45 protein-coding genes (1 of these 45 only partly in view) are annotated in these 57671 nt (G+C 68.0%); 25 read left to right on the top strand and 20 right to left on the bottom strand.

Features of this window, described 5'->3' with window-relative positions:
- Positions 1–10: 10 nt before the first annotated feature.
- Positions 11–553 carry a GNAT family N-acetyltransferase gene (locus GLA29479_RS05535; protein WP_057919828.1) on the bottom strand — a complete coding sequence of 181 codons (543 nt, stop codon included), beginning with the start codon at positions 551–553 and terminating at the stop codon, positions 11–13.
- Between the two features lie 147 nt (positions 554–700).
- Between GLA29479_RS05535 and GLA29479_RS05530 the strand changes: the two genes are divergently transcribed.
- The gene (locus tag GLA29479_RS05530; protein WP_057971019.1) at positions 701–1528 is read left to right on the top strand and encodes a nucleotidyltransferase domain-containing protein; all 828 of its coding nucleotides are present in this window, start codon (positions 701–703) and stop codon (positions 1526–1528) included.
- Positions 1529–1690: 162 nt separating this feature from the next.
- On the opposite strand, the gene GLA29479_RS05525 is transcribed toward GLA29479_RS05530, so the two are convergent.
- The 3 genes from GLA29479_RS05525 to GLA29479_RS05515 form a co-directional block, all read right to left on the bottom strand.
- The gene (locus tag GLA29479_RS05525; RefSeq protein WP_057916123.1) at positions 1691–2317 is read right to left on the bottom strand and encodes a thymidine kinase; all 627 of its coding nucleotides are present in this window, start codon (positions 2315–2317) and stop codon (positions 1691–1693) included.
- A gap of 112 nt (positions 2318–2429) precedes the next feature.
- Entirely contained in the window at positions 2430–3209 is a 780-nt protein-coding gene (locus GLA29479_RS05520; protein WP_144436366.1) for an SEL1-like repeat protein, read from the bottom strand.
- A gap of 88 nt (positions 3210–3297) precedes the next feature.
- Positions 3298–4128 carry an SEL1-like repeat protein gene (locus tag GLA29479_RS05515; protein WP_057916125.1) on the bottom strand — a complete coding sequence of 277 codons (831 nt, stop codon included), beginning with the start codon at positions 4126–4128 and terminating at the stop codon, positions 3298–3300.
- A gap of 132 nt (positions 4129–4260) precedes the next feature.
- Between GLA29479_RS05515 and GLA29479_RS05510 the strand changes: the two genes are divergently transcribed.
- The 5 genes from GLA29479_RS05510 to GLA29479_RS05490 all read left to right on the top strand — a co-directional run bounded on the left by GLA29479_RS05510 (position 4261) and on the right by GLA29479_RS05490 (position 9875).
- Entirely contained in the window at positions 4261–6243 is a 1983-nt protein-coding gene (locus GLA29479_RS05510; RefSeq protein WP_057916126.1) for a UvrD-helicase domain-containing protein, read from the top strand.
- Positions 6244–6593: 350 nt separating this feature from the next.
- A complete protein-coding gene (locus tag GLA29479_RS05505) occupies positions 6594–7619 on the top strand; it encodes a DUF4272 domain-containing protein (protein WP_057916127.1) in 1026 nt (341 codons plus the stop codon).
- Positions 7620–7753: 134 nt separating this feature from the next.
- Positions 7754–8254 carry a GNAT family N-acetyltransferase gene (locus GLA29479_RS05500; RefSeq protein ID WP_237051715.1) on the top strand — a complete coding sequence of 167 codons (501 nt, stop codon included), beginning with the start codon at positions 7754–7756 and terminating at the stop codon, positions 8252–8254.
- 96 nt (positions 8255–8350) lie between these two features.
- Positions 8351–8821 (top strand): RidA family protein, encoded by a 471-nt coding sequence (locus GLA29479_RS05495; protein WP_057916128.1) that lies wholly within the window; start codon positions 8351–8353, stop codon positions 8819–8821.
- 136 nt (positions 8822–8957) lie between these two features.
- The gene (locus tag GLA29479_RS05490; protein ID WP_057971017.1) at positions 8958–9875 is read left to right on the top strand and encodes a 5'-nucleotidase, lipoprotein e(P4) family; all 918 of its coding nucleotides are present in this window, start codon (positions 8958–8960) and stop codon (positions 9873–9875) included.
- Positions 9876–10134: 259 nt separating this feature from the next.
- On the opposite strand, the gene GLA29479_RS05485 is transcribed toward GLA29479_RS05490, so the two are convergent.
- Genes GLA29479_RS05485 through GLA29479_RS05470 form a run of 4 tightly spaced genes read right to left on the bottom strand, consistent with a single transcriptional unit; the run spans position 10135 to position 14753 of the window.
- The gene (locus tag GLA29479_RS05485) at positions 10135–11148 is read right to left on the bottom strand and encodes a Csu type fimbrial protein (RefSeq protein WP_057971016.1); all 1014 of its coding nucleotides are present in this window, start codon (positions 11146–11148) and stop codon (positions 10135–10137) included.
- Complete coding sequence (locus tag GLA29479_RS05480) at positions 11145–13535, bottom strand: fimbria/pilus outer membrane usher protein (protein WP_057971015.1); 2391 nt, start codon at positions 13533–13535, stop codon at positions 11145–11147. The genes GLA29479_RS05485 and GLA29479_RS05480 overlap by 4 nt, the downstream gene beginning before the upstream one ends.
- On the bottom strand, positions 13486–14238 hold the full coding sequence (locus tag GLA29479_RS05475) for a fimbrial biogenesis chaperone (RefSeq protein ID WP_082638302.1): 753 nt from the start codon (positions 14236–14238) through the stop codon (positions 13486–13488). The genes GLA29479_RS05480 and GLA29479_RS05475 overlap by 50 nt, the downstream gene beginning before the upstream one ends.
- Before the next feature lie 14 nt (positions 14239–14252).
- On the bottom strand, positions 14253–14753 hold the full coding sequence (locus GLA29479_RS05470; protein ID WP_057971014.1) for a Csu type fimbrial protein: 501 nt from the start codon (positions 14751–14753) through the stop codon (positions 14253–14255).
- Between the two features lie 325 nt (positions 14754–15078).
- On the opposite strand from GLA29479_RS05470, the gene GLA29479_RS05465 reads away from it, so the two are divergent.
- From GLA29479_RS05465 to GLA29479_RS05455, 3 genes are all read left to right on the top strand, one after another.
- Positions 15079–16059: a hypothetical protein gene (locus tag GLA29479_RS05465; protein WP_057971013.1), complete on the top strand. Its 981-nt coding sequence runs from the start codon at positions 15079–15081 to the stop codon at positions 16057–16059.
- Between the two features lie 368 nt (positions 16060–16427).
- Positions 16428–19088 (top strand): glycerol-3-phosphate 1-O-acyltransferase PlsB, encoded by a 2661-nt coding sequence (gene plsB / locus GLA29479_RS05460; RefSeq protein WP_082638979.1) that lies wholly within the window; start codon positions 16428–16430, stop codon positions 19086–19088.
- 890 nt (positions 19089–19978) lie between these two features.
- On the top strand, positions 19979–21277 hold the full coding sequence (locus GLA29479_RS05455; protein ID WP_144436365.1) for a hypothetical protein: 1299 nt from the start codon (positions 19979–19981) through the stop codon (positions 21275–21277).
- Positions 21278–22101: 824 nt separating this feature from the next.
- Here the strand turns inward: GLA29479_RS05455 and GLA29479_RS05450 are convergent.
- The 4 genes from GLA29479_RS05450 to GLA29479_RS05435 form a co-directional block, all read right to left on the bottom strand.
- Positions 22102–22737, bottom strand: coding sequence for a hypothetical protein (locus tag GLA29479_RS05450; protein WP_144436364.1), 636 nt, complete (start codon positions 22735–22737; stop codon positions 22102–22104).
- Positions 22734–23366, bottom strand: a complete 633-nt coding sequence (locus GLA29479_RS05445; protein ID WP_057916136.1) for a hypothetical protein — start codon at positions 23364–23366, stop codon at positions 22734–22736. Before GLA29479_RS05445 ends, GLA29479_RS05450 begins: the two co-directional genes overlap by 4 nt.
- Positions 23363–23977, bottom strand: coding sequence for a hypothetical protein (locus GLA29479_RS05440; RefSeq protein WP_057971010.1), 615 nt, complete (start codon positions 23975–23977; stop codon positions 23363–23365). Before GLA29479_RS05440 ends, GLA29479_RS05445 begins: the two co-directional genes overlap by 4 nt.
- A gap of 126 nt (positions 23978–24103) precedes the next feature.
- Positions 24104–24313, bottom strand: coding sequence for a YdcH family protein (locus GLA29479_RS05435; protein ID WP_031370590.1), 210 nt, complete (start codon positions 24311–24313; stop codon positions 24104–24106).
- A 109-nt stretch (positions 24314–24422) separates the two neighbouring features.
- On the opposite strand from GLA29479_RS05435, the gene ttcA reads away from it, so the two are divergent.
- The 3 genes from ttcA (at position 24423) to GLA29479_RS05420 (ending at position 27410) form a co-directional block, all read left to right on the top strand.
- On the top strand, positions 24423–25331 hold the full coding sequence (gene ttcA / locus GLA29479_RS05430; RefSeq protein WP_057971009.1) for a tRNA 2-thiocytidine(32) synthetase TtcA: 909 nt from the start codon (positions 24423–24425) through the stop codon (positions 25329–25331).
- Positions 25332–25494: 163 nt separating this feature from the next.
- Positions 25495–26406, top strand: a complete 912-nt coding sequence (locus GLA29479_RS05425) for a recombination-associated protein RdgC (RefSeq protein ID WP_031370592.1) — start codon at positions 25495–25497, stop codon at positions 26404–26406.
- A gap of 209 nt (positions 26407–26615) precedes the next feature.
- Positions 26616–27410 carry a M48 family metallopeptidase gene (locus tag GLA29479_RS05420; RefSeq protein ID WP_057971008.1) on the top strand — a complete coding sequence of 265 codons (795 nt, stop codon included), beginning with the start codon at positions 26616–26618 and terminating at the stop codon, positions 27408–27410.
- Between the two features lie 46 nt (positions 27411–27456).
- Here the strand turns inward: GLA29479_RS05420 and GLA29479_RS05415 are convergent, their stop codons facing one another.
- The gene (locus GLA29479_RS05415; RefSeq protein WP_057916140.1) at positions 27457–28323 is read right to left on the bottom strand and encodes an alpha/beta fold hydrolase; all 867 of its coding nucleotides are present in this window, start codon (positions 28321–28323) and stop codon (positions 27457–27459) included.
- Positions 28320–29315: a ferrochelatase gene (gene hemH / locus GLA29479_RS05410; protein WP_057971007.1), complete on the bottom strand. Its 996-nt coding sequence runs from the start codon at positions 29313–29315 to the stop codon at positions 28320–28322. The genes GLA29479_RS05415 and hemH overlap by 4 nt, the downstream gene beginning before the upstream one ends.
- 203 nt (positions 29316–29518) lie before the next feature.
- On the opposite strand from hemH, the gene GLA29479_RS05405 reads away from it, so the two are divergent.
- The 6 genes from GLA29479_RS05405 to GLA29479_RS05380 all read left to right on the top strand — a co-directional run bounded on the left by GLA29479_RS05405 (position 29519) and on the right by GLA29479_RS05380 (position 34238).
- A complete protein-coding gene (locus tag GLA29479_RS05405) occupies positions 29519–30502 on the top strand; it encodes a hypothetical protein (protein ID WP_057971006.1) in 984 nt (327 codons plus the stop codon).
- A 273-nt stretch (positions 30503–30775) separates the two neighbouring features.
- A complete protein-coding gene (locus GLA29479_RS05400) occupies positions 30776–31681 on the top strand; it encodes a lipid-binding SYLF domain-containing protein (protein WP_082638978.1) in 906 nt (301 codons plus the stop codon).
- Between the two features lie 258 nt (positions 31682–31939).
- A complete protein-coding gene (gene tatA / locus GLA29479_RS05395; RefSeq protein ID WP_057971005.1) occupies positions 31940–32173 on the top strand; it encodes a Sec-independent protein translocase subunit TatA in 234 nt (77 codons plus the stop codon).
- 49 nt (positions 32174–32222) lie between these two features.
- On the top strand, positions 32223–32735 hold the full coding sequence (gene tatB / locus GLA29479_RS05390; protein WP_082638301.1) for a Sec-independent protein translocase protein TatB: 513 nt from the start codon (positions 32223–32225) through the stop codon (positions 32733–32735).
- Positions 32722–33540, top strand: a complete 819-nt coding sequence (gene tatC / locus GLA29479_RS05385) for a twin-arginine translocase subunit TatC (protein WP_057916143.1) — start codon at positions 32722–32724, stop codon at positions 33538–33540. The genes tatB and tatC overlap by 14 nt, the downstream gene beginning before the upstream one ends.
- Positions 33537–34238: an RDD family protein gene (locus GLA29479_RS05380; protein WP_057971004.1), complete on the top strand. Its 702-nt coding sequence runs from the start codon at positions 33537–33539 to the stop codon at positions 34236–34238. Before tatC ends, GLA29479_RS05380 begins: the two co-directional genes overlap by 4 nt.
- A 20-nt stretch (positions 34239–34258) precedes the next feature.
- Here the strand turns inward: GLA29479_RS05380 and GLA29479_RS05375 are convergent, their stop codons facing one another.
- Both GLA29479_RS05375 and GLA29479_RS05370 read right to left on the bottom strand, forming a co-directional pair.
- On the bottom strand, positions 34259–35191 hold the full coding sequence (locus GLA29479_RS05375; RefSeq protein ID WP_144436363.1) for a BPSS1780 family membrane protein: 933 nt from the start codon (positions 35189–35191) through the stop codon (positions 34259–34261).
- A 103-nt stretch (positions 35192–35294) separates the two neighbouring features.
- Positions 35295–36020 carry a glutamine amidotransferase gene (locus tag GLA29479_RS05370; protein WP_082638300.1) on the bottom strand — a complete coding sequence of 242 codons (726 nt, stop codon included), beginning with the start codon at positions 36018–36020 and terminating at the stop codon, positions 35295–35297.
- A 100-nt stretch (positions 36021–36120) separates the two neighbouring features.
- On the opposite strand from GLA29479_RS05370, the gene glyQ reads away from it, so the two are divergent.
- Both glyQ and glyS read left to right on the top strand, forming a co-directional pair.
- On the top strand, positions 36121–37056 hold the full coding sequence (gene glyQ, locus GLA29479_RS05365) for a glycine--tRNA ligase subunit alpha (RefSeq protein WP_057916146.1): 936 nt from the start codon (positions 36121–36123) through the stop codon (positions 37054–37056).
- Positions 37057–37221: 165 nt separating this feature from the next.
- A complete protein-coding gene (gene glyS, locus GLA29479_RS05360; protein ID WP_057971002.1) occupies positions 37222–39390 on the top strand; it encodes a glycine--tRNA ligase subunit beta in 2169 nt (722 codons plus the stop codon).
- A 201-nt stretch (positions 39391–39591) separates the two neighbouring features.
- Here the strand turns inward: glyS and GLA29479_RS05355 are convergent, their stop codons facing one another.
- The gene (locus tag GLA29479_RS05355) at positions 39592–42507 is read right to left on the bottom strand and encodes a TonB-dependent receptor domain-containing protein (RefSeq protein ID WP_057916148.1); all 2916 of its coding nucleotides are present in this window, start codon (positions 42505–42507) and stop codon (positions 39592–39594) included.
- A gap of 244 nt (positions 42508–42751) precedes the next feature.
- On the opposite strand from GLA29479_RS05355, the gene GLA29479_RS05350 reads away from it, so the two are divergent.
- The 4 genes from GLA29479_RS05350 to GLA29479_RS05335 all read left to right on the top strand — a co-directional run bounded on the left by GLA29479_RS05350 (position 42752) and on the right by GLA29479_RS05335 (position 52524).
- Positions 42752–44716, top strand: a complete 1965-nt coding sequence (locus GLA29479_RS05350; RefSeq protein ID WP_057971001.1) for an autotransporter assembly complex protein TamA — start codon at positions 42752–42754, stop codon at positions 44714–44716.
- A gap of 30 nt (positions 44717–44746) precedes the next feature.
- Positions 44747–48631: a translocation/assembly module TamB domain-containing protein gene (locus GLA29479_RS05345; RefSeq protein ID WP_057971000.1), complete on the top strand. Its 3885-nt coding sequence runs from the start codon at positions 44747–44749 to the stop codon at positions 48629–48631.
- Positions 48632–49305: 674 nt separating this feature from the next.
- A complete protein-coding gene (locus GLA29479_RS05340) occupies positions 49306–49851 on the top strand; it encodes a DinB family protein (protein ID WP_057916151.1) in 546 nt (181 codons plus the stop codon).
- A 513-nt stretch (positions 49852–50364) separates the two neighbouring features.
- Positions 50365–52524 (top strand): M66 family metalloprotease, encoded by a 2160-nt coding sequence (locus GLA29479_RS05335; protein ID WP_082638298.1) that lies wholly within the window; start codon positions 50365–50367, stop codon positions 52522–52524.
- 149 nt (positions 52525–52673) lie between these two features.
- Here the strand turns inward: GLA29479_RS05335 and GLA29479_RS05330 are convergent, their stop codons facing one another.
- The 3 genes from GLA29479_RS05330 to mutM all read right to left on the bottom strand — a co-directional run bounded on the left by GLA29479_RS05330 (position 52674) and on the right by mutM (position 57185).
- Entirely contained in the window at positions 52674–55499 is a 2826-nt protein-coding gene (locus GLA29479_RS05330; RefSeq protein WP_057916153.1) for a serine/threonine-protein kinase, read from the bottom strand.
- Between the two features lie 127 nt (positions 55500–55626).
- Complete coding sequence (locus GLA29479_RS05325) at positions 55627–56199, bottom strand: ECF-type sigma factor (RefSeq protein WP_031370611.1); 573 nt, start codon at positions 56197–56199, stop codon at positions 55627–55629.
- Between the two features lie 173 nt (positions 56200–56372).
- Positions 56373–57185, bottom strand: coding sequence for a bifunctional DNA-formamidopyrimidine glycosylase/DNA-(apurinic or apyrimidinic site) lyase (mutM, locus tag GLA29479_RS05320; protein ID WP_057970999.1), 813 nt, complete (start codon positions 57183–57185; stop codon positions 56373–56375).
- Between the two features lie 98 nt (positions 57186–57283).
- On the opposite strand from mutM, the gene GLA29479_RS05315 reads away from it, so the two are divergent.
- Positions 57284–57671 carry the 5' portion of a CHAD domain-containing protein gene (locus tag GLA29479_RS05315; RefSeq protein ID WP_057970998.1) on the top strand. The gene runs 20 nt beyond the window's last position, so only the first 388 of its 408 coding nucleotides appear in the window; it begins with the start codon at positions 57284–57286; the stop codon falls past the right edge of the window.

The following is a 57671-nucleotide window of genomic DNA, read 5'->3' as shown; positions in this document are numbered from 1 at the left end:
GCGGCCGGCGTCATTCGGTCTGCGCCGGTGCGGTGGAGAACAGCCGCAGTTCCTTGGCGTCCTCGCTCATGCGGACCATGCCCTCGAAGCGCAGGCCCAGCCGTTCCAGCACCTTGATCGAGGGTTGGTTGGCGGGATCGGTGATCGCCAGCACTCGCGACAGCGCCAACCCCTCGCGCGCATGGCGCAGCACCGCCTCGCCGGATTCCAGGGCATAGCCGCGCGACCAATGGCGCGGCAGGAAGGCATAGCCCAGGTCGGGGTCGGGCAGGGTCTCGCGCCGCAGCAGGCCGCACATGCCGATGACCTCGCCGCTGTCGCGCAGCTCGACCCGCCACAGGCCGTAGCCGTTGCGGGCGTAGCTCTGCGCCGGGCCGTCGAGGATGTAGCGCACGGCGCCGTCCAGATCGCGCACGCCGCGGTCGCCGATGTTGTCGATGAAGGACGGTTCGTTGAGCAGTTCGAGGATGAAGCCGGCATCGTCCGGCGTCAGTTCGCGCAACAGCAGGCGTTCAGTCTGGATAGCGGTAGTGGACGGCGTATTGGATGGCATCGGCGGCATCGGGTTCGCTGGGGTGCGGCGCGCTCGTCGCGGCGCCGGGGTCGGTGCACGATACGCCAGCCCGCGGCGTCCGCGCAGCATCGGAACGCGCCGGGGTTTGCGCTACGCTGCCGGGCCACGCATCGGCATGCCACGGCAATGAATTCCACGGACGCGGCCCAGGACATCCACCCGGTTTCGGACGACAAGCGGCGCGCGGTGCTCGCCGCCCTGGCGGCGGTCGAACGCGAGCACGACGTGCGCATCGTCTACGCCTGCGAGTCCGGCAGCCGCGGCTGGGGGTTCTCTTCGCCCGACAGCGACTACGACGCCCGTTTCGTCTATGTCCATCGCCGGCCGTGGTACCTGACGGTCAACGAACGCACCGGCCTGGGCGAGCCGCAGCGCGACGTGATCGAGCTGCCGATCGACGACGAGCTCGACGTCAGCGGCTGGGACCTGCGCAAGGTGCTGCGGTTGCTGTCCAAGTCCAACCCGACCCTGTTGGAGTGGCTGCGTTCGCCGATCGTCTACCGCGAGGACGGCGTGCTCAGCGCCGGACTGCGCACCCTGGCCGAGGAGTTCTATTCGCCGATCGCGGCCTGGCACCACTACTTCAGCCTGGCCCACGGCACCTTCCGCGCCCACCTGGGCGGCGAACACATCCGCACCAAGAAATACCTGTACGTGCTGCGCCCGGTGCTGGCCTGCCAGTGGATCGAGCGCGAGCAAGGGCCGCCGCCGATGGCATTCGAGGATCTGCTGGAGCGGCTGTTGCCCGACGGCGAAGTGCGCGAGGCGATCGAGGCCTTGTTGGTGCGCAAGCGCCGCAGCGCCGAAGTCGCGGCCGGGCCGCGCGTGCCGGCGATCAGCGATTTCCTCGCCGCCGAGCTGGAACGCATGCAGGGCCTGGGGCAGACGCTGCCGGCGGCCAGCGGGCGGGCCGAGCGGCTCGACGAGTTCTTGCGTTCGGCGTTGGCGGATTAAGCGAGGTCGCAGGGGCGCGACGGCGGTCGAGGGTTCGTGGTCGCGGCTTGCGCCGCTCCTACCCTATGTTGCGTCGCTCCTGGGTAGGAGCGGTGCAAGCCGCGACCGCGCCAAGGCGGCCACGGCGCGGGTTTCGGTCCTATGGCCGTCCCTTCCGCCGCTCTAATTCGATAATTGCAACGACTGCTGCAAGGGCTCGATCGTGCCTTCGCCGCGCATGACCTTCTTGTACTCGGCGCGCGAGACCGACACGTAGCGGTCGTTGCCGCCGATCTCGACCTGCGGCCCGTCCTGTACGGCGCGGCCGGCTTCGTCCACGCGCACGGTCATGGTCGCCTTCTTGCCGGAATGGCAGATAGTCTTGATCTCGGTAAGTTCGTCGGCCCAGGCCAACAGGTACTGGCTGCCTTCGAACAGTTCGCCGCGGAAGTCGGTGCGCAGGCCGTAGCAGAGCACCGGGATGCGCAGGGCGTCGACGATCTCGCTGAGTTGCCAGACCTGCGAGCGGCTCAGGAACTGGGCTTCGTCGACCAGCACGCAATGCAGTTGTCCCTGCGCGGCGATGTCGGCGCGGATCAGCTGTTCCAGGTCGGCATCGTGGTCGAAGGCGACCGCGTCGGCGCGCAGGCCGATCCGCGAGGCCACCGTGCCGCTGCCGGCGCGATCGTCCAGGCGCGGGGTCAGGATCGCCACGCGCATGCCGCGCTCGCGGTAGTTGTGCGCCGACTGCAGCAGGGTCGTGGTCTTGCCGGCGTTCATCGCCGAATAATAGAAATAGAGCTTGGCCATGGCCGCAGTTTAGGGCGCGTGGCGGCGCCGCCACAGACTTGACGTGCGGCGTGCGAGGGCTGGAGCCGCGGCCCGGCCCGTTTAGTCGGGGCCGGATGCGCTGCCGAGCGCATCAACGCGGTCGCGGCGGGTCCTTGGGCTCGGCCCTGTCCTTCGGTGCGCTATCGGCGGGCAGCGGCAGGACGGCGCCTTCCGGATTCATCGCCTCGACATCGCCGACGTTGACCGTGCCGCCGAGTTTCAGCTTCCACAGGCGGTCCTGGCGTTGCCAGTACTGCTCGGCGTTCCAGTTGGCGTCGGCGTACAGCCCGCCGGTCAGGGCGACCGAGCCGGAGGCGTCGCGCTGCCCGGCCAGCACGCCGACGTCGCTGCCGATGTGGCTGCCGGTGATCTGGTTGCGCAAGCGTTGCAGGCGGCGGGCGTAGCGCGGCTTGACCGTCGGGTCGCCGTAGACCCGGTACAGGGCCGGGCCTTGTTCGAGCGCGCGCTGGCGTTCGGCCGCGCTCAGCGCGGCCCAGTAGCGTTCGCGCAGGCCGACCAGGTCGCGATAGCCGCGCTCGGCGGCGAGGTCCATCCAGACATAGGCCAGGGCGCGATCGGCCGCCACGCCTTCGCCCTTCCAGTACATCTCCGCGACCAGGCCCTGCGCGGGCTTGTCGCCGAAATAGCCGGCGCGGCGAAAATGATCGAGGGCGACGGCGTGATGCCCGCGCCGATACGACTGCAGGCCGAGCTGGCGGTACTCCACGTCGGGATGCAGGTGCATGTAGCCGACGTCGGCCAGGGCCGCATCGGCGGCGGGGTCGGGCCCGATAGGCGCTTGCGTCGCGGCCGAAGCCGAACCCATCGCCAACGAGGCGGCGAACAGACAAAAGATCAGACGTCCTGTCACGGCATGCGCTCCGGTGTTCGCGCCGAGCGGAGGCCCGGTGCGGCGGCGAGGGTAGCAAGCCGGGGCAAAGGATGCAGCGTCGGCCGCTTCAGGGGCGCTGGCTGCTCATGATCTTTTCCAGCGTGCCGACCTCGACGTTGCCGCCGCTTTGCCAGACCGCGTCCTCGACCGCCCAGTAGCGGCGCGTGTCCAGGCGCCAGTCGGCGTACATCGGGCGCAGGTCGAGCGAGTCGCTGGGGTCGAAAAGGCTCGAGCCGCCGCGCGAGGCGAACACCAGCAGGTTGCCGGTGGTCAGACCGGCCGGGCTGCCGGTGATGCGGCTGCGGGCGCGGGCGACTTCGCGCTCCATGCGCGGCTTGGCGACCTCGTCGGCGTACTCGTCGAAGATCGCCACGCCTTGCCGCAAGGCGCGCTGGCGCTCGTCCTCGTCGAGCTCCTGCCACATCTTCTCGCGCAGCAATACGAACTGCGGGTAGCTGCGCTCGGCGGCGAGGTCGGCCCAGGCGTAGGCGAGGGCGCGGTCGTGCGCCACGCCGAGGCCATGCCAGTACATCAGGCTGAGCCGATGCTGCGAATACTTGTCGGCATAGCGCGCGGCGCGGCGGAAGAAACGCGAGGCGTCCTGCCACTGCCCGCGGCCGGCCGCGTCGGTGCCGTACAAGCGCCACAGCTCGTTGGGATGGGTCGCCGACATGCGCTGGCGGGCGTCGAAATCGCGGTGGCCGATGCGGTCGGTTTCGGCGCTGGCCAGTTGTTCCGGCGTCGCCTCGGCCGGCGTGGCCGCGGCAGCGGTCGGGCCGACGGTACCTGGGCCGCTAGCCGTGGAGCCGGCAGCGGTCGTTCCGGCGGATGCAGGGCCGGCCATGGCGGCCAGGGCCAGCCCGGCGCGAGCCAGCAAGACGACGAGACCACGTTCCATGGCGACCTCCGACGACGGCCCGGCGCGGTCCGGGCCTGCGGCGCCTAGCCTACTCCAGCCTCCCGGCCCGGTCGCGGGCGTGGCGGTTAGACTGTGCGGCCTGACCGGCCCTTGCCGGCGATCCGACATTCCATGCACGGTCTCAATCCCCCCCAACGCGCCGCCGTTCTGAACACCGAAGGGCCGCTGCTCGTGCTCGCCGGCGCCGGCAGCGGCAAGACCCGCGTCATCGTCGAGAAGATCGCCCATCTGATCGCGTCCGGCCGCATGCCGGCCAAGCGCATCGCCGCGATCACCTTCACCAACAAGTCCGCCAAGGAAATGCGCGAGCGCGTGGCCAAGCGGATCCGGGGCGACGGCGCCGACGGATTGACCATCTGCACCTTCCACGCGCTGGGGCTGAAGTTCCTCCAGTTCGAACACGCCAAGCTCGGCCTGCGCCGCGGCTTCAGCGTGTTCGACAGCGACGACAGCAACGCCCAGATCAAGGACCTGCTGCCGGCCGGCAGCAAGCCCGACGTGATCGACGAGATGCGCAACCTGATCTCGCGCGCCAAGAACTCCGGCCTGTCGCCCGCCGAAGCCATGCGCGAGTCGCGCAGCGCGCGCGAGATCGAGGCGGCGACGGTGTACGAGATGTACCAGGCGCGGTTGACCACCTTCAACGCGGTCGATTTCGACGACCTGATCCGCTTGCCGGTGCAGTTGCTCGAAGCCGACAACGAGGTGCAGTTGGCTTGGCGCGAACGCATCGGCTACCTGCTGGTCGACGAATGCCAGGACACCAACGACGCCCAGTACCGCTTGCTCAAGGCCCTGGCCGGCCCGCGCGGCCTGTTCACCTGCGTGGGCGACGACGACCAGTCGATCTACGCCTGGCGCGGCGCCAACCCCGACAACCTGCTGGAACTGGGCAAGGACTATCCGAGCCTGGAGATCATCAAGCTCGAGCAGAACTACCGCTGCAGCAACCGCGTGCTGCGCGCGGCCAACGCGTTGATCGCCAACAACCCGCACGAGCATCCCAAGACCCTGTGGAGCGACCAGGCCGACGGCGAGCGCATCCGCGTCTGGGAATGCCGCGACAGCGCCCACGAGGCCGAGAAGGTCGCCGCCGAGATTCAGTACCTGGCGCAGAAGAACCAGGCGATGTGGGCCGATTTCTGCATTCTGTTCCGCGGCAACCACCAAAGCCGCGCGCTGGAGAAGGCGCTGCAGTTGCTGCGCGTGCCCTATCACCTCAGCGGCGGCACCGCGTTTCTGGAGCGCGGCGAGGTCAAGGACGCGCTGTCCTGGCTGCGCCTGATCGCCAACCCCGACGACGATGCGGCCTTCCTGCGCGCGGTGACCTCGCCTAAGCGCGAGGTCGGCGCGACCACCCTGGCCAAGCTGGCCGAGATGGCCCAGCACGCGCAGTTGCCGATGTCGCGCATGGCCGAATCGATCAACGCGATCAAACAGCTCAGTCCGCGCGCCGGCACCGCGCTCGATGGCTTCGTGCAGATCCTGCGTTTCCTGCGCGACGAAGCGCAGCGCATCAGCCCCGGCGAACTGGTCGGCGTGCTGGCCGAACGCAGCGGCCTGCTGGCCTCGATCCGCGCTCAGTGCAAGGACGAAGCTTCGTTCCAGCGGCGCAAGGAAAATCTCGGCGAACTGTCGGGCTGGTTCGACGGCGGCAAGGGCGCGGGCCCAGGCGAACTGGCCGCGCAGCTGGCGCTGCTGTCGCATGCCGACAAGGGCGAGGCCGGCAACCAGGTGCGGCTGATGAGCCTGCACGCGGCCAAGGGACTGGAGTTTCGCTACGTGTTCATCGTCGGCGTCGAGGACGGCAATCTGCCGCACGACGCCAGCCTCGACGAGGGTCGCCTCGACGAAGAGCGGCGCCTGATGTACGTGGGCATCACCCGCGCGAAGGAAGCGCTGTACCTGTCGCATGCGCGCGAGACCCAACGCTGGGGCGAACGCATCCGCCTCAAGCCGAGCCGCTTCATCGAAGAACTGCCCGCGGCCGAACTGCAGCGCGACGGCGCCGACCCGGTCGCCGACGCCGCGCGCAAGCACGAGCGCGCGAACGCGGGGTTCGCGGCGATCAAGGCGTTGCTGGAAAACGGCTGAGCGGCACGGGGTTTTGCGGGCGGGGCGGGCAGGAGCAAATCCCCCTGGCCCCCCTTTTCCAAAGGGGAAGGGGTCTGCTGGGATTGGACGTGGCGCAGGCAGTCGCCACAACGCCAGTGCCAACACCAAGCCGATGTAACTCCGGAACTACAGAACGCGCAAAACTTCGCCCCCTTTGCAGAGGGGGCAAGCGCCTGTGCCGCTTCAACGTAGCCGTGTTGGCGGCTGCGCCAGGGGATTTGCTCTTGCGCGCAACATGACGGCCACCTGCGCAAACCGCAAACCGTCGCCGCGCCCATTTCGACCGAATCGGCTAGTCTTGCCGCACTCGTCCACGAACGCGCAACGACATGGCCCTGTTGATCAACGCCTACTCCACGCTCGCCGCGCCGCCGGCTCCCGATTTCCTCAAGGCGCCGCCGGCCTATCGCGACCGCAGCGACGCCGAATTGGTGCCGCATCTGCAGGGCTTCGTCGGTTACGTGCTCGGTACGGTCGCAGAGGGCATGGACGCGCGCACCTTCGCGGTGATCCGCCACCTGCAGCGGGTCCAGAGCCACTACAGCTTCGAGGTCGAGGACGGCGCGTTCGAGGCCCTTGCCTCGTGGGCGCAGGCCGCGAATGCCGTCTGCTTCCTGCCCGACGGCTCGGTGCGCGATCCGGCCGGGCAAGTGCTGGTCAGCCAGGGCGAGCCGACGATCGATGCCGATTCGGCCTTGCCGTATCCGGCCGACGCGCGCGAGCGCAAGGCGCGCAGCGAAGCCGAACTGCACGCTCTCGGCGCGCAAGTACCGGCGCATCTGCCGCCGGTGCTAGGTGCCGGCGAAGTGCGTCTGCGCACGCCCGAAGAAACCATGCGACGCATGCTGGCGCTGACCGCGGTCGCGGTGCGCGCCGAATCGCTGGGCAGCGACCCGCTGTCGGCTCAGGAGATCGCACTCAAGCTCGGGCCGGGCGTCGCCGCGCTGACGCCGGCCGAACGCGCCTTCATCGAGGCGGAAACGCCCGATGAGGAAACCTGGGCCAATCACGGCTGGCGCTACGAAAGCGCGGCGCTGCTGCAGTGGGCGCTGGGCCTGACCGCTGCGCTGCCGCCGCCGACCGCGATCTGCGATGCCGGCGAGATCGCCCTGATCGCGATCGAACATGCCGACGAAGCCCATATCGCCGCGGCCCGGCTGCGTCCGGTATCGGAACTGCTCGATGCCCTGGATGCGATCTATCGCCGTCATTGGCTGGTCCGCCAGGCCCGTCTCGACGAAAAAGCGCCGCCGGCGGATCTGCATCCGAGCATCGTCTACGAGCGCCATTACGCGCTCAATTGGCTGCTGCGGTTCGACGAGCAGGAGTGGGACGAGGTCGGCACGCCTACTTGAAGCGAGCAGTGAGGCCAGAGGAGTGAGGAGTGAGTGGGAGCGGCCTGTGTCTCACTCCTGGTTGCTCGCTTGTAGTTCCTGGTTTCTACTCGCTAGTTCCTTCATTCACTCCCAGACCTCGGATCACCGCCGCAATGACTTCCCTTATCGTCCGCAACGTCACCCCTGCCGATCATCCGGCGGTGCTCGCGCTGAACCTCGAATCCGAGGCCTTGATGAGCCCGCTCGACGCGCAGCGGCTCGCCGAACTGGACCGGCAGTCGGTGTATCACCGCGTGGTCTGCGACGGCGACCGCGTCGTCGCGTTCCTGCTCGCGTTTCGCGAGGGCGCCGATTACGACAGCCCGAACTATCTGTGGTTCTCCGAGCGTTATCCGACTTTCCTGTACGTCGACCGTATCGCCGTCGCCGCCAGCCACCGCGGGCGCAAGCTCGGCGGCCTGCTCTACGACGATCTGTTCGCGTTCGCCCGCGAGCGCGGCTTCGCCCAGGTCGTCTGCGAGTTCTACATCGTGCCGTTCAACGAAGCTTCCAGCCGTTTCCATGCGCGCTACGGTTTCGGCGAAGTCGGCACGCAGTGGGTGGCCGGCAACAGCAAGCAAGTTTCGTTGCAGGTCGCGCCGGTGCCGGCATAAGGGCGCGGCGCGCTCGCCGACGATCGCGGCGTCGCTCATCCCGGCATTGAATCCCCGACCGCAGTTCCGACACCGAACGAACCCTGGAGAGTGCTCATGCGCCTAGCCCTGTCGATATCGCTGCTACTGGCCGTCGCCGCGCACGGCGCCATCGCCGGCGAAGCGCGCAAGCCCGAGTTCCTGCGCTCGCCGGATCCGGCCGCGGCCAAGCTGCCGTTCTCCGAAGCCGTGCGCAGCGGCGACCTGCTGTTCCTGTCGGGCCAGATCGGCACCGTGCCCGGCGGCGACAATGCGCTCGCTCCGGGCGGCATCGCCGCCGAGGCCGAGCAGACCTTGCGCAACGTTCGCCAAGTGCTCGAACGCCACGGCGCTTCGATGAGCGATGTCGTCAAATGCACGGTGTTCCTGGCCGACATCGCCGACTGGCCGGCCTTCAACGAGGTCTATCGCAAGCATTTCAGCGCGCCGTTCCCGGCCCGCAGCGCCTTGGCGGCGTCCGGGCTCGCCTTGGGCGCGAAGGTCGAAGTCGAATGCATCGCCCAGGCGCCGCCGCGCGAGCGCCGCTGAACGGCCGGGCGGTCGCTTGCGGGCCGCTGGGGTAAGCCCTCCGTCGCGCCCTGGAGCGTCGCGGCCGGGCCGGCAATCGACAGCGTTTTGCCGCGGGGCCTACACTCCCCGCCTTTCCACCACCGAGCGTCCGCGCATGCAGACCCGCGCCTTTGCCCTGACCGCCCTCGCTTGCGCGCTCGCGCTGAGCGCCTGCAAGCCGACGGCCCCGCCGGCCGCGCCCGCGCCTGCGGCCCCGGCCGAGACGAAGGCCGCTCCCGCCGCCGCGCCGGCCGCGTCCAGCGCCGACGACAACCTCAACGCGGTGCTGTGGATGCAGCGTTCGGTCGAATATCGCGCCGCGACTGAGACGGTCTATCGCGCCGCCGCCGACAAGCTCGACACCGCGCTTAAGCAGCCCAACTGGGACGCGCTGGTACCCGACGAGCGCGGCAATCCGGTCAAGGGCCTCAAGCCGGCCGTGGTCATGGACGTCGACGAAACCGTGCTCGACAACTCGCCCTACCAGGCGCGCCTGGTGCGCGACGGCAAGGAATACGACGAGGTCAGCTGGGACGCCTGGGTCGCCGAGAAAAAGGCCAAGCCGCTGCCGGGCGTGGTCGATTTCGCCAAGGCCGCGCAGGCCAAGGGCATCACGATTCTTTATCTGTCCAACCGCGCCGTGCACCTGAAGGAGGCCACCTTGGCCAACCTGCGCAGCGCCGGTCTGCCGGTCGCCGACGATCAGGTTTTTCTCGGCCTGGGCACGGTGGTCGAAGGCTGCGAACAGAATGGCAGCGAGAAGAACTGCCGCCGCCTGCTGGCCGGGCGCCAGTACCGCGTGCTGATGCAGTTCGGCGATCAGCTCGGCGACTTCGTCCAGGTGGTCGCCAACACCCCGGAAGGCCGCGACGCTTTGCTGCAGCAGTACCGCGACTGGTTCGGCGAACGTTGGTGGATGCTGCCGAACCCGAGCTACGGCTCGTGGGAAGCGATGACCTTCAACAACGACTTCAGCCAGCCGCGCGAAACCCGTCGCCAGGCCAAGCGCGCCGCGCTCGATCTGGCGCCGTGAGCGCAGTCTCAGGGGCGTTGGCGATTACCCGTCAATTAAAATCAATAAGTTACATCGCAATACTTCAGGTGTTGCATTAACTTTGGTGCGGCGTTAGGCTGCGCCCATCCCGGTGCCAGCCGGGGCCATGCCACAACTCGTAATCTTCCGGCGCAAGCCGGTTTGAAGGAGGCCTCGCGCCTCCTTTTTCTTTTTTCCTTTACGCATCCTGCGGCCACACATCGTGCATCGCGCGCCTCGCGATCGATCGGCAATGCATTCAGTACGTCACCGTCACCGTGATGGTGTCGCTGTAGCTGCCGATGCTCGGCGTTTGCGCGCCGACACGGCCGTAGACCGGCAGCGATTGCGACGTGCCGGTACCGGTGCCGGTCAAGGTGTCGCTGCCGAGGGTGTTGCCCCAGCGCTGCGTGCGCGGGCTGTTGCGATACAACTCGTAGACCACGAACTGGCCGGCGCCGTTGCGCATGCGTCGGGTCGCGCCGCTGGCGTAGAGGCCGTTGTTGAGGCCGATCTGCCAGGCGGTACGGCCGCTGCAGACCAGGCCGATCGAGGTGGTCTGGTCGACGTTCGAGGTGATCGGGCCGGGCACGCTGCCGAAGGCCATATTCGGCACCGGCTTGGGCGTGAGTGTGCAGCTGTTCGGCACCGAGCCGTTGACGGTGAAGGGGAATTGGCTGGAGGTGCCGGCGCTGCCGCCGGAAGTGCACGACGCCGGCATCGGCGGGGTGCCGAGCAGCTGTTCGGCATAGCGGAACTCGATCAAGGTGTCGGTAGCTGCAGTGAAACGATTGACGTAAGTGCCGGCGTTGAGCCCGGTCTGGGCCGGGATGCGGCCGTACAAGGTGACGTTCTGTGTTTCGCTGCCGCCGAGTACCGGTACGGAGTAGGTAAATTGCAGTAGCACCGGATTGGGCACGGTGGCGTTGCCACGTGCGCCCCATATCGCCGTGCGTGCGGCGTCGGTGTAGAGCTGCATGTTCATTGGATCGCTGAAGGTGTTGATCAGACGGCGCGGATTGAGCGTGCCGCCTCCATCGGTGCCGCTGAAGATGCTCACGCACATATTGACCCTGGCATTGGCGAGCAGGGACAGGCCGAAGGTGTTGCAGGTCACGCTGAACGTCGCGGTGGCGTCGGTAACGCCGCCGCTGGTCGCGGCGAAATTCAGATTGGTCATGCTGCCGGTGCAGGTGGTCGCTGCCGATGCGGGACGCGCGAACAGCGGCAGCATCAACATCAAGCACAGCGCTACGGCGTGCAGGCGATTCATGGCGATACCTGCCTCTGGCAGATCAAGGGGCCGATGCGCGGCACGCCGCCGCCGGCCGGATACGCGAAGCGCACGCTGCAGGAACCGTCGGGGGTATCGACGCGCACCGTGTTGAGTTCCTGCAAGGTGTCCAGATAAGTCTCGCCGTCGTAACCGACGACCGCGCTCGCACCCGAATTCGAGTCCGAGTCCAGATGCACGCGGCTGCCGAGCGGCAGGGCCTCGCCGTGGTCGTCCTGCAGCACCAACACCGCGGCGCGCACTTGTTCGATGCCGAAGCGCACCAAGGTGCCGGAACGGTCCTGCGGCGTGGCCTGCACCTCGACCCGGTCCAGGCGCAGGTCGGCCGGCAGTTCCATCGGGTCGATGGCGATGCGGTTGCGTTGCCAGGCATTGAGCGGCGTCACCAGCAGCATGCCGTCGCGGTCGGTGCGGCCGATCGGTCGGTTTTCGAGCAGCACCGGCACGTCGGCGCGGCCGGTCGAGACCACCGCGAAGGCATCGCTGACGTTGCGCGCGGCGAAGACATGGCCGCCCATCCACACCAGCGAGCCGCTGGCGCTGGCGTAGCCGTAATCGACGTCGCCCTGACGCGCGAAGCCGAGGCTGTAGCGTCCATACGAAGTCAGCCAGCCGGCTTCGGCCAGGCCGCCTTCCTCGCCGTCGCCGCCGCGCGCCTGCAGGCGCCAGCCGAAGCCGCCGTCGCCGGGCAGCGGCCGGCTCAGGTCGAGTACGGCCTGGTCGCGACCGCGGTTGCGCTGCAGCGAAGCGCTGAGTTGCAGTTGCCGATCGAAGTTCATCGAGAAGCCGAGGTAGATGTTGCGGTCCTCGGAGCGGTCCAGGTTCTGGTTGTACGACAGGCTCAGCGACGCGCCGCTCTTGAAGTTGCGGCTCCAGGTCGCGCTGCCGTAGCGGGCCGGGGTTTCGTCGCGATAGATCAGGCGCACGTAGCTCAGGCCCAAGCTGCCCAGGCGGGTGTCGTTCCAGCTCGCCACCGCGCGTTCGCTGACCCGCGCCGGGGCTTGGCCATAGCGCGAGGCCACGTCGCGGTATTCGCCATGCGTGCGTTGGGTGTCGGCGGAGATGTTGAAGCGGCCGTTGCTCCAGTTGTAGGCGGCGGCGTACAGCCAGCCGGAGTCGTTGCGGTCCTGTCCATGCGCGAGCGAGGCGCTGAATACGCCGGCGCCGCCGAGCAGCCAGACCGCGCCGAGCCCGCCGTTGACCACGCTGTCGCCGCCTTCGGCATGCGCCTCGACGGTGAAGTTGTCGCTGACGCCGTAGCGTAGATCGGCGCTGGCGAGCGGTTCGCTGCCGTAGGCGAACGAACGCAACGCGTAGTCCTCGCGCACCAGGCCCAGGCTCAGCGACCAATCCGACAAACCCTTGGCGAGCAGCTGTTGCGCGGCATAGAACGGAAAGTCGAGTTGGCGGGTGCGGCCGAAGGCGTCGGTGACGACCAGTTGCGCGTTGCCGGCGCCGGTGATGCCGGGGATGGTCGCGAGCTGGAACGGCCCCGGCGGCAGTTCGCCGCTGTACTGGCGGATGCCGTTGACGTACAGGTCCACCGCCGACGGCACCGCAACTTCGCCGACGAAGGTCGGCAGCGGGGTGGTAATGCGATACGGCTGCAGGCCGAAGTCGCGGCCGATGCGCACACCGCCCAGGCGCAGCGGGCGGGTCCAGTCGAGCTGGCCGCTGATTACGTCGCCGACGCTGACGCTGAGCATCGAGGCCGGCGAGGACCAGCGCCAACTGCTGTCCAGGCGCACCGAATCGGTCCGCCGCGGTTCGTCCTCGCTGCGTTGGCTGCGGGTGACCGCGGTCTGGCTGAAGACGCCGCGGCCCATGCCGAACACGCGCAGTTCGGCGAAGGCGCTGGTGCTGTCGCTGTGGTCGTCGCGGCTGCTGTACAGGTCGTAGTTGAACAACAGGCCGGGCGACGCGCTCGCGGTGGGGATGTCGGTGCCCGGTGCGTTGAGGCGCGTGGTCGCCAACGACAGCAGCGACAGCGGCGCATCGATCGCCACGCGTTGCAGCGAAGCGTCGTAGCGCACGCTGACGCCATCCAGGCTGTCGGGCGCGACCGATTCGGCGTCGGTGCGACCCTCCAGAACGAAGCCGATCTGGCGCAGGGTGGCGACGCTGGCGAATAAATGGCCGTCGCGCAGCTCGAACGGCTGCGGCGTGCCGTAGGCGGTCTGGTTGAGGCTGACTTCGAGATAGAGCTGCAGCGGTGCGCTGGCGGCATTGCTCTCGCCGGCGCGGGCCAGGATCAACGGCGGCAGGTCCGCCGCATGGCTCGCAGGCGATGCCAGGAGCAGGCCGGCGGACATGGCTTCAGCGAGCCGGCGGGTCCAGCGCCAGTGTCCGCTCGGTCGATTCGCCATTGATCCTCGCCTTGAACGTGCCCGGACCGCGCAGCAACTCGGCCGGCGCCGCCAACGGCCAACGCATGCGCTGGCCGGCCAGGGCGTAACCGAACAGGCCCGACGCGATCGCATGACGGCCTCCCTGCGCATCGACGAATACCAGATCGGCCAGCTGCGCATGCTGGCCGCCGCGGTTGTGCACGCTCAGGCGCGCTTGTTCGCCTTCGAAGCTCAGTTGCGCGCGCAGCTCGGGTGCGAGGGCCGCGTCCCCCGGCGGAGCGAGGAACACCGGCACCGAATAGCGCAGTACGAACTGCAGGCCGGCCGGGCGGTCCTGATCGCCGGGCGGCAGTTCGTCGACGATCAATCGATAACTTTCTTCGGCGGCGGGCGGTGCGCCGAGCCGGATCACCCGCAGCAACTGCCGCGCCCCGGGCGCCAGTTCCAGCATCGGCGGACTGATCGCCAGCGCGCGCGTGGCTTCGTAGCGTTCTTGGTCGTTTTCCTGAGTCCAGCGGTACACCCGGACCTGGGCCTGCAGTGGCTTGCTGCCGGTGTTGCTGAGCCACAGCCCGTCAGCGCTCTGCTTGGCCTGCAGGGTCAGCGAGGTGGGCGTGACCTGGAGCCCGGCCGCAACCGCCGGTGCCATCGCGAGCACGCCCCATACGGCCGCGATGGCGAGAGCGGCACGGACGGCATGCGGGAGCCGGCGGCCGCTCATCTCTCCCTCCCCGGTCAGTAGGTCACCGTGGCGGTTACCACGTCATTGTAAGTAGCAGCGGGAAAGTTGGCGCTCGGCGTCCTGCCGTAGACCGGCAGGTTCTGGGCCGCACCCGTGCCGCTGCCTGCAAGGACGTTGCCGCCGCCACCGGTGGTGCTGCCCCAGACGTCGCCGGCGCCGCGCGCGGCGGCGCGATAGAGCTGATAGGGCACTTCGTTGGTGCCGTCGCTCATCGCCCGGCTGTTGACGTCGGCGCCGTTCTGGCCGTTGTCGAGCGCGATCGTATAGGCCGTGCCCGGCGTGCAGTTCACGGTCAGCTGGCCCTGCTGGTCGACGTTGGTCGCGTTCGAGGCGACGGTGCCGAAATTGACGTCGGTGGCGGCGACGGTGTGGATGTCGCAGGTGCTGGTGATGGTGATGGTGACATCGAACTGGGTGCTGTCATCGGCGGCGTAAGCCGGCGCGATGCCGGCTACGAGTAAGGCTGCGAGCAGACGGGTCGGGGAAAGACGCATGGATCGGTGCTCCTGCGCTAATCGCGCTCTGACGGTCCGGCGTTTTTGCCGGATCTGCCTGTTAAGAACGCATAAAACATGCCATTCAGGGCACAGTAGTCGGACATAAACGGACACAGAGTGATCGTAGTCACGAATATGTGCTAAGGCCTGTTCAGATCTATTTTTGTGATGTAAATCACAGTTTTATCGTCACACCGAAAATGAGCGCTAGTCGACGTAATGCGTCAACTAATGTGCTTTCTTGGCGATGCCCGGGTGGATGGCTTGTGTCGGCCGGAGTGCGCCGCCAAGATGCCCGTCCGCGACTGGGGAGCCGCACCCGATGTCCATCGTCCGACGCGCCTGCACCGCGCTGCTGTCGACCGTTGCCCTGTTGGCGGCGGCCGGCTGCGAGCGCGAAGCGCCGCCTGCCGATCCGATCCCGACCCTGCCGGCCCAGGCCGTGACCCAGTTGGTCGCCGACCTGCGCCGCAACGACCTGGCCGCCTACGCCCGCCATGCCGTGCCGCCGCAGTTGCATGCCCGCCTCGAGACGGCCTGGCGCGAAGGCCGCACGGTCTGGCCCCTGACCGAGCTGCCGCTGGACGACCGTTTCCCGAGCTTCATCGCCGCGCTGGCCGCGCAGGACGCCGAACGTACCCTGGTCGCGACCTACCGTCGCCAGTTCGCCGGCGCCGACAAGGAGCTGCACTCGGCGGCCAAGACCATGGGCCTGTTCGCGATTCAGTACGTGCGCAGCGAGGCCGGCTACAGCGATACCGAGCGCGACCACCATGCCCAGTTGATCGCGGCGATGAGTGCCTGGGCGCAGGCGGCGCCGCTCGGCGATTCGGCGCGGGCGCGGGTGGCGATTCCGCAACTGGTGTCGGCCGCACGAGCGACCGGACTGGCGGCGCCGGACGCCTTCGCCCGTACCGGCATGGACCGCAGCCTGCGCCGGCTCGGGCCCTTCGTCGAGCGGCTCAAGCAGGTCGTGAACGGCTATGGCCTCAACCTCGACGCCGCCCTCGCCAGCGTGCAGACCAGCCTGGCCGAGCAGACCGGCGATACCGCGCGGGTGCGGCTGCGTTACGAGCTCGCTGGCGAAGCGGTCGATGCCTACGTTCTGGTCGAGCGCCGCGACGGCCGCTGGTACCTCAGCGACGTGCTGCGCCACGCCGAGACCGAAGCGCAGGCACCGCCGAAGCCGACGCGGGTGGAGCCGCCAGCGGCAGCCGAAGGCAAGCCGCTGCAGGTGAATGCCGCGACCAAGGGCAAGCCGTTGCAGGCGACCGCCCCGGCTACCCCCGCGCCGTCGCGCTGAGCCCGCCTCCGCCGGGGTTTCGCGGCGGTCGGCGAGTTGTCGGGCCAGTGCGGACGGCCCGGTGCAGGCGGCCCGATAGGTCAGGCGCGCGTCGAAGCCGAATAGGCATAATGATCGGGATGCCGAAACAAACGCCCCTGCCTTTCCCCGACGCCGCTTCGGCCGACTCCGCACGTACGCCGGTCGACGCGTCGGACCCGGCCGCTGCCGTGGATCCTTCCGCCGAACACGCGCCTGCTGAGCCGGTCGATGCCGAACCGGTCGTCGCGCCCGACGAGCGCGCGAATGCGACCGCCGACGATCTCGCCGAACCTGCGTTCGAGCCCGCAGTCGAGTCCACCGTTGAACCTGCCGTCGAAGCCGAATCCATGAGCGAGCGCGTCGCCGAAACCGCCGACGAGATCCAGCCCGAGCCTGCGCCCGCCGAGCCGGAGCCCGAGCCCGATCAGCCCGAACTGCCGATCGCCCCGCCGCCTGCGGCTGTCGGCGAGTCGCGTCCGGGCGCGCCGCCGGCGCACCGCCCGTGGTGGGCGCGCCTGCTCGGCAAGATCATGGCGCCGTGGGTGTCGCTGAGCATCGAGCCGAAGGCGCCGTCCGAACACATCGCCGAGGAATGGCATGGCCGCCCGGTCTGCTACGTACTCGAAGACTACGGCCTGTCGAACGCGCTGATCCTGGAGCGCGCCTGCCGCGAGAGCGGCCTGCCGTCGCCGCTGCAACCGCTGCCGGGCGACCCGCTCGGCCGCAAGCGCGCCTATGTCGCGCTGTCGCGGCGCCATGCCGGCACTTTGGCGCCGTCCGGTCCGCCCTCGGCCAAGACCCACTCCGGTTCGCTCGCGCGCCTGCTCGATGCGCACCGCAACGACCCCGCGCTCGACGTGCAACTGGTGCCGGTGTCGATCTTCGTCGGCCGTGCGCCGGACCGCAGCAGCGGTTGGTTCTCGGTGTTGTTCTCGGAAAACTGGACCCTGGTCGGCCGCTTCCGCCGCCTGCTCGCGATCGCCCTCAACGGCCGCCACACCACGGTGCGGTTCTCGCCGCCGGTGTCGCTGCGCGGCATCGTCGACGAAGGCCTGCCGTCCGAACGCACCGTGCGCAAGCTCTCGCGCGTGCTGCGCACCCACTTCCGCCGCATCCGCGCGGCGGTGATCGGCCCCGACCTGTCGACCCGGCGCATGCTGATCGACCGCGTGCTCGCTTCCGAACCGGTCAAGGACGCCATCGCCGACCAGGCCCGTCGCGACAGCAGCAACAGCACCGAAGCGTGGAAGAAAGCCCACGCCATGGCCTACGAGATCGCCGCCGACTATTCGCATCCGGTGGTGCGCTCGCTGAGCTTCATCCTGACCCCGGTGTGGAACCGCATCTACCGCGGCGTGCTGGTGCATCACCTCGACCAGCTCAAGCAGGACGCGCCCGGCCACGAAGTCGTCTACGTGCCTTGCCATCGCAGCCACATGGACTACCTGCTGCTGAGCTACCTGCTCTACACCAAGGGCATCGTGCCGCCGCACATCGTCGCCGGCATCAACCTCAACCTGCCGGTGGTCGGCAGCATCCTGCGCAAGGGCGGCGCCTTCTTCATCCGCCGCAGCATCCGCGGCAGCGCGCTGTACTCGGCGATCCTCAGCGAGTACGTCGCGCAACTGGTTTCGGGCGGCTATTCGATCGAGTACTTCATCGAAGGCGGGCGTTCGCGCACCGGCCGTCTGCTGCCGCCGAAGGGCGGCATGATCGTGATGACGGTGCGCGGCTTCCTGCGCCAGCCGACCCGCCCGGTGCTGTTCCAGCCCATCTACGTCGGCTACGAAAAGCTCATGGAGGGCAACAGCTACCTCGACGAGTTGTCCGGCAAGCCGAAGGAAAAAGAATCGATCTGGCAGCTGCTGTGGGGCATCCCCAAAGTGCTGCGCTCCAACTACGGCCAAGTGGTGGTGAATTTCGGCGAGCCGATCCGGCTCAACGACATGCTTGCCCTGCACGCACCCGAGTGGGACGGCCGTCCGCTCGACGAAGAAGACAAGCCGAGCTGGCTGTCGGCGACCGTGGATGCGGTGGCCGAGCAGATCCAGGTCAACGTCAACCGTGCCGCCGACGTCAACCCGATTAATCTGCTTGCACTGGCCTTGCTGTCGACGCCCAAGCACGCGATGGGCGAGGCCGACCTGCTTGCGCAGATCGCCCTGTCCAAGACTTTGCTGGCCGAGCTGCCGTATTCCGACCGCGTCACCGTCACCCCGCACACGCCGCAGGAAATCGTCGCCCACGGCGAAGAGATCAACGTGCTCGAACGCATCGCCCATCCGCTCGGCGACGTGCTCGGCGTCGACGGCGACGACAAGGCGGTGCTGCTGAGCTATTTCCGCAACAACGTGCTGCACCTGTTCACCGCGGCCTCGTGGATCGCCTGCTGCTTCCAGCACAACCGCCGCATGAGCCTGGCCGGCGTGTTGCGCCTGGGCCGCAGCGTGTATCCGTTCCTGCAGGCCGAGTTGTTCCTGCCGTGGAGCGAGGACGAATTCGCCGAACGCCTGGTGCGCACGGTCGACGTGTTCGTCCGTTCCGGCCTGCTCGAACGGGTCAGCGACGACGACGGCGGCATCCTCGCCCGCAACGCCGGCCAGACCGACGAAGTGTTCCGTCTGCGCGCGATCGGCCATTCCTTGCAGCAGGCCTTCGAGCGCTACTACATCGCCATTTCGGTGCTGGTGAAGAACGGCCCCGGCACCATGTCGGCCGGCGAACTCGAAAGCCTGTGCCAGCTCGCCGCCCAGCGCCTGTCGCTGCTGTACGCGCCGGCAGCGCCCGAGTTTTTCGACAAGACCCTGTTCCGCGGCTTCATCCAGAAACTGCGCGAGCTCAAGCTGGTGTGGCCGGACAGCCAGGGCAAGCTGACGTTCGACCAGCGCCTGGACGCCTGGGCGAAGGACGCCAAGGTCATTCTGGGCCGCGAGTTGCGGCATACGATCGAGAAGATCAGCCCGGAGATGGCGGCGAAGCCGGAGACGAAGACCGCTGCGGACGCTTGAGTTCGCCACCGGCTCTCTCGCATGTCCCTCTGGGTTTCGCTCCCCCTGTAGGAGCGGCGTGAGCCGCGACGCCGTTGCCGTGAAAGCTTGGCGCAGTTTCGAACTTGCGATGCAACCGTAGACCCGGAGGGCGGCGCACAGGACGTGCGCCGTTTTCCGATAAGACAAGGATGTCTTATCGGAAAATCCCCGCGCACGCTACGAACTCGCAGGGGAGCTCCGTCAAGGAAGGCCTTTTCTTTGGTTAGCTTTCTTTTGGGCCAGCAAAAGAAAGTAACCCGGCCGCGTCAGCGGACGGAAGCTTTGCTCTAGCTTGAAGCTTCTCAGAAGCACGACCAGGATCAAACGCCAAAAGCTTCCGCCACTAAAGCGGCGGGTTACTTTCTTTTGTCATAAGCAACAAAAGAAAGGTAACCAAAGAAAAATGCTTTTCTTTGAATCACCAGCCCGCACGAGCGGTGCCGACGCAGGGATTTTTCATACGGGACATCCCTGTCCCGATGAAAAACGGCCCGCATCCCTGCGGGTCTTCGATCGCCTTCGCGAGCGCATGACGGCGCACAGCTACAGCAGAATATTTACGGCAACGGCAACGGCAACGGCAACGGCAACGGCAACGGCAACGGCAACGGCAACGGCAACGGCAACGGCAATAGCAGCGGCAATAGCAGCGGCTCCAGGGTAGGAGCAGCGCAAGCCGCGATCCAGGGACGCGCAGAGAAGACGGCCCGACGTCATTGATCGGGGCCGTGATGCTCACAGGAGCAGAAGCCGCGAGCGGCACAGGCCGCGATCAAGCTCCTGCCCGGTTGAGCGGCTCCTGACCCCGGTCACTGCAAACCGTGACCGCGGACGGGTACCATCGCTGCGTTCCCGTCCGGCTGCCGTCGATGTCCACGTCCGTGCTGTCCACGCCGACTCTGTCGGCCTCTCCCGTATCTACCGCCGACTCCGGTGCCGACGTGTCGGTCCGGGGCGGTCCATGGCTCGAGATCCCGTTGCTCTCCGCACGTCTGCTTTGGCGCCACTGGCCGGCGCTGGCGTTCTGGTTCTTCGCCCAGCGGGTCTGCTACGACCTGTTGATGGGGCTGGCGGTCAAGCTCGGTGAGCGCTCGGTGCTGTTGTCGTTCGCGGTGCTGTCGGTGCTGATCGTGACCCAGCTCGCCGGGACCATCCTGATGTTCCAGTCGCTGCGGCCGTCGTTGCCGATGCTCGCCGGCGGTGCGACCACGCCGGATACGGCGGCGGTGCGCAAGCAGTGGATCACCGCGCTGGCCATCGCGATGCTGCCGTTCTTCGCCTACTACGCCGGTTGGGGCCTGCTCGAAGACCTGCGCCGCAACTTCCGCACCGCCTACATCTTCAGCGTCTGGGAAAAGGAAAACCTCAACGAGGTGCTCAAGCTCAAGGGCTTGTGGATCGCGCTTGCGGTGGCCTGGGCGGTGCGCTGGTTCAGCAAACGCCGCGCCGAAGCCACCGGGCATGCGCTGTGGAATGTGGTCGCGACCAGTTGCGAAGCCTACTGGGTATTCGTCGGTGTGGCCGCCATCGCGCAGGTCATGAACGGTCTGAAGGACTGGTGGCACGAGCGGGTGGTCTATGCCGCCGTGACCCAGTGGTGGGACGACCCCATGTCGGCGTTCAAGCTGCTGACCCCGGCCAAGAAGGGCATCGTGCCGGTCTGGGACTTCGTCGGCACCGCTGCCGGTGCGGTGGTGCTGCCGCTGATCTGGCTGGCGATCACCGCGATCATCTACGGCATCGACCTGCGCCGGGCGCAGCGCCTCGACGGCGCCGACGAAACCTTCGGCAAGGTCAGCGCACGCTTCAAGTCGATGCATTTCAGCTTGCGCATGTTGGCCGACAAGGCCAGCGCCGGTTGGACCAGCAAGGGCGTGCCGGTGGTCAACAGCCTGCGCCTGGTCTTGCGCGCCGGCCTGCCGGCGTTGCTGACGCTGTGCGTGTGCTGGCAGCTGTTGTCGTACATCGACTCGTGGTCGTGGCGCTTGATGGAACATGTGGTCGGCCCGAAGGACCCGGAATGGCAGAACGTCGTCGGCCAACCTTTGGCGGTGTTCCTCAACACCCCGTTGTCGTTCCGCACCTCGTTTTTCACCGACGTGTTGCGAGTGGTGTTGCTGGCAGCGACCTTCGATCGGGCGATTGCGAGGTTGCCGCGGGCGGCCTGAGTCTCGGCCGTTGCTTGGCTGTTGCTGTTGCTGTTGCTTCGCTGTTGCCGTGCGCCGCACAGCACTCGCGAAGGCCATAGGAGACCCGAAGGGCGGCGCGCAGGGATGCGCGCCGTTTTTCATCGGGACAGGGATGTCCCGTATGAAAAATCCCTGCGGAGGCACCGATCGTGCGGGCTTGTGATTCAAAAAGAAGCATTTTTCTTTGGTTACCTTTCTTTTGTTGCTTATGACAAAAGAAAGTAACCCGCCGCTTTAGTGGCGGAAGCTTTTGGCGTTTGATCTTGCTTCGCAAGAAGCAACAAGCCTCAAGCAAGAGCAAAGCTTCCGTCCGCTAACGCGGCCGGGTTACTTTCTTTTGCTGGCCCAAAAGAAAGCTAACCAAAGAAAAGGCCTTCCTTGCAAGGGCACAGGCCACGAGTGCGATGCGTGCGCCGGGATTTTCCGATAAGACATCCCTGTCTTATCGGAAAACGCCGCACGTCCTGTGCGGCGCCCTCCGGGTCTCCACTTGACCGGTAAAGCGGCAAAGCAGATCAAAATCCGGCAACGGCAACGGCAACGGCAACGGCAACGGCAATAGCAACAGGAATAGCAATAGCGCCGCGGCGCCCATCGCGACCGACAACGATCGGAACCTGCGTTGTCGCGGCTCGCGCCACTCCTACCTAGGAGCCTGGGCCGCGGGAGGTGACGACGCGAGATCGGGGCGGCGCGGTCGCGGCTTATGACCGAAGCAAATCCAGTAGGACGCCGCTCCTACAGAAGCCGGGCCCGGATGGGTCAATGCGAGCTTGTGTGGATCCGGCGCAAAGCCGTGCCGGTCACAGCGTGAAGCGCAGATAGCGGCCCTTCGAAGTCTGCGAATTACGCAAGTCGATCCGCGCCTGCAATCCTTCCAGTCGCTGCGTACGCGGCAACAGATACGCGTGCTGGAAGCGGAACGGGCGGCCCGGGAGGGCGATGATCGATTTGTATTGCGCGTCGTAACCGCTGCCGCAGGTGTTCGGCAGCTTGGCGCCGCTCAGCCGCGGCAGACCGATCGGGTTCGCGTCCCATAGCCGGCCTTGCGCGTCGGACACCTGGCCCTTGCACAGGTCGAGGGCCTTGGCCTGGGTGCCGGAATCGGCGATCACTTCGAACTGCAGCAGCAATACCCCGGCGTCCTTGCGCAAGGGGCCGCCGATGCGCGGGTCGCGCGGGGCCAGGGCTTCGGCCGAGACCAGGCGCCAACGCGCGCCTTCGTACTGCGCCCACTCGCCCTTGCGCACGTCGATGGCGTGCGAGGGATGACGGTTCTGGTAGGCCTGCAAGGCCTCGCGGTAGGGCGCATAGATCGCCCAGGCACCGAGCACCAAGGTACCCAGCAGCCACAGCGCGTTGCGCCGCCACCAACCGGCTGGAGCCGTGCGGGCGGTGTCGAGCTCGGAAGGTTCGGGCGTCATCGGCGTGGAACTCATGGGCGCAGGTCCAGTACCGGCTTGGCTTCGGCCATCAGCTTGCGGGCGCGCGCCGCGTCGATGCCCAGGTCGACGTCGACCAGGCTGTCGCCGCCGCGCGGCAGGCCGTTGCCCCAGTAGAACTGCAGATGCGCGCCCTGCAGACGGTCGACGGGCACTTCGAAGAACCAGACGCCTTTTTCCGGCAGGCCGGGCGCGATCATGCGCTCGCGCAGGTTGATGCCCTTGAGTTTCGGCCGGTCCTGGCTGGAGGCGACATAGGTCAGGCCGTCGCGGGTGCGCAGTTGCGCGCCGACGTAGCCGCTGCGGTCGCGCGCTTCGACCGTGGCGACCACCGACAGCCACACTCCGGGAGTGCGCAGCAGATAGTCCTCGGGATGGCTGTAGTCGCCTTTGAGCAGGTAAGCGTGCGCGGCCTTGAAGCCGGTGACGTCGACGGCGAAGTTGCGGCCTTCGACCCGGCCCAGGCCTTGCGCGTGCTGCACCAGCGGCGTGTCGCGTTGTTCGTAGCTGGACTCGCCCTTGCGCAGGGCGACCACCGCGATCAGGGCCAGCAGAATCCACAGGGCGTCGCGCCAGCGCCAGCGCGGCAGGCGCCAGGCGGTGCGGGGGGCGGCGGGCGCGCTCACGGCGCCACCGCCCGGTCGCGCAGGTCCTGCACGGCCATCGCGTACTTGGCGGCGGGCTTGCCCTGGACCCAGGCGCCTTCGTCGTTGAGATAGGCCTTGGCCTTATAGGCGCGGGCGAACACGCCGAAGGTCGCCTGCGGCGTGTAGACGTAGTTTTTCGGCAAGGTCCAGACCAGGTCGATGCGTTGCTTGAGGCGCGGATGCAGGTCGCCGGCGACGGAGTGGTCGTCGGACCTCATCAGCAGGTCGGACTGGATCGGTTCGCGCTTGCTCGACACCAGGATCAGGTCCTGCTGCGGGTAGCCGAACGCGCTGAAGCTGCGCGGCGTGCGGTTTTCGACTTCGACCTGCAGCACCAGGTAAGACTTCGGGTTGAAGGCGTCGATGCGGCCGCCGGGCTTGTAGCGCGCGACCCAGGCCCGCAACGGCGTCACCGCGAGGGCGCCGCCCTGATAGCGATGGCCGGCCTTGTACTCCGGCAGGGGCTTGCTCTTGGCCTGGCCGAAGCCGCCGAGTGCGGCGGTGGCGACGACGGCGACCAGCGCCAACGCCGCAGCGCCCTGCCACCAGGGGTTGCGTGCCGTCTGGACCAGTTCGTCCTTGTTCGCCATGCCGCTGTCTGCCGATCGAGTGGCCGCACCCTATCACAGCGTGAAGGCCGCGCCTCGCGCGGATTCGTAATCCGCGATGCGGTCGATGCGCGAGGGCACCGCCGCGACGATTCAAGCCGGATCGTCTCAGGCCGGCTCGTCGGGAATCAGCGCGCTTTCGAGGCGGGCGATGCAGTCCTTGAGCCAGAGCTTGCGCTTCTTCAGGCGCTTGACCGTGAGTTCGTCGGCCTGCGGGTCCAGGCCCAGGCGGTCGATGGCCGCGTTCAGATCGCGATGTTCCAGGCGCAGCTCGGCGAGCTGGCGGGCGGTCTCGGCGGGATCGGCGCTTCCGGTCATGCGCATCAGCTTAGCGCGCCGCCGTGACCGACGTCATCGGCCCCGCAACGGCCCTTCGATCGGCGGGCGGGCAGTGTTCACCGACCCGTAGCGTAGAATTGGCGCCCTCATGAGCATCGTCCTGCCCCTCGCCGAACCGACCCGTCCCGCCCGCACCGAGGCCCGTCGCGGCCACGACGGCGAACGCCTCGCCACCCGCCTGCGCCATCAGGTCGGCCGGGCGATCGCCGATTTCGGCATGATCGAAGAGGACGACAAGGTCATGGTCTGTCTGTCCGGCGGCAAGGACAGCTACACCCTGCTCGATATTCTCCTGCAGCTGCAGAAGAAGGCGCCGGTGAAGTTCGAGCTGGTCGCGGTGAACCTGGACCAGAAGCAGCCGGACTTTCCCGAGCACGTGTTGCCGGCCTACCTCGAATCGATCGGGGTGCCCTACAAGATCCTCGAGCAGGACACCTATTCGGTGGTGACCCGGGTCGTGCCCGAGGGCAAGACCATGTGTTCGCTGTGCTCGCGCCTGCGCCGCGGCGCGCTCTACACCTATGCCGAGGAGCAGGGCTTCACCAAGATCGCCCTGGGCCACCACCGCGACGACCTGGTGGCGACCTTCTTCCTCAACCTGTTCTTCCACGCCAAGCTCAGCGGCATGCCGCCCAAGCTGCTGTCCGACGACGGCAAGCACGTGGTGATCCGGCCCCTGGCCTACGTGCGCGAGGACGACATCGTCGACTACGCCGCGATCAAGGGCTTCCCGATCATTCCCTGCAACCTGTGCGGCTCGCAGGAGAACCTGCAGCGCAAGCAGGTCAAGCGGATGATGGACGCCTGGGAGCGCGAGACGCCCGGCCGCATCGAAACCATCTCGCGCGCGCTCGGCGACATCCGTCCGTCGCAGTTGAGCGATCCGAAGCTGTTCGATTTTCTCGGCCTGGGACAGGCCGGCGGCGTGCCGGCCGCCGATGCGCCGGTGTGGCTGGACGAAGCGCCGGCCGATACGAACCAAGCGCAGGCTGGATGAGGCGCCGTTCCGCCGCCCGTCATTCCCGCGCAGGCGGGAATCCGGAGACTTCAAACGTTCTCGCACGAAAGGCACTGGATTCCCGCCTGCGCGGGAATGACGAGCAAAAGCGGCGCCAAGCCACCGATTCACCACTCCCCATTCCCCATTCCCGGTCGTCTAGATGTTCTTTCGCAATCTGACCTTCTTCCGCTTTCCCACCACCCACAAGCTCGACGAACTCGATAAAGGCCTGGAGGAGTGCAGGCTCAAGCCGGTCGGCCCGCTCGAACTGTCCTCGCGCGGTTTCATCTCGCCGTTCGGCCGCGACGCCGAGGACGCGATGATGAGCAACCGCATCGGCGACGCGATCTGGCTGACCTCGGGCGGTGAAGACCGCCTGCTGCCGGGTTCGGTGATCAACGACATGCTGGCCAAGAAGCTCGCCGAAATCGAGCAGAAGGAAGGCCGCAAGCCCGGCGGGCGCACCCGCAAGCGCCTCAAGGACGAGCTGATCGTCGACCTGATGCCGCGCGCCTTCATCAAGCCCAGCCGCACCGACGCGATGATCGACCTCGAACACGGCCTGGTCATCGTCGACACCTCCAGCCGCAAGACCGGCGAGAACGTGATCAGCGAGATCCGCCGCGCCATCGGCAGCTTCCCGGCCCTGCCGTTGAACGCCGAAATCGCGCCGCGTTCGATCCTGACCGGCTGGGTCGCCGGCGAGGAATTGCCCGACGGCATCAGCCTGGGCGACGAATGCGAACTGCGCGACCCGGTCGACCAAGGCGCGGTGGTCAAGTGCCAGCGCCAGGAGCTGGAGAGCGACGAGATCGCCAAGCACCTGGAAACCGGCAAGCAGGTCACGCGCCTGGCGCTGACCCTGGACGATCACGTTTCGTTCGTGATCGGCGAGGACCTGGTGGTACGCAAGTTCAAGCTGCTCGACGGCGCCGTGGACCAGCTCGAACACAGCGAAGGCGACGGCCTGCGCGCCGAACTCGATGCGCGTTTCGCCCTGATGAGCGCGGAAGTGAAGCGCCTGTTCCGGGTGCTGGAATCGGCCCTGAAGCTGTCCAAGGTCGAGGCCTGATCCACGCCGGCCCTCGCATCATCGACCCCTCTCCGGCTTGGCGGGAGGGGTGAGCGCATCAATTCGCACGCAAAGCGTTCCAAGGAACGCGATGGTCGAGCGAGCCGTCCCGTCGAAGGTCCTGGCACGTCGTCATTGAAGTTTCACCGTGCCGCCGCATCGTCGCGGCGCCCGTGGCGTTATGCTTCGCCCATGGCGGTCCCCCACCCATGACGAGCCTCCTGCGCCTGCTGACCGGCAAGCCGCAAGCGCCGCCGCGCACGGTCTCGCGCGAAACCCTCGCCATCGACCTCGGCAACGGCCGCGTGGTCGAGGTCTTGCGGGTGCGCGACCCGCGTGCGCGCCGGATCAAACTCAGCGTCGACGAACGCGGTCCGCGCCTGACCCTGCCGATGCGCGCCAGCGAGATCGCCGGCCAGCGCTTCGTGATCGAGCACGGCGACTGGCTGCTGGCGCAGATCGCCCAGGCCGACAGCGACGCGACCCGCCTGCAACCGCATGTCAGCGCGACCATCCCCCTGCGCGGCGCGGAACTGCCGGTGCGCTGGCAGGTCGCGCGCTACCTGCGTCTGCAGTTGAACGAAGACGCACTCGAGATCGCCGCGCCCGAGGCCGTCAACGCGGCTGCCTTGCAGCGCGCCCTGCGCGATTTCTACGAAGGCCAGGCGCGCACCGACGTCGGCCGCTGGCTGCCGAAGTACCTGCCCGGCCTGACGCGCGCGCCGTCGCGGCTGCGCTATCGGGTGATGTCCTCGCAATGGGGCTCGCTCGCCCCCGACGGCGCCTTGTCGCTGGACCTGTCGCTGGTGCTGGCGCCGCCACCGGCCTTCGAATACGTGCTGGTGCACGAGCTCTGCCATCTGATCCATGCCGACCACTCGCGGGCGTTCTGGCGCGAAGTCGAGGCGCGCTGCCCTGATTGGCGCGATCAGCGCGAGTATTTCCGCGCTTCCGGCCGCAGCCTCAAGGCCGGCCTGCGGCGCTTGATCGCTGCGGACGCATAAGCCGGCGCTCAGCCGGCTGCCTGATCGGCGCGCTCAGCCGACGCGCTCAGCCGGCGAGGAAGGCGCGGAACAGCTCGCCGACGTCGCGCGGCTGTTCCATATGCAGGTGATGCGTTCCCGCCAACACGTGCATCTCGCCGCGCGGCAACAGGGTCGCGCGCTCGCGGCGCAGCGCGTCGGGCATGTAGGGCTGGGCCGGGTCGGCCCAGACCATGCAGGTCGGGCTTTCGATCGCCGCGATCAGCGAGCGCATCTGCGCCTCGCTCATGCGCATCGCCGTGGTCAGGGTCAGGCGCGGATCGCTGCGCCAGATAAAGCCGCCCTGGCTTTCGTCGCTGCGCACCGGCGCCACGCCGCGTTCGACCAGCAGGCGCGCGACCGGTTCGCTGAGGCTGTTGGCGGTCATGCGCGCGCGCACCGCGGTGGCGATGTCGCCGAACACGCGTAGCTGTTTGCCGAGCAGCGCGGCCTGGCCGGCGAAGGCCTCACGCAGGCGCGCGGCGACGCGATCTTCGGGTTCGGCCAGCGAGCCCAGGGCTTCGATCAGCAGCAGTCGGTCGACCCGTTGCGGCGTGGCCGCTGCGACCACGCTGGCGGTGGCGCCGCCGAGCGAATGGCCGAGCACATGGAAGCGATCCCAGCCCAAGGCGTCGGCGACCGCGAGCGCGGCGCGCGCGGCGGTGATCAAGGTGTAGTCGGCGGCCGGCGGCAGATGCGCGCTGGCGCCATGGCCCGGCAGGTCCGGGGCGACCAGGTCGAAGCCCTCGAACCAGGGCGCGATCGGCACGAAACTGGCGGCGTTGTCGAGCCAGCCGTGCAGGGCGAGCAGACGCGGGGCGCCGACCTGGCCGTTGCGCAGGCCGGCCAGGCGGCCGAACACGCTGTCGACGGCGAATTCCTGCAACGCCGTCATCGCTCCCAGGCTCCGAGCTCGCGCCGGGCGATGCCGGCCAGCAGCGCGGCATGCGCCGGCGACTCGTTGAGGCAGGGCACGTAGCGCAGTTCGCCGCCGTGTTCGGCGAAATCCTCGGCCAGCATCATCGCGACCTCTTCCAGGGTTTCCAGGCAATCGACCGCGAATCCCGGCGCGACCACGTCGACGCGCTTGATGCCGCGCGCCGCCAGCGCGTCCAGGGTGCCGGCGGTGGACGGTTCCAGCCAGCGCTCGCGGCCGAAGCGCGATTGATAGCTCAGCGTCCAGGCCTCGTCGGGCAGGTTCAGCGCCCCGGCGATGGCGCGCGCGCTGGTTTCGCATTGACGGGCATACGGGTCGCCCTGGTCGACGAAGCGTTGCGGCAGGCCGTGGAACGAGAACAGCAAGTGCTCGCCGTCGCCTTCGTTGGCGCGATGGCGATGGATCGAGTCGCCCACGGCTGCGACCCAGTCCGGATCGTCGTGGTAATGGTCGACCAGGCGCGTCGCCAGGCCTTCGGCGCGGCCGAGCACGTCGCCGACCGAGGCCGTGGTCGAGGTCGAGTACTGCGGATACAGCGGCAGGGCCAACACGCGCCGCACGCCTTCGGCTTGCAGCCGCAGCAGCAGTTGCTTCCACGACGGCTGGCCGTAACGCATCGCGTGCAGCAGGCGCACCTCGGGCAACTCCTGCTGGACGGCCTGCGCGAGTCGGCGCGTGTGCACGGCCAAGGGCGAGCCTTCCGGCAGCCAGACGCTGGCGTATTTGTTGGCGACCTTGCCGCTGCGCAGGGGCAGGATGGCGAAATGCAGCAGCGGGCACCACAGCCAGCGGCTCATGTCGACGACGCGGCGGTCGTGCAGGAATTCGGACAGATAACGGCGCACCGCGCGCGTGTTCGGCGCATCGGGCGTGCCGAGATTGACCAGGACCACGGCGGTATCGGCCGTGGAGGGGGCGTCGCGGTCGGTGATGCTGGCGGTGGCGGGCATGGGCATAGGATGACACCCGGCGCCCCGCCAGCGAAATCTCCGCGGGATCGAAGTTTTCGATCGCAGCGATAGCACGGTGCCGGCGTAGCGCCGGTCAACGCGATCCGTGTCCGGACGTTGCCGAGTCTGGCGGTGGCCGCCGCGCACGGGATCGCGCTAGTGTCCGCGGGTGGTCGTGCGGTGTTTCCTGGGAGAACGAAGGCATGTTCGGGAAGGTTTTGAGGTCGGGTGTCGTTGCCGCGGCCTGCTGCACGCCGGCGATCGCGCAACAGCTGCCCGAACGCGACTATCGGCCGCCGATCGTCTCGCCGGCCTATGCCGCAGGGCGCGGGCCGAGCGTGTGCGTCGACGAGGCGCACCATAATTTCCATACCCTCGACGGGCGTTACTGGTCCTTCGGCGAGTTGCTGCGCCGCGACGGCTATGCGGTGCGTCCGCTGCGCGGCGCCTTCACCCGTGCCAGCTTGGCGCCGTGCGCCATCGTGGTGATCGCCAACGCCCAGCCCAGTGCCGCCGAATGGGACGATTACCCTTATCCGACCCCATCGGCGTTCGGCGCCGCCGAGATCCGCGCGACCCGGCGTTGGGTGCGTGAGGGCGGAAGCTTGTGGCTGATTGCCGATCACATGCCGCTGGCGGGTGCGGCGGCCAGGCTCGCCGCGGCATTCGGGGTGAAGTTCAACGACGGCTTCGCCATGCCCGGCTTCGATGCCGACCCGGCGCGGCGCGCGCAGATCTTCCAGCAGCCGGGTTTGTTCCGCGTCGATGCAGGCAGCCTGACCCGGCATGCGGCCGTGCGCGGCCGCGACGAATCCGAATCGGTCGCGCAAGTGCGCAGTTTCACCGGCCAGGCGTTCCAGGCGCCGGCCGAGGCCGAACCGCTGCTGATCCTGCCGCAGGGCTATGTGTCGTTGATGCCGAAGAAAGCCTGGCGGTTCGATGCCGACACCGCGCGCGTGCCGGTCGCCGGTTGGCTGCAAGGTGCGGTGATGCGGGTCGGAAAAGGGCGCGCGGCGTTCTTCGGCGAAGCGGCGATGTTCACCACCCAGGTGCAAGGCGCGGAACGGCGTCCGATGGGCATGAATGCGTCCGGAGCCGAACGGAACTACCAGTTCACCTTGAATCTCGCGCACTGGCTGTCGGGGCTGCTCGATCCCGCGACGCACTCGTCGAAGCCGCCGCGCTGATCGGCGCCCATCGCACCGGGCCGCAAGCGGCGCACGCGAGCCGGCCGCGATTCCGCGACGATTCATCGCCGAATCGCTAGCCTCGTCGAAGGCTCGGTCCTGCGATCGGGCCCGTTACGATGAACGTGCCCGCTGCGCGTTCGCGACCTGCACGAACCGGTGCTGTCGAGCCGGTGCAGCGTCGATGCGACGTACCGTCGAGCGCGCCGAGCATGTTCTACTTGCGAACATGTCTGTTTCCGCCGTCCGCCGGAGTCCCCCATGTCCCGTTCCTTGCCTCGCGTCCTGAGTCTGAGTCTCGCCCTGAGCCTGGGTATCGCCGCCACCGCCGCCGTGGCCGGCCCGACCGAGGATCAGCGCGCACGCGATGCGGTGCGCGTGCTCGGCGACATCCAGCAGATCCCCGAATCCTCGATTCCCGACAAGCTGTTCGACGAGGCGCGCGCGATAGTCGTGGTGCCCGACACCTTGAAGATCGGCCTGGTGGTCGGCGGCCGCCGCGGCCATGGCCTGGTCTCGGTCAAGAACCCCGATGGCACCTGGTCGAACCCGAGCTTCGTCAAGCTCACCGGCGGCAGCTTCGGCTTCCAGGCCGGCGTGCAGTCCTCCGACATCGTGCTGGTGTTCCGCGGCGATCGCGGCCTGGATTCGATTGTCAACGGCAAGGTCACCCTCGGCGCCGACGCCAGCGTCGCCGCCGGCCCGGTCGGCCGCACCGCCGCGGCCGCCACCGACGGCCAGCTCAAGGCCGAGATCTGGTCGTGGTCGCGCGCGCGCGGCCTGTTCGCCGGCATCGCCCTCGACGGCGCCGCGCTGTCGATCGACGACGACGCCAACCAGGCCGTCTACGGCGAAGGCAGCACCCCGCGCATGATTTTCGAGGGCCGCGCCAACGGCCAGCCGTCCACGGCCGTGGTCGATTTCCGCGACCGTCTCGAAGAAGCCAGCGCGACCGCGCGGGCCAACCGCACCGCCGAAGACCAGCGCCCCGCGCTCGGCGCCACGGTCTATCCGGAATCCGGAGTGACCCCCGCCCAAGCCGCGGCCGCCGCTCAAGCTGCACCGGCGCGGACCCGCCTGGCGCCGGCCGAGCCGGCCCAGCCGCAGCCCGTTCAGGGCCAGCCGCAGCCGTTCGAGACCGTGCCGGCCAACCCGGCCAAGGTCGAACCGCTGCCCTGATCGGCCTGCCGGTTGCGGTTCGATGGCGGCGGCATGACGGTTCGCCAGCGCCGGCGCGTGACCGCAGGCTCATTGTCCGTAGCCGGGCGGTGTCGATCTGTATCGGACGGCCGGCGTCGCAACCTTCTGTTACAAAGGTTGCGGTATCCTCACGGCCCCGGTTGCGCGCAGCGACATCGCGCCGGCCGCGGACGCGCTGATCGGACCAGCCGGCTTGAGGTTCTCATCCACTATCAACGGGTTTAACGGGACACCGCCATGGGCAGCATGAGTTGGATTCACTGGGTCGTCGTCCTGCTGATCGTCGTTCTGGTTTTCGGCACCAAGCGTCTGGGCAACATCGGCAAAGACGTCGGCGAAGCCGTGAAGGGCTTCAAGAAGGGCATGCACGACGACGACAAGCCGACGCAGCAGCTCAACGACGAAACCCGTCAAGACAACGCGTCCGACAAGGCGCCGTCCTCGCGCAACGACGAGCACACCCCGCGCTGACGCTCGCGGCCCCGACGCGCTCCGCCCTTCCGCAGGCCAGCCCCAGACCATGTTCGACATAGGCTTCTCGGAAGTCTTCGTGATCGCGATCGTGGCTTTGATCGTGCTCGGTCCCGAACGCTTGCCCAAGGCCGCGCGCTTCGCCGGTCTGTGGGTGCGGCGCGCCCGGGCGCAGTGGTATTCGGTCAAGTCCGAACTCGAGAACGAGCTCGCCGACGAAGACCTCAAGCGCAGCCTGCGCCAGGCCCAGGACGACTTGCGCGACGTGCAAGGCCAGTTGCGCGACAGCGGCCGGGCCATGCGCGACGAGGTCGACGCCATGAACCGCAGCATCGCCGCGCCGGTCGGCGCCGCCGCCAGCCAGTCCGGGGAGGTCGCCGCCGACGGCGCGACCGCCTCCGGCGATGCGCACGCCGCCGAAGCTTCGGCCGACGCTGCTCCGGTCGAGGCCGCTCCGGCCCCGGCCGAAGACGCACCGCCGACCCACGATTACGCCAGCGCCGCCTTGCCGGACTACCGCCCTTCCTCCAAGACACCGACGCCGAACGATGAGCGACGCTGAATCCCGCGCGCCGCAGGCCGGCGGCCCCGGCGACGATGCCTCGCCCGAACCGCGTCTGCTCGATCACCTGATCGAACTGCGCGCACGCCTGCTGCGCGGCGTGACCGGGCTGATCATCGTCTTCCTCGGCTTTCTGCCGTTCGCCAACAAGCTCTATCACTACCTGGCGACGCCGCTGCTGGCCAAGCTGCCGGCCGGCAGCCAGCTGATCGCGGTGGAAGTCGCCTCGCCGTTCTCGGCGCCGCTCAAGCTGGCGTTCTTCGCCGCGCTCATGGTCACCATGCCGTGGCTGCTGTACCAGGCCTGGGCCTTCGTCGCGCCCGGCCTGTATCGGCGCGAGAAGCGATTGGCCCTGCCGCTGCTGGTGTCGGCGCTGGTGCTGTTCTACGCCGGCTGCGCGTTCGCGTTCTTCCTGGTGCTGCCGTCGGTGTTCGGCTTCCTGGTCAAGGTCACTCCGGTTGGGGTGGCGATGATGACCGACATCAACGCCTACCTGGATTTCGTGCTGATCCTGTTCCTGGCCTTCGGCATCAGCTTCGAAGTGCCGGTGGCGCTGGTGATCCTGGCCCTGCTCGGCTGGGTCACCCCGGCCCAGCTCAAGGAGGCGCGCGGTTACGCGGTGGTCGGCATCTTCGTCATCGCCGCGGTGATCACCCCGCCGGACGTGGTCTCGCAGCTGATGCTGGCGATTCCGATGTGCATCCTTTACGAGATCGGCATCATCGCCGCGAAGTGGGTGGCCTCCGACCGTCGCGGCCGCGACGACGAGGACGACGCTTCGACCGGGGACGCGCGCGACCGATGAGCGCACCGGCGAGCGCGCCGGCCGGGTTCTGGCCGCGCTACGCGGCCTGGTCGCTGGATGCGGCCGCGGTCGCCGCGGCGACCACTGTCATCGGCGCCGGCCAGTGGCTGGCCCTGGCCGAATCGGCCCGGCGGGCCTATGCGGCGATGGCCGCACGCACGGCCGAGGTGATGGCCGATGCGGTGCTCGACGACCTGTCCTTCGGCGGTTTCGCGCAACGGCTGATCGCCGATCCGGCCCTGCATGCGGCGGCTACGACCACGGTGACCGCGTTGACCGCGCTGGTGTTCGGCTGGATTCTCGCCTTCGCACTGCTCGGCGCGGTGTATGAGCTCGGTTTCGTGCTGTCGCCGTGGCAGGCCACGCCCGGCAAGCGCGCGTTGGGCCTGCGCGTGACCGGCATGGACGGACAGGCGCTCGACCCGGGCCGCATCGCCCTGCGTTATTTCGGCGGCAGTCTGTCGTGGCTGAGCTTGAATATCGGCCATCTGCTGGCGATGGCGAAACCCGAACACCGCGCCCTGCACGACCGCCTGGCCGGTGCGCGGGTGGTACGCGACGGCGACGCGCGCATGCCGCTGTGGGGCTGGGCTTGGGTGTTTCTGCAGCTGTCGGCGACCTTGTTCGCGATGGTCCGGCTGTTCGGCGCGATGCAGGCCACGATGGACGCGGCCGTGTATCAGGCCGGCGGCCTGTAGCGCGCCAGCCGTAGCGTGGGTCAGGCTTCCAACTGTCCCGGACGCGGCGTCGATGAGGCCTGCTGCGTGACCGGCTGTTCGCCCTGGCCGAACACGTCGCGCCAGGCGTAGTAACAAGTGCCGACCATGACCACCACAACGACGGCGCCGTAGGCCAGGTACAGCGAGGCGGCGAGCAGGGCGCCGACCACCGGGTGGATGAGGCTGCCGATCTGCACCAGCACGATCGCGATCACGCTCGCCAGCACCGCCGACACCACCACGCCGAGCACGAACAGCATCGCCGCGAGCAGATAGGCGCCGAGGTTCCACAGCGAGGCGCTGACGCTGCGCTTGACCGCATCCGACAGGCTCAGCCCGGAGAACATGATCAGCGGCACCGAGATCAGCAGGATCGCGTTGCTGAAATAGTTGAACAGGAACTGCACCAGCATCATCAGGCCCGGGTGATCGGGTTCCGGCGCGGTGGTGACATGGCCGCTGAGCGCGCTGCGCATCATTTCCAGGTACTGCGGCCAGTAATCCTGGCCGGCCAGCCAGACCACCAGCCCGGTGCTGACCAGGGTCAGGGCGATCTGGATCAGGCCCAGCAGCGCGAGCGGACCGGCCTTGCCCAGGCGCAGCGGCGCGAACAGATCGCGCGCGCGGGTCGGCCGTCCGGCCTCGGCTTCGCGGATCACGTGCATCAGGCCGGCCAGCAGGATCGGCAGCAACAGCACCAGGGCGACGAACATCGGGATCAGCGCGGTCGCGACGCTGGCCATGTCGGGGTCGGCGGCGCCGGCGAGACTGCGCGCCGGGGTCGCCAGCACCAGCGCCAGCAGGTACAGCACCGCCATGAACAGCACCGCGGCGCCGAAGATCGCGCGCGGATTGCGCGTGCCCAGGTTGATCGCGCGGATCAGCCATTGCACGCCGTGGGTCAGCGGTACCTTGCGCATCGGTGGGGTCATCGGATCGATCCTGGCCGTGGGGCCGTATTGCTCGGTGAATACGAAGTCGGTGCAACGAATGAGGCCGGACGGTCGCAGGCCCGCGACCGCGCGGACGCGGCGCTCAGCGCCCGTGCAGCGCGCGCGCGTGGCCGACGAAACGCCGCAGCACGCGCCGTGCGAACGGCGTGGCGCTGACGCTGCCGGCGATGGTCCGCGGGCAATGGCCTTCGTTGCGCAGCGCGTCCTGGCGCGCCCGCACATAGCCGCGCATGTGCGTGGCGCTGAATTCGGGATGGAACTGCACGCCCCAGGCGTTTTCGCCCCAACGGAAGGCGTGGCAGGCGTCGTGGGCCGAACGCGCCAGCACGGTGGCGCCCTCGGGTGCGCGCAACACGGTTTGCAGGTGCGTGGCCTGGGCCGGGAATTGATTAGGCAGGCCGGCGAACAAGGGGTCGTCGCCGGCGCTGGCGTGCAGCTCCAGGCCGATCGTGCCCATCTCGCGGCCGGCCGGGTGGTTGCCGACTTCGCCGCCGAGCGCGTGGGCGAGCAACTGATGGCCGTAGCAGATGCCGAACAGCGGCAGGCGCGCGTGCGCGGCCTCGCGCAACCAGGCGGCGCTGCGTTCGCTCCAGTCGGCGCGGTCGGTGACCATCGCGCCCGAGCCGGTGACGATCGCGCCGGCGAAGCCGTCGCGGCTCGGCAGCGGCTCGCCGTGTTCGACGTTGACCACCACCGCTTCGTCGCGATCGAGCCCGGCCGCGACCCGGATCCAATGCGGAAAGCCGCGGTGGCGGCGCATGGAGGCGACCGGCTGGCCGGTCTCGAGGATCAGGAAGGGCGGATTCACGGCGTGGCGGCGGGCGGGAACGGTGCGAAACCAGGGGGAAAGCCCTGGCGCGCAAGGCTCGTCGCTATACTAACCCGCTTTGCTGCACTGCGATGAGACCATGGCCGCGAGCGACCACCCGACCCCGCTGATCACCTTCCAGAGCATGATCCAGCGCCTGAACGCCTTCTGGGCTGAACAGGGCTGCGTGCTGATCCAGCCGCTCGACCTCGAAGTCGGCGCCGGTACCTTCCACCCGGCGACCTTCCTGCGCGCGCTGGGCCCGGAGCCGTGGAACGCCGCCTACGTCCAGCCTTGCCGCCGCCCCACCGACGGCCGCTACGGCGACAACCCGAACCGCCTGCAGCGCTATTACCAGTACCAGGTGGCGATGAAGCCCAGCCCCGACAACATCGTCGAGCTGTACTTCGATTCGCTCAAGGCGCTCGGCGTCGACCCGATGGTGCACGACCTGCGCCTGGTCGAGGACAACTGGGAATCGCCGACCCTCGGCGCCTGGGGCCTAGGCTGGGAGGTCTGGCTCAACGGCATGGAAGTCACCCAGTTCACCTATTTCCAGCAGGCCGGCGGCCTGGAGTGCAAGCCGGTGCTCGGCGAGATCACCTACGGTCTCGAACGCCTGTGCATGTACCTGCAGAACGTCGACAACGTGTTCGACCTGGTCTGGACCTACGGTCCGGACGGTACGCCGGTGACCTACCGCGACGTCTACCACCAGAACGAAGTCGAGCAGAGCGCCTACAACTTCGAGCACGCCGACGTCGCCGAGCTGTTCCATCGCTTCGATGCCTGCGAAGCCGAAGCGGCGAAGCTGATCGAACTCGGCCTGCCGCTGCCGGCCTACGACCAGGTCTGCAAGGCCAGCCACTCGTTCAACCTGCTCGATGCGCGTCGCGCGATCAGCGTGACCGAACGCCAGCGCTACATCCTGCGGGTGCGCAAGATCGCCCAGGGCGTGGCCGAGGCTTATCACGCGCAACGCGAGAAGCTCGGTTTCCCCGGTCTCAAGCGTTCGTCGAAAGCCGAAGCCGCTTAAAGCCTCCGAAGCCCCTCTCCCGTATGCGGGAGGGGCTGGGCCGGCCCGGTGACCGAAGTCCGCCGAAGCTCCCACCGAACCAGTACAGCTCGCTCGAACTCACCCACCTCGCCGCAGCAAGCGCGAGGCGTCTTCCCCGAAGACGAAAAACGCAAAGGCATCCGCATGAGCACGACGCAACCTCTTCTGATCGAACTGGGCACCGAGGAACTGCCGGTCAAGGCCCTGCCAGGCTTGGCCCAGGCTTTCTTCGACGGCGTGCTCGACGGCCTGCACAAGCGCGGCATCGGCTTCGATCGCGAAGGCGCCAAGCCGCTGTACACGCCGCGCCGCCTCGCCGTGCGCCTCAACGGCGTGGCCACCCAGCAGCCCGAGCAGAAGAGCGAAGTGCTCGGTCCTTATCTCAACATCGCCCTCGACGCCGACGGCCAGCCGACCAAGGCGCTGCAGGGTTTCGCCCAGAAGGCCGGCATCGACTGGAGCCAGCTCGAACGCACCAGCGACGCGAAGGGCGAGCGCTTCGTGCACCGCGCGACCAAGCCCGGCGCCGACACCGCCAGCCTGCTGCCGGAGATCGTGCGCGAAGCCCTGGCGGCGATGCCGATTCCCAAGCCGATGCGCTGGGGCGACCACGACTACGGTTTCGCCCGCCCGGTGCATTGGCTGGTGCTGCTGCTCGGCACCGAGGTGGTGCCGGCCGAGCTGCTCGGCGTGCGCAGCGACCGCATGAGCCGCGGCCACCGCTTCATGCACGACAAGCCGGTCTGGTTCAGCGCGCCCGAGGACTATGTCGAATCTTTGCGCAGCGCGAACGTGCTGGTCGACGCCGACGAGCGCCGCGAGCGCATCGTCCGCGAAGTCACCGCGGCCGCGCAGCAGGCCGGCGGCCAGGCGCGCATCGACGAGGGCATCCTCGAAGAGGTCAACGGTTTGACCGAATGGCCGGTCGCCATCGCCTGCGGCTTCGAGCGCGAGTTCCTCGCCGTGCCGCAGGAAGCCTTGATCGCGACCATGGAAGCCAACCAGAAATTCTTCCCGGTGCTCGACGCACAAGGCCAGCTGACCGAGCGTTTCATCGGCATCGCCAACATCCAGTCCAAGAACGAAGCCGAAGTGCGCAAGGGCTACGAGCGGGTGATCCGCCCGCGCTTCGCCGACGCCAAGTTCTTCTTCGACGAAGACCTGAAGCAAGGCCTGGAGTCGATGGGCGAGGGCCTGAATACGGTCACCTACCAGGCCAAACTCGGCAGCGTGGCCGACAAGGTCGCGCGCATCGCCGCCCTGGCCGAGGCGATCGCGCCGGCGGCCGGCGTCGACCCCGCACAGGCGCGCCGCGCCGCGGAGCTGTCGAAGAACGACCTGCAGTCGCGCATGGTCAACGAGTTCCCGGAACTGCAGGGCATCGCCGGCCGTTACTACGCCAAGGCGGCGAACGAATCGGCCGAAGTGGCCGCGGCGATCGACGAGGCCTATATGCCGCGTTTCGCCGGCGATGCGATCGCGCCGTCCAAACTGGGGCAGGTGGTCGCGATCGCCGAGCGTCTGGATACCTTGGCGGGCGGGTTCGCCGCGGGTTTGAAGCCGACCGGCAACAAGGATCCTTTCAGTTTGCGTCGCAATGCGCTGGGCCTGGCGCGCACGCTGATCGAGGGTGATATCGGTTTGTCGCTCGACGCGGCGCTGGAAGACGCGATTGCGGCGGCCAGCATCGCCATCGCGACGGAAGAAGCGCGCAAGAAGCTGCAGATCGTCGAAGACGCGAAGAAGCAGGGCGTCAACGTCGGAGACAAGGCGCAGGGCGGTGCGAGCGTGCGGCCCAAGGGCGAAGAACTCTATGAGTTCATCATCGAGCGCCTGCGCAGCTACTACACCGACCAAAGCGTGCCCGCGCAGCAGTTCGACGCTGTCGCCGCGATGCAACTGGCCAAGCTGCCCGACTTCGACCGCCGCCTCAAGGCCATCGCCGAATTCGCCAAGCTGCCCGAAGCCGAAGCGCTGGCCGCGGCGAACAAGCGCATCCGCAACATCCTTAAGAAGGTCGACGGCGACCTGCCGACCGCGATCGACCCGGCGCGTTTCGTCGAGAGCGCCGAGCGCGAGCTGGCCGAAGTCGTCGACACCGCGATCGCCGATACCGATCCCTTGTTGGCGCAGCGCGACTACGTCGCCGTGCTCGGTCGCCTGGCCCGCCTGCGTCCGCAGGTCGATGCCTTCTTCACCCACGTGATGGTCAACGTCGACGACCTCGACGTACGCAACAACCGTCTGGCGCTGCTCAAGCGCTTGTCCGACCGCCTCGGCAGCGTCGCCGCGATCGAGCATCTGTCGATCTGAGTTCGGGCATATCGCAGAAAGCGAAAGGCCGGCGCAAGCCGGCCTTTTTGTTGCCTTCGGCTAGGCTGCAGTCGCGACTCATCTGACCCGAGGTCGTGCGACAGACGAATCGGCTGCCTCGGCTCTGTTTCGAGTGCCCATGAAAAAGGAGCCGGCTTGCGCCGGCTCCTTTGTTTCACGCTGCAAGTTCCTTAGTCGAACTCAGAAGAACTTGTAGTTCACGCCGAGGTAGTAGGCGCGGCCGATCGAGTCGTACAGACCCGAGCCGAAGCCGGTGCCGAACAGGTTGACCGGCGGGTCGGAGTCGAACAGGTTGGTCACGCCGCCGTAGATCTGCCAGCCGCTGTCCTTGATCGTGTAGCTGCCGCGCACGTCGTGGAACACGCCCGAACCGGCCTTGATCGGCGTGGTCGAGGTCGGGTTCGTACGGTAGCTGGCGTTGGTCACGCGCAGGCCGCCGTCGGCGAAGCGGGTGCTCCAGTTCACGTCCCAGTTGTCGCGCATGTAGGCCGCGCGAACGGTGGCCTTCCATTCCGGGAAGCCCAGGGTCTTGTTCTGGTCGACCGTCTCGTCCTTGTCTTCCTGGAACGGATAGTCGGTGTAACCCAGCACCTTGGTGGCGTTGAGGTCCCAACGCATGCGGCCGCCCCACAGCGGGTGGCTGTAGTACATGCCGAGGTCGATACCGTCGGTGGTGGTGGCGGCGATGTTCTGGTTGATCGAGGTCAGGAAGCTGATCTGGCCGTCGGGACCGCGCTGGGTGTTGCGGCAGTAGATGTTGTCGATGCCGTTCGGGTTATCGACGCAACGGTCGGCGGTCTCCTGGAAGGTCGGCGCCGTGATGGAGTCGATGATCTTGATTTCCCAGTAGTCCACGTTCATGCCGAAGCCTTCCAGGAAGGTCGGGGTGAACACGAAACCCGCGGTCCAGCTGCGGCCGGTTTCCGGGTCGAGATCCGGGTTGCTGCCCGACAGGCCTTCGTTGGTGGCCGAGAAGGTGTCTTGGAAGTCGGGTGCCAGGCCGAGGGCGGCGCAGTTGCGGGCGCGCACGGCCGGGTCCTTGGCGTTACGGGTGTTGATCGGATCGCAAGGATCGTTGACGAAACCGAAGTTCTGCGACTGGCCGCCGAACAGCTCGTCGATGTTCGGCGCACGCACGGCGGCCGACATGTTGCCGCGGACGCGCAGGCTGTCGTTGATCGCCCAGTCCAGGTTGTAACGCCAGGCCTTGGTGCCGCCGATGGTGTCGTACTTGGAGTAACGGCCAGCGGCGCCGACGGTCAGGCTCTTGATCGCCGGCAGGTCGGCCAGCAACGGCACCGCGACTTCGGCCCAGATTTCGCGGACGTTGTAGCTGCCGCCGGAGTTCGGGATGGCGTTGAGGAACGTCTCGCCGGCGATGTCCAGCGGATCGTTGATCGAACGGCTGGTTTCGCGACGGTATTCGACGCCGGTGCCGAAGCTGACCGGGCCGGCCTTGAGCTCGAACAGGTTGTTGTTGGTCAGCGAACCGCCGGCCACGAACTGGGTCAGGCGCGCCTTGGAGATCGTGGTGACGTTGAACCAGTTGGCGGCGGCCGGGCTGATCGCGCCTTCGCCGAAGATCGAGAACGGAATGCAGGAAGCGGCGACTTCAGGCGACACTTCGCCGTAGCCCTGGTTGAAATCCAGCGCCAGATTGGTGTGGCCGGGATCGATCTTGGAACGGCAGACGATATTGCCGTTGGCGTCCTTGACCGCGTCCAGACCCGCGTAGAAGCGCTCCATGTGGCGGTTGTTGAGGTTGCGGCGGCGCTCGTGGGTGCGGCCGTAGTTGACCGACACGTCGTACAGCCAGTCGCTGGTCAGCGCGCCTTCGGCGCCGAACACCACGCGGGCGGTCTGGCGGTCGGTGTCTTCGCCGCGCGAGCCGGCATCGGCGTCGTTACGTCCGACGCGAATGGACTGGCGAGCGCCCATCAGGGCCAACAGTTCCGGCGTCACGTAGGCGTTATCGCGTTCGATGATGTGCGGATTGCCGGTCGCGCCGAACGCCGGCGAGAAGTACGACTTGCTGTGGACCTTGCTGTACATGCCTTCGAAGTACAGGCGGTGATCCTGGTTCAGGTCGAAGCCGGCGACGGCGCTGACGGTGTCGCGCTTGTACTGCGGCTGGATCTGCAGGTCCTGGTTGCCGTCGAGGCGGTCGCAGTTCTGGCAGGTGGCGTTGGTATTGCGCAGGGTCGGGCTGTCGCGGTCGAACGGACCGTCGAAGCGCTGCTTGCGCACCTGGCCGTTCGGGTCGAAGGTGTAGCGCAGTTCCGGCAGGAAGTTGCTGCCCAGCGAGAAGGTGCCGGCATTGGTGATGGTGTAGTTGCCGGCATTCGGCAGCAGGGTGTTGTCGAAGCCGCTGCCGGGCGAACGGATGGCGCGATAGGCCTGCTTGCCGAAGCGGTCGCCGAACATCAGGCGGTCCTGCTGGCTGTGCTCGAACGACAGCGCGACGTTGCCGCGGTCTTCGGCGAAGTTCCAGCCGCCGGTCAGCGAGATGAATTCCTTGCCGAAGCTGCCGTGCTGGCTGTCGCCGATCTGCGCGTGCAGGTTGGCGCCTTCGAACTTCTTCTTGAGGATGAAGTTGACCACGCCGGAGACGGCGTCGGCGCCGTACACCGCCGAAGCGCCGCCGGTGATGATTTCGACGCGCTCGACCCAGTCGGCCGGGATCAGGTTGGTGTCGACGGCCGAGGTGCCGGCGGACGCGCCGACCATGCGGCGACCGTTGACCAGCACCAGGGTGCGGGCGGTGCCGAGGTTGCGCAGATCCTGCATGGCCACGCCGGCGGTGCCGATGAAGCGGCCGGAGTTGCCCATCGTGAACGTGGTGGCCAGCTGCGGCATCGTCGTCAGCAGGTCGCCGATGTTGATCGCGCCGGTCGCCTTGATGTCTTCGGCGGTCAGGATGCTGACCGGGGCCGGGGAGACGACGTTCGGGTTGGAGATGCGCGAACCGGTAACGGTAACGGTTTCGATCTTGGTGACGTCTTCATTCGAAGCCGTTTCCGCCTGCTGTGCATAGGCGGGCGCGACGACGCCGACCAGTGCGGTGCAAACAGCAGTGGTGAGTATTTTTCTGTTCACGAAGTGGACTCCTGAAATATGCAGTGACATTGCTTCCCTACCGTGTGACTTCCCTATAGGTGGGAGTGGTGGATTGGCTGTTTTCTAGGAGACCCCGATGAGCCCGCCGCGCAGCCCCCAGCGCATGCGGTCAGTTCCCCCGAGGCCGAAATTACGACTTCTTAACGTCAGATGCAACGAATGTGCAAAGTGGCTGAACAAAATACGTAAGCAATACAAGCCTTTACCGGTTATCCTGACCGCTATGCCATTGATCCCCCGCCTTTTTTTCGCCGTCGCCCTGGTACTTGGAGCCGCCGGCACGGCCCGGGCGGCCAAAGTCGGCAAAGTCGAGATCGTCGGCCTCGATGAGGCCATGACCCAAAACGTCCGCGTTTCCCTGTCCCTGGTCGATACGATCGGCAAGGACGTGTCCGGGCGCCGCCTGGGTTATCTGCTGCGCGAGGCCGAGAACGAGGCCCGCGAGGCCCTGGAACCGTTCGGCTACTACTCGCCGACGATCAAGGTCGAGGATTCCCGCGGCACCCGCCGCCGCGATCCAGCCCTGCCGGCCGACACCAGCCCGGCCGAAGCCACCCCGGCCGAGGCCACCCAGGCTGAAGCGAGCCCGGCCGACGCCGGCACCGCCGAAGACCCGTCCGCCCGAGGCGCCTCGTCCCAGGACCCGGCCGCACCGGCCGCCTCGGCCGCAACCCCCTCGGTGCCGATCACCGTCACCCTGACCATCGACAAGGGCGAACCGGTCAAGGTGCGGCGCTCCGACATCGCCATCCTCGGCGCCGGCAGCGACGACCGTTACCTCAACCAGGACCTCGAGGCCTTCCGGCCCGGCCCGGACCAGGTCTTCAATCACGAGCTGTACGAGGCCAGCAAGACCAAGATCACCCGGCGTCTCGCCGAACGTGGCTACTTCGATGCGGATTTCTCGGCGCGGCGGGTGGAAGTGACCCGGGCGGAGCATGCCGCCGACATCGACCTGGTCTGGACCAGCGGCCAGCGCTACGACATGGGCCCGATCACCTTCGAGCAGACGCCCAAGCGGATCATCCGCGACAGCCTGCTCGAGCGCCTGGTGTACTGGGAGCAGGGCAGCTACTACCACCAAGGCAAGCTCGACCGCTTCCGCGAGTCGCTGTCGCGGCTGGATTATTTCGCCAGCATCGACATCGAACCGCAGCCGGACCAGGCGGTCGACGGCCAAGTGCCGGTCAAGGTCATCCTGACCCCGGCCAAGCGCAGCATCTACACCGCCGGCCTGAGCTACGGCACCGACAGCGGCGCCGGTGTGCGCCTGGGCCTGGAACGGCGTTATCTCAACGACCGCGGCCACAAGGCCCTGGCCCAGGTCGATTTCGCCGAGCGCCGCAAGACCGCGACCCTGCAATACCGCATCCCGGCTTTCGCCTGGCTCGACGGCTGGTACACCTTCAGCCTGCAAGGCACCGACGAGCAGACCGACTACATCGACTCGCGCCGCATCGAACTGGTCGCCAGCCGCAGCGGCAAGATCAACCAGCGCTGGACCGCCACCGCCTCGGTGCACGGCCTGCGCGAGCGCTGGGCCTATGCCGACGAGGACGACGACGATCCGACCACGCCGGTCGAATACCGTTCGGCTACCTTTCTGTATCCCTCGTTCCGGGTCGAGTACGTCGATGCCGACGACCGTTTGTATCCGCGCAACGGCATCGCCGCCACCGCGATGCTGCGCGGCGGCCTGGAAAGCGTCGGTTCGGATGCGAACTTCCTGCAACTGCACACGACCGCGCGCTGGTACAAGGGCCTGGGCCCGCGCAGCCGCCTGATCGCCCGCGGCGAACTCGGCCACACCTTCACCGACGCCCTGGTCGACATGCCGCCGACCCTGCGCTTCTACGCCGGTGGCGACCGCAGCATCCGCGGCTACGAATGGCGCGAAGTCGGCCCGCGCATCCCGGCGATCGACGGCCGCAAGGCGTTCGCGCTCGGCGCCAAGAACGTGGTCACCGGCAGCGTCGAGTACGAGCAGTATTTCAATGACAGCTGGGGCGCGGCGGTGTTCGTCGACAGCGGCAGCGCGTTCGACAACACCCCGAAGCTGCGCACCGGCGTCGGCGTGGGCGTACGTTGGCGCTCGCCGGTCGGCCCCTTGCGGATCGACATCGCGCGCGGCCTGGACGACCCGGATTCGGGTTTCCAGCTGTACCTCAACATCGGCGCCGATCTCTAAGGCACGCGGCCAGGACGACCCTGCAACGACATGAGCGATACGCCGAAAACTCCCGAACAATTGCTGCTCGAACGCCGCCAGCGTCGCCGCGCCGCGGCCAAGCGCTGGGCCTGGCGCAGCAGTTTTATCGCCGGCTCGTTGACCCTGTTGATCGCGGCCGGCGTGTATTGGCTGATCAGCACCATCGCCGGCCGCGACCTGTTGCTGGCGCAGATCGTCTCGCGCCTGCCGGCCGATTCGACCTTCACCTGGACCGCGGCCGAGGGGCCGGTGTCGGGGCCGCTGACCCTGCGCGGCGTGCGCTTCGCTTATAAGGGCACGGTGTTCACCGCCGAGCGCATCTTCGTCGATCCGGCCTTGGGGCCCCTGCTCGGCCGCAAGCTGCGCCTGGACGCGCTGCAGGTCGAGAACGCCACCCTCGACTTGCCCAAGAGCGACGAGCCCTTCGAATTGCCGAGCTGGCCCGAGGTGCTGCCGCAGATCGAACCGCCGCTGGCCTTGCAGGCCGACGATGTGCGCATCGATGGGTTCAAGCTCAGCCAGGAAGGCGAGCCGCTGATCGACGTGAGCCGCCTGCGCGCCGGACTCGATGCGCACTCGGGCAAGCTGCATGTCGAGAAACTCGAGGCAGTGACCGACCGCGGCCGTTTCACCGTGCACGGCGAGTACGAACCGCGCAACGACTTCAAGACCGACGTGGTTGCGACCGTGGTGTTGCCGAGCGCGCCGGGGCGCACGCCGCCGCGGCTGGGCCTGGTCGCGCGCGGCGATCTGTCGCGCATGGATGTCGCCATCGCCGGCGCCGCACCCGGCCCGGTGCGCGCGAGCCTGACTCTGCGCGGCAAGGACGATCCGCGCTGGCAGCTGCGCGCGCGCGCCGATGCGCTCGACGTCGGCCTGTTGCTCTCGCCCGACGCGAAGCCCAGCGACACGCCGATGGCGTTGCGTTTCGATGCCGGCGGTGTCGGCGGCAACGCCGACCTCAACGGCGAATTCCGCCAGGGCGATCTGGAGGTGACGGTGCTGCCGTCGAAGATCTCGCTCAAGGACCAAGTGCTCGACGTGCAGCCGTTGGCGCTGCAGTTGTTCGACGGCATCGCGACCCTGCGCGGCCACGCCGACTTCACCGATGCCGACAACGGCCAGTTCAAGTTCGCCGTCAACGCGCGCAATCTGCGCTGGGGCGGTCAGCCCGCGGCGACCACCGCGACCGCGGCTGCCATCGCCAAGCCTTCGCGCGCGCCGCAGACGCCGGCCACGCCGGCGATCGTGCTGGAGACGGCCGAGCTCGGTTTCGCCGGCACGGTCAAGGCCTGGGCCGCGATCGGCAAGGCCCGTTTGCTGCGCGACAAACAGGCCGCGACGGTCGAGTTCGACGGCCGCGGCGACGACCAGCGCATGAGCCTGAAGACGCTCAAGGCGAAGATGCCGACCGGCCAGCTCGACGGCAGCGGCGACGTCGTCTGGGCACCGGCGCTCGGCTGGAACTTCAAGGCCAACCTGTCGGGTTTCGACCCGGGCTATTTCGCCCCGGAATGGAAGGGTGCGGTCGACGGCCAACTCGCCAGCACCGGTGCCACCCGCGCCGACGGCGGCCTGGAGGTCCGGGTCGACGCCGAACGGCTCGGCGGCCGTCTGCGCGATCGGCCGCTCGGCGGACGCGGTCGCTTCGCGATGCACGGTGCCGCGCCCGGCAAGAGCGACGACGCTTACGAAGGCGAGGTCGACCTGACCCTCGGCGGCAGCCGCGTCGATGCCAAGGGCAAGCTCGCCCAGACGATCGAACTCGACGCCAAGCTGGCGCCGCTGCAGCTCAACGATCTGCTGCCGAATACCGCCGGCAGCTTCAAGGGCACGCTCAAGCTCAGCGGCGCGCGCGATGCGCCGAACATCGACGCCGACCTGACCGGCAGTGGCCTCAAGTACGGCGACTACACGGCGGCGAGTTTCAGCGCCAAGGGTCGGCTGCCCTGGCGCGGCCGCGGCGGCGAACTGGCCGTGCGCGCGAGCGATCTCAATGCCGGCATCGCGCTGTCGTCGCTGAGCGTCGATGCGCGCGGCGCGGTCGAGTCCCTGCAACTGCAGGCGCAGGCCGACAGCGAGGTCGCCCAGCTCGCACTGACCGGCCACGCCGACAAGCGCGGCGCGACCTGGCAAGGCGCGCTGGCGTCGCTGCAGCTGACGCCGAGCAAGGGCGCGTCCTGGCGTCTGCAGCAGGCTGCGCAGTTCCGTTGGGACGGCCGCAATGGCGCGTTGACGAACGCCTGCCTGGCCTCGAGCAGCGGCGGCTCGCTGTGCGCCAGCGCGGACTGGCCGCGACGCGGTGTCGATATCAAGGGGCAGGGGCTGCCTTTGCTGCTGGCCCAAGCCTATCTGCCCGAACGCAGCGACAAGCGGCCGTGGCTGCTGCGCGGCGAAATCGCGCTCGACGGCGAACTGCGTCCGGTCGGCAACGGCTGGCGCGGCCAGGTCGAGATCAGCTCGGCCGGCGGCGGCCTCAAGTTCAGCGAGCGCGCGCGCCGCGAACTGCTGCGCTACAACGCCTTGTCGCTGAAGGCGACCTTCGACCCGAACAAGCTCAACGCCGAACTCAAGGCCGGCTTCAACGACGACGGCCACATCGACGCCAAGATCGCCACCGGTTGGGACGCGTATGCGCCCTTGTCGGGCAATGTCGCGGTCGACACCGACGAGCTGACCTGGCTGGAGATGTTCTCGCCCGACATCGTCGAACCCAAGGGCCGTCTGGAAGGCCGCATCAGCCTGGCCGGCACGCGTTCGCAGCCGCTGCTCGGCGGACAGGCGCAGTTGAGCCAGTTCACCACCGAGCTGCCCGCGCTCGGCATCGTCCTGCAGAACGGCAACGTCCGCCTCGACGCGCAGAGCGACGGCAGCGCACGCATCGCCGGCAGCGTGCGCTCCGGCGAAGGCACCTTGAACATCGACGGCACGCTCGGTTGGCAGGGCGACGACACGCCGTTGGTGCTCAACCTGCGCGGCACCAACGTGCTCGCCTCCGACACCCGCGACCTGCATGCGATCGCGAACCCCGACCTGACCGTGCGCTACGCCGCCAAGCAGCCGCTGCAGGTCACCGGCACGGTCACCATTCCGACCGCGCGCATCGATCTGGAACGTCTCGACCAGGGCGTATCGGTGTCCGAAGACGTGGTCGTGCTCGACCCGGTCGATCCGGAAGACACCGGCGCCTCGCCGCTCGACCTCGACCTGACACTGGTGGTCGGCGAACAGGTCAAGCTCAACGGCTTCGGCCTCGACGGCAAGCTCGGCGGCCAGATGCGGGTGCGTTCGCGCCCCGGCCGCGAGATGACCGCGAACGGCGCGCTCAACGTCGAAGGCCGCTACACCGCCTACGGCCAGAAACTGCAGATCACCCGCGGCCGTCTGGCCTGGAACAACGGCCCGGTGTCGGACCCGATCCTCGACGTGCGCGCCGAACGCGAAGTCGGCGCGGTCACCGCCGGCGTCGACATCAGCGGCCGGGTCAGTTCGCCGCAGGTCAACGTCTGGTCCAACCCGGCCAGCTCGCAGTCCGAAGCGCTGGCTTATCTCGCGCTCGGCCGGCCGCTGTCGTCGGTCAGTGGCGATGAAGGCCGTCAGCTCAACGCCGCCAGCGCCGCGCTCTCGGCCGGCGGCGGCATGCTCGCCTCGCAGCTCGGCGCCAAGATCGGCCTCGACGACGCCGGCGTGATGGAAAGCCGCGCGCTCGGCGGCTCGGTGCTCGGCGTCGGCAAATACCTGTCGCCGCGCTTGTACGTCGGCTACGGCGTGTCCCTGCTCGGCACCGGCCAGGTGCTGACCTTGAAGTATCTGCTGCGCAAGGGCTTCGACATCGAGATCGAATCGAGCACGATCGAGAACCGCGCGTCGATCAACTGGCGCAAGGAGAAATAATGCTGCGCGAGCGATCAGTGGGCACTATCTTTTAGTAGTGCGGGCGCGGCCAGTTTCTTGCTGCATGCAATAGGAGGCCGGAACAGTTCTGCCTCGTATTAAAGCGCGGCACATCATGTGTATAGGCGACCGTTTTGGCCGTCCGGCCGGTGCGCCACATCCATTGGCGGAGTGGCATTGATTGCATCTTGCGCGAATATCACTCGGAGCCGAAGGCCACATGACATCTTCGCCATTCGCCCGCTTCATTTGGGTTGGTAGTGTGTCGCTGGCGATCTCGTTGATCTCGGTATGGCTGTATGTGCGTATGGGGCAGCCGCCTTCGCCTCTGAATACGATCTTCGAACTCCTTTTTCTTGTAGGCGTATACACAGGGTTCCTATGGTCTAGCTGGCCTCTGTTTTCCGAAGGAAGCTTGCTAGAGAGATGGGTGATACGGGTAATTTACTCAGTAATTGCAACGGCGACTTGGTTGCTTCTTTGTTTCTGTGCGGCTATGGCGTTTCAACTTGCGATCGGTGGGAGCCTCTAAGGCAGCGCCACGAGAGCCGGGGCGTATCGGCCCTTGCTCGTTTCCTTGGCTCGCGTTCCTTGCCTGAGACAGATATTCCTTGCTGACCGGAAAAGGTTTTGGAGAATAAAAGCGGCGATACTCAGTCAGGGAGTTCTTCACGATGAAGCTGCGCGAACACGCCGTGCTGATGGCCGGCTACAACCGCTGGATGAACGATAAGGTCTATGAGGCGGCCGCGCGCCTGCCGCATGAGGCGGTGGTCGAAGACCGTGGTGCGTTCTTCGGCTCGATTCTCGGCACGCTCAATCATCTGCTGGCGGCCGACCTGATCTGGCTGCATCGTTTCGCGCGCCATCATCCGGCGCGTTTCGAGGCCTTGGTACCGATCCTCGACACGGCGCCGCCGACCGCCATCGATCAGCAACTGCACGATCGTCTCGCGCCCCTGCGGGCGCAGCGAAGCGAACTCGATGCGCGGATCGAGGATTGGGCCGGGTGCCTGACCGATGCGGATCTCGATCACGTGCTGGCCTACGCGAACACCAAAGGCGTTGTCTCGCACCGGGATTTCGGCGGTTTGTTGATGCATTTCTTCAATCACCAGACCCATCACCGCGGCCAGGTCACGACCTTGTTGACCCAGGCCGGCGAGGATGTCGGTGCGACCGATCTATTGCTGCTGCTGCCGCAGCACGCATCGGGCTGAGGTTTCGTCGGGCTGCTGCGCCGACCGCCCTGCCTGCAGCGCGCGACCTGACTACGCGATGCTTTTCGCGCAAATCCGCCCGCAGCGCACGATTCCGGGCCATGCGAGCGGCGGCCTCGTGGAGATGGCCGATGCTGCCGAGACGACAGCGCTACGCTTCGGTGCGCCGCGCTCGTGTCGCCGTGATGCAACATCGTTGCTTCTGGATTGTGCGCATAGTCACGACTCGCGCGTGCGGCTTCGCGCATGCCGCGTGGGCGGTCGCGACGAGCTGTGCTAACGAAAACGGGGCAATGCTTGTTCGCGCTGCGGGTGCACATGCGTTCGCGTCGCGCTCGACCGTGGGCAAGCCGCGAATGGCGACGACGCGTCACGATTGCATGGGTATGATGCGGTCCGCCGGATCGTGGGGAGACGATCGCGCCGATCGGCGACGGCTCATACGCAGGACGCTCCATCCATACGCCATTCACCGGCGCGGGCGCAGAGGTTCGTGCCACAGGGGGAACCATCATGCAGACACCTCGCTTCACCACAACCGCGTTGTGGCTTTCGATCGCACTGAGCTTGAGCGCCTGCGGAGGCGGTGGCGGTGGCGACAAGAAGGGCGGCGAAACCACGCCGGCTCCGGGCACACCGCCCGGCACGCCGCCGCCCACGCCGCCCACGCCGCCGCCGGGAGCGGCAGCGTTGGATATTACCCAGCTCGAACTCGCCCAGACCCACGTGCTGCCGGAAGCCGGGTTGAGCTGGACTCTGCGCCAGGCCAAGGAACGGCTGCATGCGGTGGGCGGGCGCGAAGCGCTCGCGCTGCTGCGCCTGTCGGCCGACAACGCCGGCAATCCGCAGCTGGAAGGCTGGGCCAACGGCGTCCAACTCGGCAGCGTTGCGCTGTCCGCTTCGATCCCCGTCACCGAAGCCGGCGGTGCGGCCTATCCGGGCGCGCGCTACAGCGCGAGCTTGCCGGCCGCGTGGCTGGTGCCCGGTTTGCAGTTGCGCGTGCGCGCCGACAATTACCGCGTCGGCGCTTTCCGCTCGCCCATGATCGGCGCCGACAGTCCGGTGACCCTGCGCGTATTGCCGATGTATCTGTTCGGTGCGAACGAGAGCAATTCGGTGCCGCTGGCGACCTCCGGCGCGCCCGATGCCGCCACGGTGACCGAGATCTTCGCGAAATGGCCGGTGGCCAGCGTGGTCGCGCAGAACCATCCGGCGCAGCGCGCGGTATGGCCGACCTTGTCGATCTCGCCGAGCGGCGGCAAACCGGCTTACCTGGCGCGTAGCACCGACGACGAACAATCGGGCTTCCAGGTCATGGGCGCCACCTTGAATCTGCTCGGCGGGCTGCTCGCCGCCAACGGCGAATCCTCCGGACCGGTGCAGTACTACGCGCCGCTGATCCTGTTCGATGCCGCCGGCAAGCTCAAGCATCCCGGCGGCGGCCTGGGGTCGATCGGCGGCGACACCGGCGTCGGCGATCACGCCTACTCGGGCATCTTCATCCATGAGCAGGGCCACGCGATGGGGCTGCCGCATCAGGGCGGCGCCTATACCGACGGCAAGTATCCCTATCTGGCCGGCAGCCTGAACGGGTCGGTCTGGGGCTACGACAGCACGCGCAAGGAATTCCTGGCGCCGTTCGTACCGGCCACCGCTTCGCGTTACCGCAATTGCGCCGGCGATACCTTCGACAGCACGCCGCGCCAACTCGATGCACAGGGCCGCTGCATCAAGCAGGACCCGATGCAGAGCGGTTCCGGCGATGAGGCACGCGGCTACCGCTTCGCGACCTTCTCCGATTACAGCGTCGCGATGATGCAGCGCCATCTCGAGGGCACGACCTCGACCGACAAGAACGGCGCGCGCGTCTACTCCGGCGGCAGCATCGTCGCCGATGCGGCTTTCCCCGGTGGCTACAAGCGTTGGGACGGGATCGACCGGCGCTGGATCGACGTCGCCCCGAAGACCGCCGACAACGGCCTGTACGGCTTCAACCAGGGCTTGCCTGAGCGGCGCGACGTGCCGGTGCAGGCGATCGCGGTCGCTTACAGCCGGGCCGGTACCGCCAACGTCTCGCAGATCTATCCGCCGATCGGTTTCCGCGGCAATCTGCTGCGCTACATCGACCCCAGCGACGCGGCGCAGCGCGCCAGCATCGTGCCGAACACCGGGACCTATGCGTGGTACTGCCACAACGGCGGCTGCGACTACACCTTGCGCGTGACCTATGCCGATGGCGGCGTGCGCCACGTGCTGCTGCAGGGCGGTTTCCGCCCCTGGTTCGGCCCGACCACCGCGCCACCGGCCAGCGCCGGCGATCCGAACAACGGCGACAGCTTCCGCACCTGGGTGGTCAACGTGCCCGCCGACAAGGCGATCGCGCGGATCGAGCTGCTGGATTCGCCGAAGGCCTGGGAAGGCCTGCCGGCTGCGCCGACGGTGTTGCTGTCGCGGCAAGTGCCGACGGTGAGCGCCCGCGCCACCGAAGCCGGCGCGAACGATGCCGCCTGCGTCGAGCTTGCGACCGTCGCCGTGCCGCTCAAGGCCGCACCGGAGCCGCGTTGCGCCTCCACGCCGCGCCCGGCCGCGTTGCCGGCGAGCGAAGCCTCGGCGACGCAACCGGCGGCGGATCTGCATTTGCGCGCCTGGCTCAGCAGCTTGCTCAGGCGCTGACGCCGCACGCGTCCGATCGCCGGGATCGCGCCATGCCCCGTCCCCAGCCGCGGCGGGGCATGCGCCAGGTGTCGGCGCGAATGGCGCCGAGCGCATCGAATCTGCACGGCGGTTCGGCCGGATCCCGCGCCGAATGAGCGCGGCGTCGCTTATCCGTCGCAGGCGTCGCGTATGACTTGCACGTCGCGTTTGATCTGGCTGCCGTCGGGCCGAGCATCGGCGATCGTGCGCAGCAAGCCGTCGAGCGTGGCCCGCGCCTGGCCGCGTTGCGGCCCGCCGCAACGCACCTGCGCCGCATAGGCCTGCGCGCGCCAGCCGAGCTCGCGCAACTTTTCGTCGGTGGTCGGCAGTTCCGACAACGACTCCAGGTGGGCGAGTGCGGCGGCGTCGCCGGACAGCGCCTGCACCTGGGCCAGGTCGAGTTCGGCGTGACGGGTGTTCGGGTGGCGCTCGCCATAACTCTTGCGGGTCAGGCTGACCGCGCGCTGCAAATGATCGATGCCGCGGTCGCGTTCGTCCAGGGCGATCTCGACTTCGCCGAGCAGACGCTCAGTGTCGCCGACCAGGCCGTGCTCGGCGCCGAACTCGGCCACGCGCAGCGCGCGGATCTCGTCGAGCAGGATCCGCGCCATGGTGTTGCGGTTGGTGGCGTGCAGCACCGTGGCCTGTGCGAACAAGGCTTCGGCGAGGCGGCCGCGGTCGAGGTGCTTGCGCGAAATCGTCACTGCGTATTCGAGTTCGCTCAGGGCGCGGTCGACGTCGCCGCGTTCCCAGGCGATCAGGCCCAGGCTGCTGTGCAGGCCGGCCAGGTCGGAATGATCGGCGCCGAGGCGCGGCGTCAGTACGTTGCGCAACTGTTCCAGCTCGATCTGCGCCTGCACGTACTGGCCTTGTTCGATGTGGAAGGCGGCGAGCTGGCGGCGCACGGCCATGGTGGCCGGATGCTGGCCGCCGTTGACCTCCAAGGCGATCGCGAGCGCTTCCTTGGCGTCGCGTTCGGCGTCGTTGAGCTGGCCGAGGTCGTGGCGCAGCGCAGCCAGGTTGCGGCTGATCTCGACCTGCAGCGGATGGCGATCGCCGACGCTCTGCTGCAGGCGCCGGCGCGCCTGCTCGAAGCCTTGCAGGGCCTGGCGGCTCTGCCCGGCATCGGCTTGCAGGCTGGCGAGGTCCATCAGATTCTCGACTTCGCCGACGTCGCTGTTCTCGAGCATTTCGCGGCGCAGCGCGAGCGAACGTTCGAACAACTGCCGCGCCCCCTGGCGCTCGCCGTTGGCCTGCCGGCAACGACCGAGTTCGGAATAGAACTCGCTGGCCTGATTCGGCAATTGCGCTTGTTCGCGCCGGGCCAGATCGAGCCCGGGTTGCATCAGCGCCGCGCATTCGCGCGGCTGAGCGAGCAGGCGCAGCACCTTGCCGCGTTGGGTGATCGATTCCAGGCGCAGACTTTCGGGGATGTCGTCGTCGGTGCTGGCGATGATGCTGGCCTGGCGGTCGAGCAGCGCGCGCGCTTCGTTGTAATCGCCCAGGCTGGTGCGCATGCGCGCGATCACCCCGAACAGCTCGGCGCGCGCGCGCGGTTGCCGCGCGAGTTCGCGCGTGCCGCGGATCACCGAGGCGTCGAGCAGGCCGCGCAGGTCCAGCGCTTCGCCTTCGGGCGTACCGCGCGCGCTTTCGAACAGGCCGACCATGAAGTCCTGCATCGCCTGGGCGCGGCTGGCTTCGCCGACCGCTTCGCGCGCCTGCCAGGCGACGATGCCGAGCGCGGCGCTGAGCACTACGGTGACCAGGGCCGCGGTGGCCAACGCCCAGCGATGGCGGGCGACGTATTTGTTGAAGCGGTAGCGCAGGCTCTGCGCCCGCGCCAGCACCGGCCGGCCGGCTTCGAAGCGCTGCAGGTCCAGCGACAGCGCTTCCACCGAGGGATAGCGCTGCTCGGGACGCTTGGACAGGGTCTTGAGGACGATGTTGTCGAGGTCGCCGCTGAGCTGGCGGGCGAGACGGCGCACCGAGTTCGGATCGACCTCGGCATCGTCGGCGTCGACGTAGCGCAGCACCGCCTGCGAGGGCCGCAGCGGGTCGGCGGCGAGGATCGCCTCTTCCCACTCGGCGTCGGTCTGGCGCTTCAGGCGATACGGCTTGGAATCGGTGAGCAGCTCGTACAGCACCACGCCGAGCGAATACACGTCGGTCATGGTGGTGACCGGCTCGCCGCGCACCTGTTCGGGCGCGGCGTAGTGCAGGGTGAAGGCGCGCGCGCCGGTGCGGGTCTGCTCGGGCAGCGGCACGTCGTTGCTGTCGAGCAGCTTGGCGATGCCGAAATCGAGCAGACGCACGTCGCCGGCCGGCGTCACCATGATGTTCGACGGCTTGAGGTCGCGGTGGACGATCAGATTGGCGTGGGCGTGGCTGACCGCGTCGCAGATCTGCTGGAACATGCGCAGGCGCTTGTCGAGCGGCGTGCGCTGATTGCGGCAGTAGTCGGTGATCGGCTCGCCTTCGACGTATTCCAGGGCCAGATAGGGCAGGCCGTCGCGGCTGATGCCGGCATCGAGCAGCCGCGCGATGTGCGGATGCGCGAGGCGGGCGAGGATTTGCCGTTCGCGGGTGAAGCGCGTGCGCAGGTTGGTGTCGGCCAGGCCCGGACGCAGCAGCTTCAGCGCGACCCGGCGCTGGTACAGGCCGTCGGCGCGCGAGGCCAGCCAGACCTGGCCCATGCCGCCTTCGCCGAGCAGGCTTTCCAGGCGATAAGTGCCGACCTCGACGCCCGGACGCATGCCGGTGTTCTGCGGTGCGACCAGGGGCTCGGAAAGAAAATCCTCGTGGCCGTCTTCGAGCCCGATCAGCTCGGCGAGCTGGTCGGCGAGTTCGGCGTCGTCGGCGCGCAGCTCGCCCAAGCGTTCGGCGCGCGCGACCGGGTCCATCTCGAGCAGCGCGTCGAGCAGCGGGGACAGGCGTTGCCAGCGTTCGGCGTCCATGCGCGGTCAGTCGGTTTCGATACGACGGTCGTCGGCGATGTGGATCATGACGATGCGCATGGTGTGCGGGCGCGCTGCGCGGCGGCAGCCGGGGCGATGACGGAACGCGGCACGCGCGGACCGTGCGTCAGCGGCTGGGCTCGTCTTGCAGCGAGGCCAGCAGGAACAGACGGGCCTTCTGCCAGTCGCGGCGGATGCTGCGCTCGGAGCGTTGCAGCAGCGCGGCGATTTCCAGTTCCGAGAGGCCGGCGAAATAGCGCAGCTCGACCACCTGGGCGAGGCGCTGATCGACGGCGGCCAGTTTGGTCAGGGCGGTATCCAGGCCGAGCGTGTCCTCGTCCAGGCGCAGGCCGCCTTCGACGTCGTCGGGCAACTCGGTAACGCGGTGCAGATCGCCGCCGCGCTTTTGCGCCAGGCGCTGGCGCGCGTAGTCGACGACCACGCTGCGCATGGCCGATGCGGCGTAGGCGAAGAAATGCGCGCGATCGTCGAACTGGGCTTCGCGGCGGCCGACCAGCTTGAGGTAGGCCTCGTGCACCAGGGCGGTCGCATCCAGGGTCTGGCCGTGCTGGCCGGCGAGCTGGCGCCGCGCCATGGTGTGCAACTCCTGGTAGAGAGTCGCGAGCACGCGATCGAGTGCGCCGCGATCGCCTTCGCGGGCGGCATCCAACAGGATCGTGATGTCAGCGCTTTCGGCCATATCGCCCCTCGACTCGGTGGAGACTATAGCGCGTTCATCTTCACATGATAGCGACCGTGGTGGCATCGCCCGCGCCGCGCCGGCGCCGTCCGTCCGGAACCGGCGCCCGCAACGCCTGAGGACCTGGCGCTGCGGGCCAGCCGGCCCGGCGGCGGGTACCGCCGGTCGCCGCTTCAGCGTTGGCAGTGCCCGCACCAGACCGTGGTGCGCTGGCCGATGCTGGCCTGCTTGAGCGGCCGTCCGCAGCGCGGGCAGGGCTCGCCGCCGCGGCCGTAGGCCGACAGCTCCTGCTCGAAGTAGCCGGGCGCGCCGTCCGGGCTGATGAAGTCGCGCAGGGTCGTGCCGCCGCGCTGGATGGCGTAGGCCAGGATGGTCTTGATCGAGGCCGCGAGCTCGCCGTAGCGGTCGCGCGAAACCTTGCCGGCTGCGCGCAGCGGCGACACCCCGGCCGCGAACAAGGCCTCGGCGACGTAGATGTTGCCGACCCCGACGACCACCCGCTGGTCCATCAGGAAGGTCTTCACCGGCGCCTTGCGGCCGCGGCTGAGCTCGAACAGGTAGTCGCCGTCGAAGGCGTCCGAGAGCGGTTCCGGGCCGAGATCGCGCAGCAGTTCATGGGTCTCGCCGGGGGGCTGCCACAGCAGGCAGCCGAAGCGACGCGGGTCGTTGAAGCGCAGCACCTGGTCGGAATCGAGCAGCAGGTCGACGTGGTCATGCGCGCGCACCGGCGTGTCCGCGGGCAGCACGCGCAGGCTGCCGGACATGCCCAGGTGCAGCAGCGCGCTGCCGGCGGCGGTGTCGAGCAACAGGTACTTGGCGCGGCGGCGCACCGCGTCGATGCGTTCGCCGGGCAGGGTGTCTTCGATCTGCAGCGGGATCGGCCAGCGCAGGTCGGGGCGACGCAGGATCGCGGTGACGACGCGGCGGCCTTCCAAATGCGGCGCCAGGCCGCGCCGGGTGGTTTCGACTTCAGGCAATTCAGGCATGCCGCAAGGGTACTATCCCGGGCAGGCCGCGCATCGTTCGAAGGCCGTCCGTAAGCCGTTCGTTAGCCGTACGTAAGCCGGAATGGGGGAGTCGCTTCATGCCGCACGCGCCAGCGTCCGAGGAAGCCGCCGCACACGGGTCCCGGCTCGCCGCAAAGGCGCCGGACGAGCCGGCCGCGCATCCGCCGGGCCGGCGCCTGCGCAGTTTCGCCACCGCCGAGATCGACATGGCGCTCGACGCCCTGGGCTGGCGCGGCAATCGCATCCATGCCGGCGTGCACCTGGCGCGCAAGGGGCTGCGGCGGGTCCGCGCCACCCTTGCCCTCGGCGGCGGCGCGCTCGGTCCGGGCGCGGTGTTGGTCGACCGCGAGTTGCGCCGGCTCAACCGCGATTTGTCCGCATTGCGCGACGCCCATGCGCTGGTCGAAACCCTGGATCGTCTGCTGCGCCTGTCGCTCGAGGCCGAGGTCCGCACCCTGCTGCGCC

This window comes from Lysobacter antibioticus (assembly GCF_001442535.1).
Lineage (GTDB): Bacteria > Pseudomonadota > Gammaproteobacteria > Xanthomonadales > Xanthomonadaceae > Lysobacter > Lysobacter antibioticus.
Note: the sequence above shows the minus strand (reverse complement) of the source record. Positions and strands in the feature narration are given on the sequence as shown.

Coding starts and splice junctions, on each gene's coding strand:
- GLA29479_RS05535 (WP_057919828.1), bottom strand. CDS start 553: ATGCCATCCAATACGCCGTCCACTACCGCTATCCAGACTGAACGCCTG.
- GLA29479_RS05530 (WP_057971019.1), top strand. CDS start 701: ATGAATTCCACGGACGCGGCCCAGGACATCCACCCGGTTTCGGACGAC.
- GLA29479_RS05525 (WP_057916123.1), bottom strand. CDS start 2,317: ATGGCCAAGCTCTATTTCTATTATTCGGCGATGAACGCCGGCAAGACC.
- GLA29479_RS05515 (WP_057916125.1), bottom strand. CDS start 4,128: ATGGAACGTGGTCTCGTCGTCTTGCTGGCTCGCGCCGGGCTGGCCCTG.
- GLA29479_RS05510 (WP_057916126.1), top strand. CDS start 4,261: ATGCACGGTCTCAATCCCCCCCAACGCGCCGCCGTTCTGAACACCGAA.
- GLA29479_RS05505 (WP_057916127.1), top strand. CDS start 6,594: ATGGCCCTGTTGATCAACGCCTACTCCACGCTCGCCGCGCCGCCGGCT.
- GLA29479_RS05500 (WP_237051715.1), top strand. CDS start 7,754: ATGACTTCCCTTATCGTCCGCAACGTCACCCCTGCCGATCATCCGGCG.
- GLA29479_RS05495 (WP_057916128.1), top strand. CDS start 8,351: ATGCGCCTAGCCCTGTCGATATCGCTGCTACTGGCCGTCGCCGCGCAC.
- GLA29479_RS05490 (WP_057971017.1), top strand. CDS start 8,958: ATGCAGACCCGCGCCTTTGCCCTGACCGCCCTCGCTTGCGCGCTCGCG.
- GLA29479_RS05485 (WP_057971016.1), bottom strand. CDS start 11,148: ATGAATCGCCTGCACGCCGTAGCGCTGTGCTTGATGTTGATGCTGCCG.
- GLA29479_RS05480 (WP_057971015.1), bottom strand. CDS start 13,535: ATGGCGAATCGACCGAGCGGACACTGGCGCTGGACCCGCCGGCTCGCT.
- GLA29479_RS05475 (WP_082638302.1), bottom strand. CDS start 14,238: ATGAGCGGCCGCCGGCTCCCGCATGCCGTCCGTGCCGCTCTCGCCATC.
- GLA29479_RS05470 (WP_057971014.1), bottom strand. CDS start 14,753: ATGCGTCTTTCCCCGACCCGTCTGCTCGCAGCCTTACTCGTAGCCGGC.
- GLA29479_RS05465 (WP_057971013.1), top strand. CDS start 15,079: ATGTCCATCGTCCGACGCGCCTGCACCGCGCTGCTGTCGACCGTTGCC.
- plsB (WP_082638979.1), top strand. CDS start 16,428: ATGAGCGAGCGCGTCGCCGAAACCGCCGACGAGATCCAGCCCGAGCCT.
- GLA29479_RS05455 (WP_144436365.1), top strand. CDS start 19,979: ATGTCCACGTCCGTGCTGTCCACGCCGACTCTGTCGGCCTCTCCCGTA.
- GLA29479_RS05450 (WP_144436364.1), bottom strand. CDS start 22,737: ATGAGTTCCACGCCGATGACGCCCGAACCTTCCGAGCTCGACACCGCC.
- GLA29479_RS05440 (WP_057971010.1), bottom strand. CDS start 23,977: ATGGCGAACAAGGACGAACTGGTCCAGACGGCACGCAACCCCTGGTGG.
- GLA29479_RS05435 (WP_031370590.1), bottom strand. CDS start 24,313: ATGACCGGAAGCGCCGATCCCGCCGAGACCGCCCGCCAGCTCGCCGAG.
- ttcA (WP_057971009.1), top strand. CDS start 24,423: ATGAGCATCGTCCTGCCCCTCGCCGAACCGACCCGTCCCGCCCGCACC.
- GLA29479_RS05425 (WP_031370592.1), top strand. CDS start 25,495: ATGTTCTTTCGCAATCTGACCTTCTTCCGCTTTCCCACCACCCACAAG.
- GLA29479_RS05420 (WP_057971008.1), top strand. CDS start 26,616: ATGACGAGCCTCCTGCGCCTGCTGACCGGCAAGCCGCAAGCGCCGCCG.
- GLA29479_RS05415 (WP_057916140.1), bottom strand. CDS start 28,323: ATGACGGCGTTGCAGGAATTCGCCGTCGACAGCGTGTTCGGCCGCCTG.
- hemH (WP_057971007.1), bottom strand. CDS start 29,315: ATGCCCGCCACCGCCAGCATCACCGACCGCGACGCCCCCTCCACGGCC.
- GLA29479_RS05405 (WP_057971006.1), top strand. CDS start 29,519: ATGTTCGGGAAGGTTTTGAGGTCGGGTGTCGTTGCCGCGGCCTGCTGC.
- tatA (WP_057971005.1), top strand. CDS start 31,940: ATGGGCAGCATGAGTTGGATTCACTGGGTCGTCGTCCTGCTGATCGTC.
- tatB (WP_082638301.1), top strand. CDS start 32,223: ATGTTCGACATAGGCTTCTCGGAAGTCTTCGTGATCGCGATCGTGGCT.
- tatC (WP_057916143.1), top strand. CDS start 32,722: ATGAGCGACGCTGAATCCCGCGCGCCGCAGGCCGGCGGCCCCGGCGAC.
- GLA29479_RS05380 (WP_057971004.1), top strand. CDS start 33,537: ATGAGCGCACCGGCGAGCGCGCCGGCCGGGTTCTGGCCGCGCTACGCG.
- GLA29479_RS05375 (WP_144436363.1), bottom strand. CDS start 35,191: ATGACCCCACCGATGCGCAAGGTACCGCTGACCCACGGCGTGCAATGG.
- glyQ (WP_057916146.1), top strand. CDS start 36,121: ATGGCCGCGAGCGACCACCCGACCCCGCTGATCACCTTCCAGAGCATG.
- glyS (WP_057971002.1), top strand. CDS start 37,222: ATGAGCACGACGCAACCTCTTCTGATCGAACTGGGCACCGAGGAACTG.
- GLA29479_RS05350 (WP_057971001.1), top strand. CDS start 42,752: ATGCCATTGATCCCCCGCCTTTTTTTCGCCGTCGCCCTGGTACTTGGA.
- GLA29479_RS05345 (WP_057971000.1), top strand. CDS start 44,747: ATGAGCGATACGCCGAAAACTCCCGAACAATTGCTGCTCGAACGCCGC.
- GLA29479_RS05340 (WP_057916151.1), top strand. CDS start 49,306: ATGAAGCTGCGCGAACACGCCGTGCTGATGGCCGGCTACAACCGCTGG.
- GLA29479_RS05335 (WP_082638298.1), top strand. CDS start 50,365: ATGCAGACACCTCGCTTCACCACAACCGCGTTGTGGCTTTCGATCGCA.
- GLA29479_RS05330 (WP_057916153.1), bottom strand. CDS start 55,499: ATGGACGCCGAACGCTGGCAACGCCTGTCCCCGCTGCTCGACGCGCTG.
- GLA29479_RS05325 (WP_031370611.1), bottom strand. CDS start 56,199: ATGGCCGAAAGCGCTGACATCACGATCCTGTTGGATGCCGCCCGCGAA.
- mutM (WP_057970999.1), bottom strand. CDS start 57,185: ATGCCTGAATTGCCTGAAGTCGAAACCACCCGGCGCGGCCTGGCGCCG.